Source organism: Parafrankia irregularis (genome assembly GCF_001536285.1).
GTDB classification, from domain to species: Bacteria; Actinomycetota; Actinomycetes; order Frankiales; family Frankiaceae; genus Parafrankia; species Parafrankia irregularis.
Window position 1 is genome coordinate 115343 of the sequence record NZ_FAOZ01000013.1, and the last position, 57671, is coordinate 173013.

The 57671-nt window shown below is 71.1% G+C and carries 47 protein-coding genes and 1 pseudogene (1 of these 48 cut by a window edge); 19 read left to right on the top strand and 29 right to left on the bottom strand.

Annotated features, from left to right (window positions below; genetic code table 11):
• The 5 genes in view from clpB to dnaK are tightly spaced (at most 16 nt apart) and all read right to left on the bottom strand, a layout consistent with a single transcriptional unit that may run on beyond the window.
• Positions 1–126, bottom strand: the 5' portion of a protein-coding gene (gene clpB, locus AWX74_RS20460; protein ID WP_091279288.1) for an ATP-dependent chaperone ClpB. It extends 2517 nt beyond the left edge of the window; the window shows 126 of its 2643 coding nt (coding positions 1–126); the start codon lies at positions 124–126; the stop codon falls past the left edge of the window.
• Positions 117–524, bottom strand: coding sequence for a chaperone modulator CbpM (locus AWX74_RS20465; protein ID WP_091279291.1), 408 nt, complete (start codon positions 522–524; stop codon positions 117–119). Before AWX74_RS20465 ends, clpB begins: the two co-directional genes overlap by 10 nt.
• A gap of 16 nt (positions 525–540) precedes the next feature.
• The gene (locus tag AWX74_RS20470; protein WP_091279502.1) at positions 541–1575 is read right to left on the bottom strand and encodes a DnaJ C-terminal domain-containing protein; all 1035 of its coding nucleotides are present in this window, start codon (positions 1573–1575) and stop codon (positions 541–543) included.
• Entirely contained in the window at positions 1572–2255 is a 684-nt protein-coding gene (locus AWX74_RS20475; protein WP_091279498.1) for a nucleotide exchange factor GrpE, read from the bottom strand. Before AWX74_RS20475 ends, AWX74_RS20470 begins: the two co-directional genes overlap by 4 nt.
• Positions 2248–4218, bottom strand: coding sequence for a molecular chaperone DnaK (gene dnaK, locus AWX74_RS20480; protein WP_091279294.1), 1971 nt, complete (start codon positions 4216–4218; stop codon positions 2248–2250). The genes AWX74_RS20475 and dnaK overlap by 8 nt, the downstream gene beginning before the upstream one ends.
• 403 nt (positions 4219–4621) lie before the next feature.
• Between dnaK and AWX74_RS20485 the strand changes: the two genes are divergently transcribed.
• Together AWX74_RS20485 and AWX74_RS20490 are read left to right on the top strand one after the other, a co-directional pair.
• Positions 4622–5113, top strand: coding sequence for an Hsp20/alpha crystallin family protein (locus AWX74_RS20485; protein WP_091279297.1), 492 nt, complete (start codon positions 4622–4624; stop codon positions 5111–5113).
• Between the two features lie 216 nt (positions 5114–5329).
• Positions 5330–6679 (top strand): aminotransferase class I/II-fold pyridoxal phosphate-dependent enzyme, encoded by a 1350-nt coding sequence (locus AWX74_RS20490; protein WP_091279300.1) that lies wholly within the window; start codon positions 5330–5332, stop codon positions 6677–6679.
• Here AWX74_RS20490 and AWX74_RS20495 read toward each other — a convergent pair.
• The gene (locus AWX74_RS20495; protein WP_091279303.1) at positions 6569–7504 is read right to left on the bottom strand and encodes a hypothetical protein; all 936 of its coding nucleotides are present in this window, start codon (positions 7502–7504) and stop codon (positions 6569–6571) included. The two genes, AWX74_RS20490 and AWX74_RS20495, sit on opposite strands and share 111 nt — an antisense overlap.
• Positions 7505–7514: 10 nt before the next feature.
• Positions 7515–8351: an AraC family transcriptional regulator gene (locus tag AWX74_RS20500; RefSeq protein ID WP_226931339.1), complete on the bottom strand. Its 837-nt coding sequence runs from the start codon at positions 8349–8351 to the stop codon at positions 7515–7517.
• A gap of 138 nt (positions 8352–8489) precedes the next feature.
• On the opposite strand from AWX74_RS20500, the gene AWX74_RS20505 reads away from it, so the two are divergent.
• Entirely contained in the window at positions 8490–9674 is a 1185-nt protein-coding gene (locus AWX74_RS20505; protein WP_091279307.1) for an alpha/beta hydrolase, read from the top strand.
• 144 nt (positions 9675–9818) lie between these two features.
• A complete protein-coding gene (locus AWX74_RS20510; RefSeq protein ID WP_091279310.1) occupies positions 9819–11180 on the top strand; it encodes a phosphoribosyltransferase family protein in 1362 nt (453 codons plus the stop codon).
• A gap of 53 nt (positions 11181–11233) precedes the next feature.
• Here AWX74_RS20510 and AWX74_RS20515 read toward each other — a convergent pair whose 3' ends face one another.
• Together AWX74_RS20515 and AWX74_RS20520 are read right to left on the bottom strand one after the other, a co-directional pair.
• Positions 11234–12577: an HNH endonuclease signature motif containing protein gene (locus AWX74_RS20515; protein ID WP_091279314.1), complete on the bottom strand. Its 1344-nt coding sequence runs from the start codon at positions 12575–12577 to the stop codon at positions 11234–11236.
• 725 nt (positions 12578–13302) lie between these two features.
• The gene (locus AWX74_RS20520; RefSeq protein WP_207550384.1) at positions 13303–14397 is read right to left on the bottom strand and encodes a LysR family transcriptional regulator; all 1095 of its coding nucleotides are present in this window, start codon (positions 14395–14397) and stop codon (positions 13303–13305) included.
• A gap of 112 nt (positions 14398–14509) precedes the next feature.
• Between AWX74_RS20520 and AWX74_RS20525 the strand changes: the two genes are divergently transcribed.
• Complete coding sequence (locus AWX74_RS20525) at positions 14510–15400, top strand: NAD(P)H-binding protein (RefSeq protein WP_091279318.1); 891 nt, start codon at positions 14510–14512, stop codon at positions 15398–15400.
• Positions 15401–15427: 27 nt separating this feature from the next.
• On the opposite strand, the gene AWX74_RS40805 is transcribed toward AWX74_RS20525, so the two are convergent.
• Both AWX74_RS40805 and AWX74_RS20535 read right to left on the bottom strand, forming a co-directional pair.
• Positions 15428–15994 (bottom strand): hypothetical protein, encoded by a 567-nt coding sequence (locus AWX74_RS40805; RefSeq protein WP_193209860.1) that lies wholly within the window; start codon positions 15992–15994, stop codon positions 15428–15430.
• A 240-nt stretch (positions 15995–16234) separates the two neighbouring features.
• Positions 16235–20632 (bottom strand): bifunctional nitrate reductase/sulfite reductase flavoprotein subunit alpha, encoded by a 4398-nt coding sequence (locus AWX74_RS20535; protein ID WP_242666339.1) that lies wholly within the window; start codon positions 20630–20632, stop codon positions 16235–16237.
• Between the two features lie 425 nt (positions 20633–21057).
• Between AWX74_RS20535 and AWX74_RS20540 the strand changes: the two genes are divergently transcribed.
• On the top strand, positions 21058–22506 hold the full coding sequence (locus AWX74_RS20540) for an MFS transporter (RefSeq protein ID WP_091279325.1): 1449 nt from the start codon (positions 21058–21060) through the stop codon (positions 22504–22506).
• Between the two features lie 160 nt (positions 22507–22666).
• Here AWX74_RS20540 and AWX74_RS20545 read toward each other — a convergent pair whose 3' ends face one another.
• Positions 22667–23434, bottom strand: a complete 768-nt coding sequence (locus AWX74_RS20545; RefSeq protein ID WP_091279327.1) for a hypothetical protein — start codon at positions 23432–23434, stop codon at positions 22667–22669.
• A gap of 204 nt (positions 23435–23638) precedes the next feature.
• On the opposite strand from AWX74_RS20545, the gene AWX74_RS20550 reads away from it, so the two are divergent.
• Complete coding sequence (locus AWX74_RS20550) at positions 23639–24061, top strand: DUF3052 domain-containing protein (protein ID WP_091279330.1); 423 nt, start codon at positions 23639–23641, stop codon at positions 24059–24061.
• Between the two features lie 150 nt (positions 24062–24211).
• On the opposite strand, the gene AWX74_RS20555 is transcribed toward AWX74_RS20550, so the two are convergent.
• Complete coding sequence (locus AWX74_RS20555) at positions 24212–25060, bottom strand: enoyl-CoA hydratase/isomerase family protein (protein ID WP_091279333.1); 849 nt, start codon at positions 25058–25060, stop codon at positions 24212–24214.
• Between the two features lie 432 nt (positions 25061–25492).
• On the opposite strand from AWX74_RS20555, the gene AWX74_RS20565 reads away from it, so the two are divergent.
• Both AWX74_RS20565 and AWX74_RS20570 read left to right on the top strand, forming a co-directional pair.
• Positions 25493–26077 carry a lytic polysaccharide monooxygenase auxiliary activity family 9 protein gene (locus AWX74_RS20565; RefSeq protein ID WP_091279340.1) on the top strand — a complete coding sequence of 195 codons (585 nt, stop codon included), beginning with the start codon at positions 25493–25495 and terminating at the stop codon, positions 26075–26077.
• A 164-nt stretch (positions 26078–26241) separates the two neighbouring features.
• The gene (locus AWX74_RS20570) at positions 26242–27855 is read left to right on the top strand and encodes a flavin monoamine oxidase family protein (RefSeq protein ID WP_091279343.1); all 1614 of its coding nucleotides are present in this window, start codon (positions 26242–26244) and stop codon (positions 27853–27855) included.
• Between the two features lie 56 nt (positions 27856–27911).
• Here the strand turns inward: AWX74_RS20570 and AWX74_RS20575 are convergent, their stop codons facing one another.
• The 5 genes from AWX74_RS20575 to AWX74_RS20595 form a co-directional block, all read right to left on the bottom strand.
• Positions 27912–29072 (bottom strand): uroporphyrinogen-III synthase, encoded by a 1161-nt coding sequence (locus tag AWX74_RS20575; protein WP_091279346.1) that lies wholly within the window; start codon positions 29070–29072, stop codon positions 27912–27914.
• The gene (nirD, locus tag AWX74_RS20580; RefSeq protein ID WP_091279348.1) at positions 29069–29392 is read right to left on the bottom strand and encodes a nitrite reductase small subunit NirD; all 324 of its coding nucleotides are present in this window, start codon (positions 29390–29392) and stop codon (positions 29069–29071) included. The genes AWX74_RS20575 and nirD overlap by 4 nt, the downstream gene beginning before the upstream one ends.
• 17 nt (positions 29393–29409) lie before the next feature.
• A complete protein-coding gene (gene nirB, locus AWX74_RS20585) occupies positions 29410–32028 on the bottom strand; it encodes a nitrite reductase large subunit NirB (protein ID WP_091279351.1) in 2619 nt (872 codons plus the stop codon).
• Positions 32029–32239: 211 nt separating this feature from the next.
• The gene (locus AWX74_RS20590; RefSeq protein ID WP_091279354.1) at positions 32240–33001 is read right to left on the bottom strand and encodes a TetR/AcrR family transcriptional regulator; all 762 of its coding nucleotides are present in this window, start codon (positions 32999–33001) and stop codon (positions 32240–32242) included.
• Between the two features lie 100 nt (positions 33002–33101).
• Positions 33102–34082: an LLM class flavin-dependent oxidoreductase gene (locus tag AWX74_RS20595; RefSeq protein WP_091279357.1), complete on the bottom strand. Its 981-nt coding sequence runs from the start codon at positions 34080–34082 to the stop codon at positions 33102–33104.
• Between the two features lie 198 nt (positions 34083–34280).
• On the opposite strand from AWX74_RS20595, the gene AWX74_RS20600 reads away from it, so the two are divergent.
• The 5 genes from AWX74_RS20600 (at position 34281) to AWX74_RS20620 (ending at position 38032) form a co-directional block, all read left to right on the top strand.
• Positions 34281–34601 (top strand): DUF1330 domain-containing protein, encoded by a 321-nt coding sequence (locus AWX74_RS20600; protein ID WP_193209859.1) that lies wholly within the window; start codon positions 34281–34283, stop codon positions 34599–34601.
• Positions 34602–34698: 97 nt separating this feature from the next.
• Positions 34699–35313 (top strand): carboxymuconolactone decarboxylase family protein, encoded by a 615-nt coding sequence (locus AWX74_RS20605; RefSeq protein WP_091279363.1) that lies wholly within the window; start codon positions 34699–34701, stop codon positions 35311–35313.
• A gap of 6 nt (positions 35314–35319) precedes the next feature.
• The gene (locus tag AWX74_RS20610) at positions 35320–35973 is read left to right on the top strand and encodes a TetR/AcrR family transcriptional regulator (RefSeq protein ID WP_091279367.1); all 654 of its coding nucleotides are present in this window, start codon (positions 35320–35322) and stop codon (positions 35971–35973) included.
• A gap of 116 nt (positions 35974–36089) precedes the next feature.
• Positions 36090–37130 carry an ATP-binding cassette domain-containing protein gene (locus tag AWX74_RS20615; protein ID WP_091279370.1) on the top strand — a complete coding sequence of 347 codons (1041 nt, stop codon included), beginning with the start codon at positions 36090–36092 and terminating at the stop codon, positions 37128–37130.
• Positions 37127–38032: an ABC transporter permease gene (locus AWX74_RS20620; protein ID WP_091279372.1), complete on the top strand. Its 906-nt coding sequence runs from the start codon at positions 37127–37129 to the stop codon at positions 38030–38032. The genes AWX74_RS20615 and AWX74_RS20620 overlap by 4 nt, the downstream gene beginning before the upstream one ends.
• Before the next feature lie 2361 nt (positions 38033–40393).
• On the opposite strand, the pseudogene AWX74_RS41400 reads toward AWX74_RS20620, so the two are convergent.
• The 4 genes and pseudogenes from AWX74_RS41400 to AWX74_RS20640 form a co-directional block, all read right to left on the bottom strand.
• Positions 40394–41629, bottom strand: a pseudogene (locus AWX74_RS41400) (AfsR/SARP family transcriptional regulator); the annotation flags it as partial.
• An 18-nt stretch (positions 41630–41647) separates the two neighbouring features.
• A complete protein-coding gene (locus AWX74_RS20630; RefSeq protein WP_091279375.1) occupies positions 41648–43261 on the bottom strand; it encodes an FMN-binding glutamate synthase family protein in 1614 nt (537 codons plus the stop codon).
• Positions 43262–43557: 296 nt separating this feature from the next.
• Positions 43558–43827 (bottom strand): hypothetical protein, encoded by a 270-nt coding sequence (locus tag AWX74_RS20635; protein ID WP_131799504.1) that lies wholly within the window; start codon positions 43825–43827, stop codon positions 43558–43560.
• A gap of 117 nt (positions 43828–43944) precedes the next feature.
• Entirely contained in the window at positions 43945–44250 is a 306-nt protein-coding gene (locus AWX74_RS20640; RefSeq protein WP_091279381.1) for a hypothetical protein, read from the bottom strand.
• Positions 44251–45088: 838 nt separating this feature from the next.
• On the opposite strand from AWX74_RS20640, the gene AWX74_RS20645 reads away from it, so the two are divergent.
• Positions 45089–45844: an MBL fold metallo-hydrolase gene (locus tag AWX74_RS20645; protein WP_242666336.1), complete on the top strand. Its 756-nt coding sequence runs from the start codon at positions 45089–45091 to the stop codon at positions 45842–45844.
• Between the two features lie 26 nt (positions 45845–45870).
• Entirely contained in the window at positions 45871–46464 is a 594-nt protein-coding gene (locus AWX74_RS20650) for a PaaI family thioesterase (RefSeq protein ID WP_091279384.1), read from the top strand.
• A 55-nt stretch (positions 46465–46519) separates the two neighbouring features.
• Here AWX74_RS20650 and AWX74_RS20655 read toward each other — a convergent pair whose 3' ends face one another.
• On the bottom strand, positions 46520–47557 hold the full coding sequence (locus tag AWX74_RS20655; protein ID WP_193209857.1) for an alcohol dehydrogenase catalytic domain-containing protein: 1038 nt from the start codon (positions 47555–47557) through the stop codon (positions 46520–46522).
• A gap of 177 nt (positions 47558–47734) precedes the next feature.
• Here AWX74_RS20655 and AWX74_RS20660 point away from each other — a divergent pair, with 177 nt between their 5' ends.
• Both AWX74_RS20660 and AWX74_RS20665 read left to right on the top strand, forming a co-directional pair.
• Positions 47735–48451, top strand: a complete 717-nt coding sequence (locus tag AWX74_RS20660; RefSeq protein ID WP_165615702.1) for a TetR/AcrR family transcriptional regulator — start codon at positions 47735–47737, stop codon at positions 48449–48451.
• 63 nt (positions 48452–48514) lie between these two features.
• Positions 48515–48904 carry a PPOX class F420-dependent oxidoreductase gene (locus AWX74_RS20665; protein ID WP_091279390.1) on the top strand — a complete coding sequence of 130 codons (390 nt, stop codon included), beginning with the start codon at positions 48515–48517 and terminating at the stop codon, positions 48902–48904.
• Between the two features lie 103 nt (positions 48905–49007).
• Here the strand turns inward: AWX74_RS20665 and AWX74_RS20670 are convergent, their stop codons facing one another.
• From AWX74_RS20670 to AWX74_RS20685, 4 genes are all read right to left on the bottom strand, one after another.
• The gene (locus AWX74_RS20670) at positions 49008–50198 is read right to left on the bottom strand and encodes a cytochrome P450 (protein ID WP_091279393.1); all 1191 of its coding nucleotides are present in this window, start codon (positions 50196–50198) and stop codon (positions 49008–49010) included.
• Between the two features lie 70 nt (positions 50199–50268).
• Complete coding sequence (locus AWX74_RS20675; RefSeq protein ID WP_091279395.1) at positions 50269–51735, bottom strand: aldehyde dehydrogenase family protein; 1467 nt, start codon at positions 51733–51735, stop codon at positions 50269–50271.
• Positions 51736–51780: 45 nt separating this feature from the next.
• Complete coding sequence (locus tag AWX74_RS20680) at positions 51781–52785, bottom strand: sucrase ferredoxin (protein WP_091279398.1); 1005 nt, start codon at positions 52783–52785, stop codon at positions 51781–51783.
• 4 nt (positions 52786–52789) lie between these two features.
• Positions 52790–53770, bottom strand: coding sequence for an enoyl-CoA hydratase (locus tag AWX74_RS20685; protein ID WP_091279401.1), 981 nt, complete (start codon positions 53768–53770; stop codon positions 52790–52792).
• Positions 53771–54022: 252 nt separating this feature from the next.
• Between AWX74_RS20685 and AWX74_RS20690 the strand changes: the two genes are divergently transcribed.
• A complete protein-coding gene (locus AWX74_RS20690) occupies positions 54023–54850 on the top strand; it encodes an SDR family oxidoreductase (protein ID WP_091279404.1) in 828 nt (275 codons plus the stop codon).
• A gap of 60 nt (positions 54851–54910) precedes the next feature.
• Here the strand turns inward: AWX74_RS20690 and AWX74_RS20695 are convergent, their stop codons facing one another.
• Both AWX74_RS20695 and AWX74_RS20700 read right to left on the bottom strand, forming a co-directional pair.
• Positions 54911–55978, bottom strand: a complete 1068-nt coding sequence (locus AWX74_RS20695; RefSeq protein WP_091279406.1) for an NAD(P)H-dependent amine dehydrogenase family protein — start codon at positions 55976–55978, stop codon at positions 54911–54913.
• Positions 55979–56037: 59 nt separating this feature from the next.
• Entirely contained in the window at positions 56038–57258 is a 1221-nt protein-coding gene (locus AWX74_RS20700; RefSeq protein ID WP_091279408.1) for a CaiB/BaiF CoA transferase family protein, read from the bottom strand.
• Positions 57259–57671: the final 413 nt, after the last annotated feature.

The following is a 57671-nucleotide window of genomic DNA, read 5'->3' on the forward strand; positions in this document are numbered from 1 at the left end:
GGACGGTTCGAGCAGCGCGGCGAGCAGATGCTCGCCGTCGACCTCGGCGTTGCCGTGGCGAACAGCGCGGGCCTGGGCCTCGTCCAGCGCCTCACGGGACTTCTCGGTCAGCCGGTTCATGTCCATCTGTGCAGCACCTCGCCTCGGGCGGGTCGGGCGGCTCGCAACAGCCGTTCCAGATCGTCGATGCGGTCGAGCAGGTCGAGCACGACCCCGGACGCCGTGTAGGTGATCCCGAGATCGCGCCGCAGCCGTTCGATGCGCCCGGCGCGGGCCACCGCCCGCGCTTCCAGGACGTACCGGCCGCCCGGGTCGGTCTCGGCGTCGAGCAGGCCCAGCGCGACCAGCCTGCGTACCAGGTCGGGATGCAGGTGGGTCACGGCGCAGAACGCGTCGAGCTCGAGGCGTTCGGGGTCGCCCGTGTCACCGGGGCGTTCGGGGCGTCCGGGGCCATCAGGGCCTGCGGTGCCGCGGCCCGCGGGACGGTCGCCCCGCGGCTGGACCCGGACGAGCAGCGCGTTCATGCCGCCTCCCTCACCGTCATGCCGCCTCCCTGGGGTTGAAGGAGGAATCCCGGGCGAGCTCGCGGAACAACTCCGTCTCACGTTCCGTCGGGCTGGCCGGGACCATGATCCAAACCTGCGCGTACAGGTCACCGCCGCTCGGTTGTTTCCGTCCGGGCAGGCCCCGGCCTCGCAGGCGCAGCCGGCGGCCGCTGGAGGTGCCCGCCGGCACGGCGAGGCTCACCCGCTCGCCGTCCGGCGTGTCCAGGCTGACCGTGGTCCCCAGCGCGGCCTCCCACGGCGTCAGCGGCAGTTCGGTGTGGACGTCTCGCCCCTCGACCCGGAACCGCGGGTCGGGCAGCAGCCGCACCACCAGGTACAGGTCGCCGGCGCTCCCGCCGCCCCGCCCGCGCCCGCCCTGGCCGGCGAGCCGCAGCCGCTGGCCGTCGCGGATGCCCGCGGGGACCGTCACCTCGATCTCCCGCGGGCCGTCGGCGCCAGGCAGCGTCACCCGGCGCCGCCCGCCGTGGTACGCCTCGCTCAGGGTGGCCTGGATCTCCGCCTCCTGGTCGGCACCGGGCACCGGGCCGGCACCGCCCCGTCGGCGGGAGAAGGCGTGCGCGCCCATGCCGAACAGGTCGCCGATGTCGAACCCCTCGAACCCCTCGAAGCCGCCGCCGAATCCCCCGTCGAAGCCGCGAAAGCCCTCGGCGTCCTCGAAACCGAACCGCTGGCCGGCTCCCCCACCGGCTCCACCGGCCCCGGCCCGACCGCCTCGGCGGGCGCCGGCCCGCGCCCCTGCCGCCCAGCGCTCCGCCCCCTCGGGGACGCGGCGGAAGTCGGCGCCGAACCGGTCGTAGCGGGCCCGGGCACCCGGGTCGGAGAGCACGTCGTATGCCTCGGACAAATCCTTGAACCGTTCCTCGGCCGACGGATCGGAGTTGATGTCCGGGTGGTACTTCCGGGCGAGCTTGCGGTACGCCCGCTGGATCGCGTCCGCGTCGGCGTCCCTGGGAACGCCGAGGACCTCGTAGAAGTCCTGGCCGGTCGCCCCGGTCGCGCCGCCGCTCACGGCGACGTCCCCGGCGGCGTCCAGGCCGGCCGCCCCGCCGACCTCGGCCCCGCCGACCTCGGCCCCTCCGGCCGCGGCGTTTCCGGCCGCGGGGCTTCCGGTCGCAGTGCTTCCGGCCGACGGCCCACCGTCCATGGCGTCTGCGGCGCCCGTGGCGCCTGCGCTGTCTGTGGCGTCTGTGGCGTCCCCGTGTGCGGGCCGGCGCTCACCGCGACCGACGCGGGCCGCAGCACCCGGCCGTCCGCGGCGAACCCGGCACGCAGGACGTCCATCACGGTGCCGGCGGGCGGCGGGTCCGGTGTGGCCGAGACGTCGACCACCGCGCCCACCTCGTGCCGGTTCGGGTCGAACGGGCCGTGCTCGTCGTCCAGCCGGACGACACCGCAGCGGCGCAGCGCCTCCAGCGCGAGCTGGCGCACCCCGCGCACCCCGTCGAGCAGCGAGCCGGGGTCAGCGGACGCGTGCGACAGTGCCAGCTCCAGATGATCGAGCACGGGCAGCCAGGCGAGCACGACCCGGTCCCGCTCAGCGGTCCGAGCCGCCGCCAGCTCCCGGCCGGTGCGGCGGCGGAAGTTGTCGAAGTCGGCCAGCGTCCGCAGCTGTCGGTCCCGGCATTCCTCCAGCTCGACCGCCAGGTCCGGCGCCGCCGGCGCCTTCTCGGGACGCCCGTTCTCAGTCATCGCCACGGGTGGTGAACTCGGCGTCGATCACATCGTCACCTGCCGCGCCGCCCCGTCCAGCGCCAGCCCCGCCAGCCCCACCGGGCCCGCCGGCCGCACCGGCTCCGGCTCCCGTTCCCGTTCCTGTTCCCGCGGAGCGACCGCCGCTCGGCGCCGACGCCGTCTCCCGCGCCGTCGCCGACGGCAGGCCGTAGAGCACCTGCTGAAGATCGTTCACCAGCGGGCGGACCCGGTCAAGATCGGCCCGCTCCTCCAGCGCCCGACGCGCATCGGTGATCAGCTGATCGGCACGGGCCCGCTCGTGCACCGGTACCTCGTCGCCGAGCTCCGTCAGCCGACGTTCCACCTGGTAGACGATCGTGTCGAGCTGGTTGCGGGCGTCGGCGTTCTCGCGCAGCGCCGCGTCCTCCGCACGGTTGCGCTCGGCGTCGGCGACCATCCGGTCGATGTCCTCCGACGGCAGGTTCGTGTTCTCGGAAATGGTGATCTGCTGTTCCGCGCCGGTGTCGGCGTCTTTCGCGGTGACCTTCAGAATGCCGTTGGCATCGATGTCATAGGTGACGTCCACACGGGCCTCGCCGCGAGCCGCCGGACGTATTCCCTCCAGCCGGAAACGGCCCAGCGTCCGATTGTCCGCGGCCATCTCACGCTCGCCCTGCAACACCACGATGTCGACGGCCGACTGGTTGTCCTCGGCTGTCGAGAACGTCTCCGTGCGCCGCGCGGGAATCGTGGTGTTGCGCTCGATCACCCTGGTGCTCACACCACCGAGCGTCTCCACTCCGAGCGAGAGCGGGGTGACGTCGAGCAGCAGCACGTCGGACACCTCGCCCTTGAGCACCGCGGCCTGCACGGCGGCACCGACGGCGACGACCTCGTCCGGATTGACGGTCATGTTCGGGTCCTTGCCGGCCGTGAACCGGCGCACCGCGCCCTGCACCGCCGGCATTCTGGTCGCACCGCCGACCAGAATGACCTCGTCGATGTCCTGCTCCGCGGTCTTCGCGTCCTTCATCGCCTGGCGCAGCGCGGGTGTGCACCGCTCCAGCAGGTCGGACGTGCTCGCTTCGAACTGCGCCCGGGTAAGCGTCGTGCTCAGATGCTGGGGACCGTTCGCGTCGGCCGTGATGAAAGGCAGACTGACCTGCGTCTGGGTGACCGACGAAAGCTCGATCTTGGCTTTCTCCGCCGCCTCGAACAGCCGCTGCAGCGCCTGCGGGTCCTTACGCAGATCGATACCGGACGTCTTCGCGAAGTCGTCCGCGAGGACGTCCACCAGGCGGCGGTCCCAGTCGTTGCCGCCCAGGTGGGTGTCACCCGCCGTCGCCCGCACCTCGACAATGCCGTCACCCACGTCGAGAACCGAGACGTCGAACGTGCCACCACCGAGGTCGAACACCAGGACGGTCTCATGTGACCGTTTCTCCAGCCCGTAGGCGAGCGCCGCGGCAGTCGGCTCGTTGATGATCCGCAGGACCTCCAGGCCGGCGATCCGGCCGGCGTCCTTGGTGGCCTGTCGCTGCGCGTCGTTGAAATAGGCCGGTACGGTGATCACCGCTTCGGTGACCCGCTCCCCCAGGAACCGGCCGGCGTCGTCCACCAGCTTGCGCAGCACCATCGCCGAGATCTCCTCGGGCGCGTACCGGCGCCCGCGCACCGCGATCCGGACGGCGTCGTCCTTTCCCGCCTCCAGATCGAAGGTGACGGTCCTGAGCTCACTGGTCACCTCGCTGTAGCGGCGGCCGATGAACCGCTTCACCGAGGTGATCGTGCCCTTCGGGTTGAGGATCGCCTGCCGGCGCGCCAGCTCACCCACCAGCCGCTCGCCGCTCTCCGTGAAGGCGACCACCGACGGTGTCGTGCGCGAGCCCTCGGAGTTGGGAACGACGGTCGGCTGACCGCCCTCGACGACCGCGATAACCGAGTTGGTCGTCCCCAGGTCTATTCCAACAGCCTTTCCCACAATGTCCTCCCGCTGTCCTCCCGCTGGGGGATCGTCCTGCGCAGCGTTGCCACCGAAACGGGCGGTTGCCACCGAAAGCCGCCACGGGCGCGCACCGGGCCTCGCGGGTTTTCCAGCACCCGCGGGAAAACCACGGTCACCGGCCACCCGCGGGAGAACCACGATCACCGGCCGCCGCCGTCCGTATCACCAGTCCCGCCGATGCCGTCTCACCGGACCGATGGCACCTGACTGTGCGATACCACTGGTTGCCGCCCCAAAACTCGGCGAGCGTCAGGTGGGCCGTGGCGGCTCCTGCCATACCCGATCAGGCCGCCTGCGCCAGCCCGAGTTGCCGGTCGGACGGCACGGACAGACCATCGCCAGGTAGCCGACCGAGGGCATCGAGGGAGGTATCACGATCATGTCTCATCCTGTGCGCGCCGGGGGCGACCGACCGCTCCCGACCGTCCGCTGGGACCCGTTCCGCGAGATCGAGGACGCCTGGACCCGCATGGGCAGCCTGCTCGGTGACGTGGTCGGAGGTGAACGCCGGCCCTACGGCGTCCTGGCCGGCCGGACGCCCGGCCTGGACATCGAGGAGACCGACGACGCCTTCATCGTGGAGCTGGAGCTGCCCGGTGTCCGGTCCGAGGATCTGTCGATCGACCTGCGGGACAACGAGCTGACGGTGAGTGGCGAGGTCAGGGAACGGGAAGCCCGCGGAACCCTTCGCCGCCAGGGCCGGCGGACGGGCCGGTTCGAGCACGCGATCACCGTCCCCGGCGAGGTCAACCCGGATACGACAACAGCCAGCCTCGACTGCGGCGTCCTGACGCTGCGCCTGCCGAAGGCCCACCGCAGCCAGCCCCGCCACATCAACGTCTCCGAGCCGACATCCACGGAAACGACGTGACGTCCACGGGAGCGAGGCGAGGCGGGGCCATCGCTTTCAGCAGCGCCCCGTAGGAAGGACCCGCGGCGGACCGCGCACCATGCTCCTCGGGCAGATCATCCCAGCCGCAGCTCACCGAATGGAAGCCACCCACCCATCGGCATCCTGCGCAGATCACCGAGAACGCCGATGGGGGCCCGCTGAACCGCTTCTGGCGCGGCTGATAAGCACCTGTTCGTGGCATTATTCGTCCGTCACCGCATCGACGCGACCATGGCTGACGTCCTGGCCGCCCTGCTCGCCGTGGCCATCGGGGCCATCGAGGCAACCGAGGCAACCGAGGCTTGGTCCCGCACCCGCCGCCGGTCGGCGGGCGTCTCCGGATCCCGGCTCCCGACCGGTGCCAGCACTGGAGCCGCCGGGTGGGGACAGCTCGAGGACGGCCTGATGTGCCTGTCGGTGCGGTCCGCCTTCCACCTGCTGCTGAGCGCCGCCGAGGTTCCCCCCGGAAGCGAGGTCGCGATCTCCGCGGTGACCCACCCGGACATGGTGCGGCTCATCGAGCTGCACGGACTGCGGGCCGTCCCGGTGGACATCGACCCCAACACCCTCGCCGTTGACGAGCGGGCGCTGGACGCGGCCATCACCGAGCGGACCCGGATCCTGGTCGTCACGCACCTCTTCGGCGCACGGTCATCGATGGACGCCGCCGCGCGGGCAGCGCGCGACCACGGGCTTCTCCTCGTCGAGGACTGTGCGCAGTCCCTCCAGGGGCCGGACGACCGGGGTGATCCGCGGGCCGACGTGTCCCTGTTCAGCTTCGGGCTGCTCAAGACCGCGACCGCAATGGGCGGGGCGGTCGCCTGGGTGCGCCGGCCGGGGCTCGCCGCCGCCATGCGGGCCCGGCAGGAGAGCTGGCCCGAACAGTCCCGGCGCTCCTACGCGGCGAAGGTGCTCACCTGCATGGTGGCGCTCGTCGCCTCCCATCCGGTGCTGTACGCGCTCCTTTTCGGTGGGGGGCGGCGACTGGACCCGACCGCTCTGGTGCGTTCCCGGGTCCCGCGGGACGAACCCGGATTCACCCGGTGGCTGCAGCGCAGGCCCTGCGACGCGCTGGCCCGGACCGTCGCCCGGCGGCTGGCCCGGTTCCCCTCGCACCGGCTGCGCCGCCGCACCGAGGCCGGCGAGGCGTTCGCCGCCGTGCTCGGGCAGAGGGTGTTCCGCCCGGGCGCCACCGCGCCGCGGCACACCCACTGGGTCTTCCCCGTCACCGTTGACGACCCGGACCGCGTGGTCCGTGAGCTGCGCACCGCCGGCGTCGACGCAACCCCGACCACCAGTCAGATCGCCGCGGTCGAACCCGCGCCGCCGGGCGCCGCCCGGGTGCTCGCCGGCCTGGTCTTCCTCCCGGCCTACCCCGGGCTGCCCGCGGCGCAGCGGGACCTGATGGCGGCCGCTGTCGCCGCCGGCGTGGCGTCAGGGGTGCGTGGTGGAGAGGGCCGGGCACAGGATGCGGTCGTGGGCGGAGAGGGTGGCGAGCGCGCGCACCGTCACGATGCCGCGCCATTCCACCGTCTGCGCCGGTGACCATCCCAGCCAGCTGAACATCCACCCGCCGTCCGTGCGCTGCCCGTCCTCGAGCTGGTCGAGCCCTGCGCCGATCTGCTCGTCGCTGAACAGGGCCCGGCTGCGCAGCCCCGGCCGCGGGGACAGGTCCAGCGCGGTCAGCCGCTCGCCTTCGATCCCGCCGGGTACGGGAATCGAGCCGTCGGCTCCGATGTGGGGCCGCAGTGCCTCGATCGACCGCCCGGCGCGCTCCGCGTCGGGTGCCCGGTCGAGAAAGTCCAGCGCGAACTTCAGCACGTAGCCGCCGAGCGACTCCGGATCCGCCAGCACCGCCCAGCACCATTCGGTCGCACGTTCCAACCACTCGGTCGCACGCGCCAGCCGCGCCCGCGTGGCATCGGCGCCTGCGTGCGCCTCGGCACCGGAGAGCAGCTGCCCCAGAGCACCCGCGAACGCGAACGTCAGCTGGGATCCACCTTCGCCGGGCACCATCCACGGCGCGTGCGGATGGGCCGCCGCACCGGGCAACACGAAGGGCACACCGCCATCCGGAAGGGCGGTCGCCGCCACCCAGGCCGCGGCGCCGGCCACCATCGGATCAGCCTGCGCACCCACGGCTGCGAGCACCTCGATCGCCTGCAGGGTCGCGGTCGGCTCGCTGCCCGGCGTCCGGACATCGGGTTCGAGGGCGTGCCCGAAGCCGCCGTCCGCGTTGCGGTAGGCGCGCAGCGCGTCCAGCACCGGCGCCGCCGCCGCGCCGTGCAGGAGCCGGGCCAGAATGTGCCGTTCCAGCAGGCGGCCGTTGGCCAGCACGAACTGCTCGGCGGATGCGATGTCGACAGGCATGCGGGTGACGTTAGGCCGCGGTCACGATGGCGTCTTCCAGAAATCGGACGGCCGTGGTCCCAGTCAGGCGGCGGACCTCGTCGTTCATGTGCGACTGGCTCGCATAGCCCGCGGCGACGGCGACGGACGCCAGGGAGAAGGAGGACGAGCCCGGCGACGTACGCCCCGGCGACTGCGCCGCCCACTCAGCCACCGGCCGCCCCGCCGGCACCGAGGGCGGTGCGGGCGGCCGCTGGGTGAGTGTCACCAGCCGTCGCAGCCGCGCGACCCGGGCGAAAATCTTGGGGCCGTATCCGACCGCACCCAGCATTCTGCGGTGAAGCTGACGCTCGCCGACCCCGAGTTCCGCCGCGACGACCGAAACCCGCGCGCCCGGATGCGTAAGGCGGCGCACCGCGGCCCGGACCAGCGGGTCCGGGCGGGCCGTGGCCCGGCGGGTCACCATGTCGACCAGCAGCTCCAACCTGCGCGCCGGGGCGGCCTCGACCAGCCGGCCCCGAAGCTCGGCCGTGCTGTCGCCCCGCTTCCGGGACGCCTGACCACCCCAGAGAAGATCCACATCGATCTGGAGATCACGCACATCGCACGCGGGGACACCGAGCACCACACCTGCCGCGCCAGGACGCAGCCGGACGCCGGAGGACATCGCCCCCGCAGGCAGCGCCACGTCGCGGAAACGGGTGTCAGGCCCCGCCACCACCAGCTCACGGCCGGCGAGCCAGATCAGGTCGACGCATCCGTCCGGCACCACCCTCTGGACGTGGTCACCGGCCGGCTCCTGCTCCCACAGGCAGGCCACCACCGGCGCCACGGCATCGGGTGCCTGGTATTCGCGGTACACCGACATCACCTCACGGCATGCAATCACACGTCACGCCCGAAGCCAGACGCCCGGAATCTCGGTATCAGCAATGCCGACCCACACAGGACCGGTTCAGCCGAGTATGGTCCCTTCATTCTCGGCCCAGCATCGAGGAGACCACGGATGAACGCACGCCGGATTCTCTCCGCCATGACCGGCCTCGCTCTGGTCGGCGGACTGGCCGCCTGCGGCTCCTCGACTGAAAGCCAACCGGGCTCCGCGCGCACCGCGGGGACGGCGGACTCCCGGGCCGCTGCGCCGACTCCCCGGCCAGCACCACTGGACATCTCGTTCACCGATCCTTCGTTCGACACCGGCACCGCCAGCGGCGTCCGGTTCGCCACAGACATCTCCTGCGGCGCGGACCGCCTCAACGCCTTCGACATCGCGCTTCCCGCCTCCGCGCGGACGCCCGCGACCGCGTCGGCGTCCACGTCGACCCCTGCCCCTGCATCTGCCGCCGCATCTGCCGCTGCCGCTGCGTCCGCTGTGCCGCTCGTCATCCATCTGCACGGCGGCGGGTTCATCAACGGGGACAAGTCCACCTTCTGGACGAACGGGTTCGACGACCCCGCGGCCACCGGTTCGGCCCCGGCGCAGCTCCTGTCCGCCGGGACGGCGGTCGCCAGCATGAACTACCGGCTCCTCGGAGCCGAGGACGACAAGGGTGTCATCAAACCGATGACCGACGTGGCGCGCTGCCTGCAGTACATCCGCTACCACGCGGACTCGTTCGGCATCGACCCGAACCGGATCGCCCTCCTCGGCAACTCGGCGGGTGCTGGCACCGCGCTGTGGCTCGGCTTCCACGACGACCTCGCGGACCAGGACTCCACCGACCCCGTCGCCCGGATGTCGACCCGGCCACAGGCCGTCGCGGTGAACCAGACCCAGGCCACCTACGACATCGTGCGGTGGGGTGACGACGTCTTCGCCGACTACGCCGACCAGCTCAAACCAGGTCTCATGAAGCTCATCGAAGCCGTCCCCGAGGGCCGGCGCATGCTCGCCTTCTACGGGATCAAGCAGTTCGGCGACGTCACCCGGCCGGACATCGTCACCTACCGGCACAACGTCGACATGCTCGGCTTGATGGACGCCTCGGACGTCCCCTTCTGGGCGGCGAACACCAGCACACCGGAGGCGCTGCCGCTGGGTGCCGACGTCATGTTCCACCACCCCTGGCACGCCCGTGCGCTCTCCGAACGCGCCGAGCAGGTCGGCCTCGACGCGACCGCCACCTGGGGAGAGGGCAGGATCCCGCCGATCTCCGCGGTCGACTACGTGCTCCGCGCGCTGAACCGCTGAACCGTGAACCGCTGAGCCAGCCGAGCGACCGAGCCGACTGTCAGCCCATTGCCGCTCCGACGTTCCGACGCCGGGCAGCGGGGCAGGAAGAAATGGGGGTTTGCGCGGCGCAGGGGCGGTCACCTGGCGGAAGGGAGGGGCGAGATGCTCTTCCAGAATCGCGAACATGCGGGGCAGGAGCTCGGCCGACGACTGGCGTATCTCGGCGGCCAGCAGGTGGTGGTCGTCGGTCTCCCCCGAGGGGGTGTGGTCGTCGCCTACGAGGTCGCCCGGGCGCTGGGTGCACCGCTGGACGTCATCGTCGTCCGGAAGCTCGGCGTTCCGGTGCAGCCGGAGCTGGCTATGGGTGCAATCGCCGAGGGCGGTGTGCTGGTGGTCAACGACGAGACCCGGCTGCTGGCCAGCATCACCCCGGGAGATCTCCACGCGGTGGAAGCACGTGAACGGGTGGAACTCGACCGCCGGATCCGGCGCTTCCGCGGATCGCAGCCCCGGGTTCCACTGGCCGGCCGCACCGTGGTCGTGGTTGACGACGGGATCGCGACCGGCGCGACCGCTGCCGCCGCCTGCCAGGCGGTCCGGGCCGCCGGCGCCGCCCGCGTTGTCCTCGCCGCACCCGTCGGCCCGCCGGAACGGATCGCATGGCTGCACCAGTTCGCCGAGGAGGTGGTCTGCCTGGCCACCCCGGACGAGTTCTTCGCCATCGGCGCCTTCTACGTCGACTTCACCCAGACCGCGGATGAGGAGGTCACCGACCTGCTGCATCGGGCCGCCCTCATCGCCGCCCCGGCGGCCGGTCACACCGTGCATGCCAACGGGACCGCAGGCACCGCGAGGACCGGTGGCGCATCGCCGGCGCATGCCGTCGAGGTCCGAATTCCAACAGACACGACAAAGCTGAGTGGAGATCTCACTGTTCCCGACCATCCGCACGGTCTGGTCGTGTTCGCCCACGGGAGCGGCAGCAGCCGCCAAAGCCCACGCAACCGGTACGTCTCCGACGTCCTGGTCGACGCCGGCCTGGCCACTCTGCTGTTTGACCTGCTCACGCCCGAGGAGGAACTCGACCGGGAGAACGTGTTCGACATCGACACCCTCGCCCGCCGCCTGATCCGCGTCACCCGCTGGCTGCGCGAGGAGCCCGATATCGCCTACCTTCCCGTCGGATACTTCGGCGCGAGTACCGGCGCCGCAGCGGCTCTGTGGGCGGCAGCCGAGTTCGGCCCGCCAGTCACCGCTGTCGTCTCCCGCGGCGGGCGACCAGACCTTGCTGCATCCCGGCTGGCTCGGGTGTCCGCCCCCACACTGCTGATCGTGGGTGAGCGCGACGAGCTCGTGCTCGACCTCAACCGGGAAGCGCAGAATCAGCTGCGGTGTGAGAGCCGCCTCGCGGTGGTACCTGCTGCCACCCACCTGTTCACGCAGCCGGGCGCCCTGGAGGCGGTGGCGGTGCTGGCCCGTGACTGGTTCGTCCACCATCTGGCCCTGGTCGGGCATTCCAGCTAGCGGACCTGCCGAAACGAGTAGGCGGACCGGCACCACCCGCACGCGCAGGCCACTCACCACGGTTGATCGTTTTCGGTGGTGGTGCCGTGGTCGATGGTGGTGCTCTCCCCGTCGAGATACGAATGCGGCCGGACCTCGTACCGGCGACCGGTCGGACTCGTCCACCGGAACACCCCCGGCCGGGGCTGGACCACCCGCCACCGACCGTGATGACGCACCCGATGATGCCGCCGGCACAACGGCCCCAAATTCGCCACCAGCGTCTCCCCACCCCCGGCGTACGGCTTTGTGTGGTCCAGATCGCAACGCCACGCCCGGCGGGTGCAATGCGGGAAAACACAGCACGGGTTCCGGACCTGCACATGGCGTCTCTGCGCCGGGCTGGGATACCGCCGCTCTCCCAACTCCACCAGAGAACCCCGCTCGTCGGTGAGCATTCGCCGCCAAGTCGACGTCGGCCGCGACGCGATCTCCCGCGCCACCGTCGCAGGAATCGGCCCGTACCCCACCAGCTCACCGGGCTCGGCGTCCACACCGAGCAACGTCCCGACCGGGACGATCACCTGTACATCCGCACCTGCCGCACCCGCCGGGCCGGGCTGCCCGTACCGGCCCAGGATCAGATCCATCAACGTGTCCGCACGCACCTCATCCCGACTCCGGCTGTCCTCTTCGCTCCTGTCCGCGATCGTCGCGTCGGTGATCTGCTCGATCCGCTTCTGGCAGGCCAACGCCCCGTCCGCGGGCAGCAACGCCCCCAACACCGCCATCCCGTCGTCCTCCGGCTCCACCCACACCCGCCGCTCCCGACACCGCTCGTCGGATCGCCGGGCCGCACCGTCGGGATCGATTTTGATCACCCCGCGGCGGCACGCCGCCGTGAACGCACGCCGATGCACCCGCGGCCCCTTCCCCAGCACCAGGTCCGCGACCCGGCCCGCCAACCCCGCCTCCAACGGCGAGGTCGCACGCTCCAACGACGTCAACCGAGGCAGATCAAGCACGCCGTCGGCCAACGCGTCCAACCCGGCCGGGAGACGACGAACCACCTGATCAGCGAAATGCAGATGCCACTCCGCGGACCCGGTCGAGATCCGCATCACCCCCGCCACCTCACCCGCCACCACCGCATCGAACAGATCCAGCTCGTCATAGCCCTCCGGCGGCCGGGCAGCGGCAAGCTCCGCCTGCACCCGGATCGCCGCCGCCTGCGCCGCCGCGACCCCCGCCACCGCCACCGCCACCCGAAGCCTGTCCAGCCGTTCGCTCAACCATCCCTCGAACACCCGATGCGCGACCGGAACCCCCTCCCCCTCACCACCGTGCGGAACCGCCCCGGCGGACGAGCCGGTCGGGCCAGTCACGTTGATGACGGTCGAGGGCGTGCGGGGAGCCATGGCACCACACCTCCGGTCCGGAAACACACCACACGATCGAACGGACGTTCGATCACACTGGCGATGCTAAACCGGAAAACGACCACGAAGACCGGGCCGAACAACGGAGGACACAACGAGTTCACCCACCACCCAGACCGCCTTGACAGACAGGCACACAGGCAGGCAACCTCACATCAAGCACGGATCCCTCACCCGAACTTCGGCGGGTAAGCCATGGAATCCGAGGCCCTCCAGCGACATCGGAACAGGAACACCACTAAATAGGTTGATCTTTCAGAAATAGATTCCATAGTCGTCTATCTCCAGTGCGCCGATTCGCTCTTCGGACCGACCTTTAGATAGACCTCGACGAAGAGCCGGACACCCCCTACCCTCCCGGAGAGAACTTCCTGCGGGCTGCACATCCGTCCAGCCGGTGAACTCGCATGGAATCTCGCCGTATTCCACCAAAGGAATAAACTTGATAGACCCCAAGATATTTCAGCATCTGAAGGACTAACGTCAGGCGTCGAGAATCCGACCGCCCCAGCAGCCAACTTCCACTGGAGGGAGCCGGAAGAACTCCGGTCCACGCGAGCTGGGCCCCGACTCGTCAAGAACGGACTTTGGAGCGATGACGGTTCCGGCGCGGGTGGTGCACTCGCCTGCGGGCCACGTCGGTACCCGGCGTTTCGCCCGACCTTTCGGCCACGGCGTCGCCGTTCATGCGGCGATGCCGGCACTCACCCGGGAGCGGATGCAGAGGCCGAGGTCACCGAAGCGGAGGCGATTCCGGCGGATGCCGGGGCAAAAGGTGGGCCGGATGTGGACGTGGCAGTGACAGTGGCGGCGACGTCTATCGCGGCACGCACCATGGCTGCGACAGCCGGCGAGCGGGAGTTTCGCGGCCAGGCCACGGCGAGGGTGGAAGGAGCAAGATCGCGGACAGGCCGGTAGGCGATGTCCGGCCTGGGGTGGCGCCGGACCAGCGAGGCAGGGGGAAACCAGACGATCCTTCCCAGCTCGACCAGGCTGAAAATCTGCGCGAGGTCCCGGGGCCGATCGGCAGCCGGAAGCACCGTCGGAGCCACCGCGGAAGCAACGGGCGATGCCGGGGACGGAGGGCCAGCCGGCGCAAGCCGGTACCCGCCGACCCCGCTACCCGTCCTCGGGCCGCCCACAGCAGGGACTCCCGGAGGGACACGGCCGGGATGGTCGGCCAGTCTCGAGTCGGGCTGGTCGGCCGGAGCTCCGTCCGGGAGGAGCCGGCCGGCGAGGTCGGCCAGGTACAGGTCGGGGCGGGCGGCGAGCGGGTCGGTCGCCGCCAGCGCCACCAGGCGGGGTTCGGTCAGCAGCGGCTCGAACTCCAGGTCACGGTCGTCGAAGGGGGCTGGAAGCAGCGCGACGTCGGCCCGGCCCTCCCGCAGCGTCGGGGCCTGCTCATCCCGACCGCCGAGGATCAGATCGACCGGGATGGCCGCGTCCGCACGCTCGTAGGCAGCGATGATCCGCGGTAGCAGGCCGGCGTCGTAGTCGGCTTTGAGTGCCAGACGCAGCCGCGGTTCGGGCAGGCCGGCGTGGCGGGCCCGGGCCGCGGCGGCACCGACCGCGTCGAGGGCGATCCGGGCGTCCCGGAGCAGGCCCTCGCCGGCCGGGGTGAGCACGACGGAGCGGGTGGTGCGTTCGAGCAGCCGCACCCCCAACTGACGTTCCAGGTCGCGGATCGCCCTGGAGAGCGGGGGCTGAGCGATTCCGAGCCGGTCGGCGGCCCGCCGGAAGTGCAGTTCCTCGGCGACGGCAACGAAATATCGAAGCTGACGCACCTCCAGGTCACTCATATCGGGAGGGTATCAATGGAGACCGAGATGATCCTTCCGGTTCCTCTCCCCCCGACATTGACTGAGCCTGCGCGGGGCACCGCGCTTCGCACACGACAACCGGGAGCCTTCGTTGATCGTTGTCACCACCCCCACGGGCAACATCGGCCGGCAGGTGCTCGCGAACCTGCTGCGCGACGGGGAGTCCGTCCGAGTGATCGTCCGTGATCCCACTCGGCTCCCGGGCCAGGTCCGCGACCGCGTGGAGGTCGTCCGCGGCTCACACGGTGACGCCGGCGTCGTGAACGAGGCGTTCGACGGTGCCGCGGCCGTCTTCTGGCTGGTGCCGCCCGACCCCAAAGCGGAAGATCTCAAAGCCACCTATCTGGAGTTCACCCAGCCGGCGTGCGACGCGTTCGTCCGCCATCAGGTGCAGCGGGTCGTCGGCGTCTCGGCCCTCGGTCGCGGAACCGCACCGGCGCTCGCCGGTAACGCGGGCCTGGTGTCGCTCTCGCTGGCGATGGACGATCTGATCGCCGCCACCGGCGTGAGCTATCGGTCGCTGGCACTGCCGTCGTTCATGGAGAACATGCTGCGCCAGGCCGCCGCGATCCGTGCCCAGGGGATGTTCTTCCTCCCCCTGGACGCGGATCGACGCCTTCCCAGCTGCGCCACCCGCGACATCGCCGCCGTGGCAAGCCGGCTGCTCGCGGATGTGTCGTGGAGCGGGCTGGGAAGCGTCCCGGTTCTCGGCCCCGAGGACCTGTCCGGCGACGACATGGCGCGCATCATGTCGGACGTGTTCGACCGTCCGATCCGCTTCCAGCAGGTCACGGAGGAGCAGTTCCGGGCGACGCTCGCCGGGCAGGGCCAGTCCGCGGCCATGATCGAGGCGATGGTCGACATGATGCGGGCGAAGAACAGCGGCCTTGACAACGCCGAGCCGCGCACACCGCTCTCCACCGCACCGACCACCTTCCGGCAATGGTGCGAGGAGGTGCTGCGTCCGGCCGTTCTGGGCTGAGAACCAGTCCTTCGCCAGGCAGCTTCGTCAGGCAGCGCGGCCGGGTAGCGCAGCGAGCTGCCCGGCACGCACCCGCTCCAGCATCGTCGCGACCGTTCGGATGATCTCGGGGAGCGTGTCGCGCATCCCGGCCGCGGCCGACTGGTAGCTGTCCAGGTCCACGACGCCGGCACCGGCGAGCAGGCACACCGGATCCGCGAGCCTGGATTCCAGCCAGATGACGGGATCGTCCGGAAGCCGCCGCCGCGACTCCGGAAGATCCACCCGGAACACCGCATCATCGCCGGCGGCCCGACGTGAGGCAGGAACCGATCCGAACCGCGAGATCCGCGACTGACGTTCGATGAGCCGAAGCTCCACCCGCACACCCCGCTGGGGCTCCAGCTCCAGCTCCGGCGGCGACTCAGGCGGCGACTCCAGCTGAGGCTGAAGTCCCAGCCCCAGCTCCCGTTCCGGCGGCGAATGCGGCGGCAGCCCGGGTTTCGGCCACGGACCAGATCCCGGGCCTTCCTGGTTGCGAGCAGCCTCGGATTCGGTGAAGCAGAGATCTTCGACGATGACGGCAAGCCCGTCGAAGCAGAACATTGTCAGCATGTCCCCCGCCCTTCGATCGGCGTCGAGCCGGCACCTTGCGGCGTCCGACCCGTCGGCCCGATGCTGGCACGCTACGCGCAGGCCCGTCCGCCGCACACGGCACCCTTCACCGACCCGAAACGACCTGGTTGCAAAGACCGGCGGCACGACCTTCGCCCGAGGAGCGGTCCGCCGCTCCCCGCAACACCACGGTCACAACACGCCGCCCCCGGCAGACGGCACCGCGGCGAAACGCCGGAATCAGTACACGTCGCGAACATAGCGCCGATCGGCGGCAAGCTGTCGGACGTAGGCCACCGCATCGTCGGCATCGAGATTGCCGTAGGTAGCGACGACATCGCGCAATGCCTGATCCACGTCCCGGGCCATTCGGGCCGCGTCGCCGCAGACATACACATGGGCACCGTCGTTCAACCAGGTCCACAGCCGCGCGCCCTGTTCACGCATCCGATCCTGCACGTAGATCTTGGCCCGCTGGTCGCGGGAGAACGCCAGTCCCAGCCGGGTCAGGGTGCCGGCGGCGGTGAACGCGGCCAGCTCGTCGGCGTAGTAGTAGTCGGTGGCCCGGCGCTGTTCACCGAAGAACAGCCAGTTCGGGCCGGAAGCCCCGCGGGCCTGGCGATCCTGCAGGAACCCGATGAACGGCGCGATGCCAGTCCCCGGACCAATCATGATCACTGGCGTCGTGTCATCGGCTGGCGGGCGGAAGTGCGGTGCGGGTTTCAGGAAGACACGCACCGGACATCCCGGCTCCGCGGCGGCGAGAAACGTGGAGCACACGCCGCCGCGGGGGCGGTCGTCGCTTCCCGTGAATCGAACAACGGACACGGTCAGGCTCACCGTCCGCGGATCCACCAGCGGCGAGGACGAGATCGAGTACAGCCGCGGCCGCAGCGGGCTCAGCACCGTGAGCCAGTCCGCGGCATCCGCGCGCACCGGGTGCTCGTTGAGGACGTCGACGGCCTGCCGTCCCCATCTCCACTTCTCCAGCTCGAGCTGGTTGCCGGGCCGCAGCAGGGTGCGTAGGTGAGGGTCGTCGGTACGGTCGGCGACAAACCGCAGCAGATCGGGCCGGACCGTGGTGATGTCCAGGCTGTGACGCAATGCCTCCACCAGCGGCAGTCGCCCGTTGTCGCCGGTCTGGACGTCGGTGTGCGGGTCGAGGCCGGTCGCGGCGAGCCACTCGTCCACCAGGGCGGGACTGTTCGTCGGCCAGACACCCAGGGCGTCACCTGCCGCGTATTCCAGCCCACCGCCAGTCAGGTCAAAGGTGACCTTTCGTACCTCCTTGCTCGAACGGTCCGTGGTCAGAAGACAGTTGCCGAGCAGCGTCACCGTCCGGGCGGCGCCAGCCGGCCCTGACCCGGACGTGGCCCCGGTGCCCGCCCGATCGCCAGCGCCAGCGCCAGCGCCGACCCCAGCGCGAACGCCAGCCCCAGCGCGAACGCCAGCCCGAGCGCCAACGCCGGCCGCAGACTCGGTCACGGTCGCGGTCACGGCCCCGAACCCGGTGGCAGTCGTGGTCGCCGACGGATCACAGCTCGCGCCGGCCGGCCCTGGCGACGCCGCCCGCAGCGCCGCCATGACCTCCTCCAGCCAGTCGTCCAGGGTGCCGAGGTAGTCGGGTTCGCAGTCGACCCGGCCGACGAGCCGCGCCCCGCCGAGCTCGGCCAGGCGTCGGTCGAGACGACGCCCGTGACCGCAGAAGTCCGCGTAGCTGGAGTCGCCGAGCGCCAACACGGCGAAACGCCGGCCGTCCAGGCGCGGTGCGTCCGCGGCGCTCACCGCGTCCCAGAAGCGCGCGCCGTTGTCCGGGGCGTCGCCGTCGCCGAAGGTGCTCGTCACCACCAGCAGGTCACCCGGAGCGAGGAGCAGTTCGCCGGCCGGAGCGGCCATGTCGTGGAGGTGCACGTGCCATCCGGCGTCCCGCAGCCGATCCCGCACAGTGGCCGCGGCGTCTTCGGCGTTGCCGGTCTGGGAGGCCCACAGCACCCGAACCGGGCTGTCGCCGCTGTCCCCGCTGTCCCCCCGGACGTCCGGGTCCGCGGTCGCGACGTCCGGGATCTTCCGCCTGACCTGGCTTGGCACCGCCGGCACTCGCGGCGCGGGTGCGGCCAACCCGGCGGCGAGAAAGCCGTTCACCCACTGCAGACGTTCCGCGTCGAAGGGTGCGTCGGTGGGCAGGCGCGGCGGCTGGCCCGTGGCCGGCGGCATGGTCGCCAGCGCGGAGAGGAAGCCGGCGAGGTACTGGCGCTGCAGGTCGGTGAGGTCCGGCGGGACGAGGCCGACACCGAGCGCCGCGCCAAGCGTCTCGATCACAGCCCGCGCCACGGGTGCGGCAGCCGGCACATCTGCCGCACCCGGTCCGGGCCCTGGCGCAGCCGTCGGCAGCGCTGGTACCGACGGTGCCGGCGGCCCCGGTAGCCCCGGTAGCCCCGGTAGCCCCGGTAGCCCCGATACGGTCACCGGTGGAGCCGGCGCGGTCACCGATGGCGCCGGTTCGGTCACTAGTGGAGCCGGTACGGCGACCCTGGCCAGGGAGACCGCGCAGACCTTCAGCTCGGGCTGGAACGAGACCGGGTCGACGGCGTCGCTGGTGACCGCGTTGATGCTGAGCTGGGCGCCGAACAGGTCGTTCCAGTGAAACGGCACGAAGCAGCCGCCTGGCAGCACCCGGTCCGAGACGACCACGGGCAGCACGGCGCGGCCACGGCGCGAGGCGATCTCGATCCGGTCATCGGCGGTGACCCCGAGCGCGGCGGCGTCCACCGGGCTGATCTCGACGAACGGTCCTGGATTGAGCTTGTTGAGTTTGGCGACCTTGCCAGTCTTGGTCAGGGTGTGCCACTGGTGCGCCAGCCGCCCGGTGTTCAGCAGGAACGGGTAGTCGTCGTCGGGCAGCTCGGCCGGCGGCAGGTGCGGCCGGGGATGGAACATGGCCCGGCCGGTCGGCGTCGGGAAGCGCAGCGCGGGGTGGGTGCCGTCGGACCGTTCCAGCAGCGGCTGGCTGACACCGTCGTTGCGGTACCGGATCGGGTTGCGGTCCGCGGAACCGGGGGCGGCCGGCCACTGCACCGGCCCTGCCCGCAGCCGCTCATAGCTGACGCCTCGCAGGTCGTAGCCGGTCACGGGGTTGTGGAAGGTGCGGATCTCGGCGAAGACCTCCTCGGCGCTGGCGTAGTCGAAGGCATCGGCGAAGCCCATCGCCGCCGCGACCCGGGCGATGAGCTGCCAGTCGGGCAGGGCCGCACCGGGCGGGTCGACGACCGCGCCGGTCAGGGTCAGGTTCCGCTCGGAGTTGATCATTATGCCGTCCGTCTCCCCCCACATCGCCGCCGGCAGGAGAACGTCAGCGTGGTTTGCGGTCTCGGTGTCGGCGTAGGCGTCCTGGACGACGACCAGTTCGGCCGCGGCGAGGCCGTCGAGCACCGTAGAGCGGTTGCCGACCGACGCCACCGGGTTGGTACAGATGATCCAGCAGGCCTTGATCTGACCGGCGGCCATCCGCTGGAACATCTCGACGGTGCCCTGACCACCGACGTCCGGCCGCAGGGTGCCGGCAGGCAGGTCCCACTGCCGCTCGACGAACGCCCGGTCGGCCTCGACCTGCACCGAACGCTGCCCGGGCAGGCCTGGCCCCATATAGCCCATCTCCCGGCCGCCCATCGCGTTGGGCTGGCCGGTCAGCGAGAACGGCCCGGCGCCGCGCCGGCAGATCGCCCCCGTCGCCAGATGCAGGTTGATCAGCGCGTTGGTGTTCCAGGTGCCGTGGGTGCTCTGGTTGAGACCCATCGTCCAGCAGCTCACCCAGGTCGCGCCCGCGTCGGCGATCCATCCGGCGGCGCGGCGCAGGTCCGCTTCGGTGAGCCCGGTCAGTTCGGCGACCGTCGACGGCGGGTAGTCGGCCAGGAACCCGGGCATCTGGTCCCACCCGTCGGTGTGCTCGGCGATGAAGGCCGCGTCGAGGTGACCGCCCTCGGCAAGCAGGTGTAGCAGCCCGTTGAGCAGTGCGAGATCGGTGCCGGGACGGATCTGGAGGAACAGGTCCGCCTTCTCCGCGGTGGCGGTACGCCGCGGGTCGACGACGATCAGCCGCGCACCGGCATGAACCCGCTCCATCAGGCGCAGGAACAGGATGGGATGGCAGTCGGCCATGTTCGACCCGATGACCAGGAACACCTCGGCGTGGTCGAGGTCGTCGTAGGAACCGGGCGGGCCGTCGGCGCCGAGCGACAGCTTGTAGCCGCTACCCGCGCTGGCCATGCACAGCCGGGAGTTCGACTCGATCTGGTTGGTGCCCAGGAAGCCCTTGGCCAGCTTGTTGGCGAGGTACTGCGCCTCCAGGGTCAGCTGACCCGACACGTAGAGCGCGACCGCATCGGGGCCGTGCTCGTCGATGATCGACCGCAGCCGGTGGGCGACCGTGCCGACGGCCTCGTCCAGCCCGACGTCGACCGGCTCACCGCCGCGCCGTGGACGAATCCGAGCCGTCCCCAGCCGGCCCGGGGCCGCGAGCATGTCGGCGCTGGTCGCGCCCTTCGTGCACAGTCGGCCCCGGTTCGCGGGGTGCGCCTTGTCCCCCGTCACCCGGCTGACCCGGCGACGGCCGTCCGGCCCCGCGGCGATGTCGAGGACCATGCCGCAGCCGACCCCGCAGTACGAGCACACTGTCCTCGTCGTCCCCGACGCGGTCACCCACTCCCCCTCCGCAAGAAGTCGACACCCGGAATGACACATCGACGGCGCCAGCCGAATCCAGCCGATTCCGGCCCGAATCCGGCCGGGACCGCCGGAACAGCCGGGCCGGTGCGCCCGGATCAGACCATAGGATGAGCGCGTTTCACCGGTGTCACACCGACCCGGTCCGCCGATTACCGCCACCGCACACCGGCCGTCGTGGCATTGTGAACCCACCGGCTCTCACCGCCTGCCCTCGCCCGGTGAGAGCACTGTTTTCCCGCCGTGTAATGACCGGCCAGGCGCCCCGAAACAGCCGGCTCCTAACGTGCTGTCGCGACAGGTTCTGCCCGACGTGTTTCGCGAATCTCGCCCGAGGAGCCCCCATGAGCCCGCCCAGCACCGGCAGGAATCCGGACCGGCGCACCAGCCGGTCCGGACGATGGATCGACGACTGGCATCCGGAAGATCCCGTGTTCTGGAAAGAGACCGGGCGCCGGATCGCCCGGCGCAACCTGGTGCTGTCGGTCATCGCCGAGCACTTCGGGTTCTCCGTATGGGTCATGTGGAGCATCCTGGTCGTCAAGATGGGTGCGAACGCCGACGGCGGCCCGGGCCCCGCCGGCTTCGCGCTGACCATCGACCAGCAGCTCTGGCTCGTCGCGGTGCCGTCCGGGGTCGGAGCCTTCCTCCGCCTGCCCTACACCTTCGCGGTGCCCGTCTTCGGCGGCCGGAACTGGACGGTCTTCTCCGCGCTGCTGCTGGTCGTCCCGTGCGCGCTGATGATGTGGGCGGTGCGCCACCCCGAGCTCTCCTTCGGGACGCTGCTGATGATCGCGGGGGTCGCCGGGGTCGGCGGTGGGAACTTCGCCTCGTCGATGACCAACATCTCCTTCTTCTACCCGGAGAAGGAGAAGGGCTGGGCACTCGGGCTCAACGCGGCCGGCGGCAACCTCGGAGTCGCCGTGATCCAGAAGGTCGGCGCGCTGGTCATCGCGGGCGGAACCGGAACGGCGCTCGCCCAGATCGGGCTGATCTACATTCCGCTGGCGATCGTCGCGGCGGTCGGCGCGCTGCTGTTCATGGACAATCTCTCCGAGGCCAAGGCGGACTTCGGATCCACCGCGTCGGCGGCCCGGCGCGGCCAGACCTGGATCATGTCCTTTCTTTACATCGGCACCTTCGGCTCCTTCATCGGATATTCGTCGGCGTTCCCCGCGCTCCTGAAGAACCCGGCGCTGTTCAACCGGCCGGATGTCGCTCTCAGCTACGGATTTCTCGGCGCGCTGGTCGGTTCGGTCGCCCGTCCGCTCGGCGGAAAGCTCGGCGACCGGATCGGCGGCGCGAAGGTGACCGTCGCCGCCTTCGCGGTCATGACACTGGGCGGCCTCGGCGCGGTGGCGTCGATCGGCCGCCGGGGCGGAATCCTCGACAAGCCGAGCTTCGGGCTCTTCTTCGCCTCGTTCATGCTGCTGTTCCTCGCCAGCGGCATCGGGAACGGCTCGACCTACCGGATGATCCCGGCGATCTTCGCCGCCCGCGGGGCCCGCAACGGCGGAACCGCCGAGGCCATGCTGCGGGCCCGGCGGGAGGCCGCCGGCGCCATCGGCATCTGCTCCGCGGTCGGCGCCTTCGGCGGCTTCCTCGTGCCGATCATCTACGCCGAGTCGAACAAGGCCTACGGGACGATCGCCCCGGCCCTGTGGGTCTATGTCGGCCTGTTCGTCGTGATGGCCGCCGTCACCTGGCTGTGTTACCTGCGCCGCGGTGACATCAGCGCCCAGCCGAGCCCCGCGGCGACACCGTCGCAGGTGCTGGCGGCGAGCACGCGCTGACCCATCGGGAACACCCTGGGCCGGAACGAGGCGGAACGGAGGGGTGGGCAGCTGCGCCGCGCGGCGGGCTGTCCACCCTCCTTTCAGTGGCCGTGACGCCAGTGGCCGTGACGTCCGTGGCCGTGACGTCCGTGGCCGTGGCGCCAGTGGCCGTGGCGCCTCAGTCGGAGATGCGGTAGACGGTGACCCGTTCGAAGGAGACCGTGGCACCCGGACCGGGCAGCATCACCCGGTACTCGTACTGGTCGTCCACGCTGTCGCAGGTGAAGCCGATCTCGAAGAAGGCGAACGTGGACGTGAGCTCACCCGCCCGCAGGTCGCGGGTGGCCAGTTTCTCGCGCCGCAGGTGCACATACACCTCGATGCGGGCGATCGGCGCGTCGGCGGGCAGATCGACATCCGGGTCGAGCTCGGCGGCGAGCCGGAACGTCGCCCGGTATGAGCCGCGCACCGGCAGCGTCTCGCGTGGCCCGTAGACGAGGGCCTTGCGGCTCTCCGAGATGTACCCGCCGCGGATCACCCGCCCGACGCCGATGTCGGGCAGGTCGACGAGCTGGCCGACCGCAGTCTCCATCGGCGGCATCTGGCTGCCGAAATACCGCATGACCACCCTGCCGACCAGGGGCGGGGTGTCGGACCGCTCGGGCAGCAGGCTGTCGCAGATCTGCATGATGCTTCGGGCGTAGCCCTCGGTGGTGGTGTCGCGGTTGCTGTCGTAGATCGACCTGGCCAGGTCGCGGATGCTCGTGGTCAGCCGGTTCGTCAGCCGCCGGGAGTTCTCCGCCTGCCGGTTCACCCAGATCGCGTAGCCGAAGGACAGCACGCCGATCACACCGAAAGCGAAGTTGAGCGCGTCCACCGTCAGCGCCCCCAGGCCCTCGACCGCGGGTGCACCGCGGCTGCCGGGAAACAGGCCCGGCACCGACACGAAAAAGGTCCGAACCCCACATACCTGATCGTAGTATCCCGATCGCCGGCGCAGGTCGCGGAGCGGTCGCGGCTGCCGCCCCTGCCTCGCTTTCACGAGCGCGGCCGTTCCGCGGGTTGGCGCGGGTTGGCATGATGGCCTTCTCGTCTCCGAGACTGGCCATAGGGGCTTGTCCCGTGCTGCGCGGGCGAAAGGTGCGGTCTGATGCCTGCTGCCGGCTACTCAGGGACTCCGCTGGCGCGCAAGCTCGGGGTCAGGGCGGACAGCCGGCTGGTGCTGGCGGCCGCTCCACCAGGCTGGACCGTTCCCGACCTACCGGGCGGGGTCGAGCACAGCAGCGTCGCGCGCCTGGACGACCTGGTCCCCGGACCGGTCGACGTCTGTGTGGCCTTCTGCCGGGAGGCGAGGGACGTGCGCCAGGCCGCCGATTCCTTCCGCGAGTGCGTCCGGCCGGCCGGTGCGCTGTGGTTCGGTTGGCCGCGCAGGGCCGCCGGGCATCGCAGCGACGTCACGGAGAACCTCATCCGGGAGGTCGTTCTCCCGCTGGGGCTGGTCGACGTCAAGGTCGCGGCGATGGACGCGGACTGGTCGGGTCTGAAGGTCGTCTGGCGCAAAGAACGGCGCTGAGCGGTACCAACCCGGGGTCTGCGCCGAGGAAGCCCTCCGAGGAGCCGCAGAGAAGGCCGGCCCCCCGGGGTGGTGAACAGGCCGTTGGACGAACAGGGCCCTGAACGAACAGGGCCCTGAACAGAGTGGTGACCTCGCCGGTCGCGGCGCCTAGAGGCGGCCGGGGGTCCGGATGTCCTCAGGCACCCAGTCGGGGTTGCGGCGCTGGGAGAAGGCAAGCCAGCCCTCGCGGGCCTCGGAGCCGAAGACACTGCGGTCCATGGTCATGCGGTCGTAGGTGCCGTAGTGCGCCGCGATGACCCGCTTGACGTCGGCACGCGCCCGCGGAGCGCCGCGGCAGCAGGCGCGCAGCGCGTCGAGCGCGACGTCGCGAACCTGCTCGTGCGGGACGACTCGGGCGACGAGGCCCCAGTCCAGCGCTTCCGCGGCGGTGACGACCCGGCCGGTGTAGAGCATGTCCTTGGCCCGGGCGGGCCCGATCTGGGCCGGCAGGTACTGCGCGTAGCCGGTGTCGGCGATACCGCGGTAGACCTCCGGTGCCCGGAACGTGGCCCGGTCGCTGGCGACCGCCACGTCGGACATCATCGCGATGAGCAGGCCACCACCCTGGGCGATGCCGTTCACGGCGCTGACGACCGGCTTGCGGGAGTGCCGGATCGCGTCGAACGGGGTGTTGTCCATGCCGAAGAGCATCGGGCCGCCCCAGTCGTCGGGGGCGTTGTGGCCCAGGTCGCCACCGGGGATGAAGACGTCGCCGGTTCCCGTGATCAGCAGGCCGGCCAGCTCCGGATCGTGGTTGACCCGGTCGACGGCGTAGCGGATGCCGAAGTACATCGCCGCCGTCAGCGCGTTACGGGCCTGCGGCCGGTCGACCGTGCAGACCGCGAGGCTGCCCAGCCGCTCGAAGCGCAGGAACGGCGTCCCCAGCCAGTCCCCCTCCGGAGGGAGCGGCCTGCCCGCCTGTTCCGCCGACCTCGCACCGCTGGCTTCCTCGCCCATCCGATCACTCCTGGAAAGTTGGATAATAAATTCAATGTAGCTTGCCGTCCGGATCCGGCGCGCGCTCACGCCAAGGGCCCGGCGTCGCGGGCGACCTGGGCCGCCGGGCAGCGGCCCACCGGCGGCCGCGCCCAGGTCACCGTCAGGCGAACGTCGGGCGCGGGACGTCGGGCGTCGGGCGTCGGGCGTCGGGCGTGGGACGCAGGACGTCGGACGTGGACGTCGGGGTGGGATGTGGGACGTCGGGCGTGGGACGTCGGGCCGTACGGGCCCCTCCCACCGCCCGGTAAACAGGGGCGGAAGGCCCCTGGCGGACTTCCGGCGCCAAACCTCGAAAACCCCGCCGACGACTTTGAAAAAATCATCACGACGGCCATCGTGTTCCCGTATTATGGGAATGCAAACAAGGAATTCCGACGCTACCGTCAAGCTATGACCCAGAGCAAAGTGGCGCCGCGCCACGGAACGATCTCCGAGCCGGCCTCCCGGGCGAATATCTATCTTCAGGAATGGCAGGCCAACGGCCTCGAATCCGGGAAGTTCTTCCCGGCGACCGAGGGCGGGCTGAACGACCCGTTCGCGCCGGACGACATCCCGAGCGACCCGCCGCCCGTCGACGGGAAGATCGCCAGCGCCGGCCAGGATTTCGCCGCCGAGCTGGACCGGCCGGGATCGGACTGGCAGAAGCACCCGGTCGGCTCCGGCCAGCAGCTCTCCATCACCTGGACCTTCCGCGCGCCGCACAGGACCCGGCGGTGGAACTATTTCCTCACCCGGCAGGACTGGGACCCGAGCATGCCGCTGAGCCGGGCCCAGTTCGAGTCGGATCCGGTCGCCCAGTTCCAGAACACCGGGCAGCCGTACTGGTCGGCCGAGGACCTCGAGCCGGAGAACCCGACCCGGCACACGTTCACGCTCCCGCCGCGGCAGGGCTACCACGTCCTGCTCAGCGTGTGGGAGGTCGCCGACACCCCCAAGGGCTTCTACCAGGTGATTGATCTCGATTTCACCGGGTGACGCCGCTGCCCTGTCCGCCGGCCGGTCGCCCGGTCGGCGGACAGGGCTCTGCCCGGCCCAGAAGGGCAGCAGAACCAGAAAGGCAGCAGTCAAAGCAGAAAGGCAACATTAAAAGCAGAAAAGGAGTGGGTATCAATGCACGACATCGACCACGGACGACCGGTATGACCGCGCGAACCGCCGCCGACGCGCTGCGCGAGGCGATGATCGGCCGGGGCGGGCCGGAGGCGACCGGCTGGGCGGGTCCGCTCGAGCTGCCCCCCGCGCCGCGCGCGGGCGCCACCGTCGCCGTTCTCGGTGCCGGCGTCGGCGGGCTGACCGCGGCCTACGAGCTCGGCCGACTGGGCTACCGGTGCACCGTGCTGGAGGCCTCGGACCGCGTCGGCGGCCGCAACCGCACGGCCCGCAACGGTGACGTGCTCCGCGAGATCGGCCCGACCGGGGAGCTGGTCGTCACGCACGAGTGCGTCTTCGACGACGATCTCTACCTCAACCTGGGCCCCGGTCGCATCCCGTATCACCACCGCCGGATGCTGGACTACTGCCGGGCCTTCGGTGTCGCCCTCGAGCCGTACATCATGGAGACCACGGCGAACGTCATCCACCTCGCGGACGGCCGGATCGTCCGATGGCGCAACCGGCAGGTCGCCAACGACACCCGCGGGCACCTCGCGGCGATGCTCGCGGAGAGCCTCGCGCGGCGGGACGCCGCGACCGGGGAGCTGCTCGACCTGCTGCGGGTGTTCGGCCAGCTGGCGGATGACCACAGCTACCAGGGCTCGACCCGCTCCGGGTACGTCGAGGATCCTGACGTGCACGACTGGCCCCTCCCGGCACAGCCGATCCCCTTCGCGGACCTGTTGGAGTCGGGTTTCTGGAAGCACAGGTTCTACCAGCCGCTGGACTATCTGTGGCAGGCCACGATGTTCCAGCCGGTCGGCGGGATGGACCGCATCGTGACCGCGTTCGAGCGGGAGATCAACGACAGGTTCGGCGACATCATCGAGCGCAACGCCGAGGTCACCGCGATCCGGCTGCTCGGCGAGGGTGGGGTGGACGTCGAATACGTGCGGGAGGGCAGCGCCCGGAAGCTGACCGCGGACTACTGCGTCAGCAGCATCCCGCTGCCGGTGCTGCGGAACATGTCCACCAACTTCTCCGCCGAGTTCGACGCGGCGCTCCATGCCGTCGAGTTCGCCGACACCTGCAAGGTCGGGTGGCAGGCGGAGGAACGTTTCTGGGAGAACGACACCGACCAGATCTACGGCGGGATCAGCTGGACGAACCATCCGATCACCCAGGTCTGGTATCCGAGCAACGACTACTTCTCCCCGGCGGGAACGGGCACCGTCACCGGCGCCTACAACTTCGCCGACGTGGCCAGGAAGTTCGGCGATCTGGAGCCGCTGCAGCGGCTGGACCAGGCCCGCGCCGGCGCGGCGGAGCTGCACCCGACGTTCGCCGACAAGAACATCGTTCCCACCGCGAAAGGCGTCACGATCGCCTGGCAGAAGGTGCCCTACCAGCTCGGGGGCTGGGCCGACTGGGACCCGGCGGACGCCGCGCACATGGTGGCCTACAAGGAGCTCCTCGAGCCCGAGGGTGGCGGGCGCTTCTTCATGCTGGGCGACCAGTGCTCACCGCTGCCCGGTTGGCAGGAGGGGGCGATGATGTCAGCCCACTACGTGATCGGCCAGATCCAGGGCGTCATCCCGCTCACCGTGCCCGAAACGGTTCGGGTGCCCGATTCGGTCGCCCTGACCCAGGGCTCCCGCTGACCCACTGACCCACTGACCCGCCGACCTCCCTGACCCGGTCAGTCCCGACAGCCGGGTCAGTAGTGCCAGTCGTCACCGGCGGCGGTGTCGACGGCCCCTCGTTCAGGCTCGAAGGCCAGCCGGTAGCCGCGTTTGGCCACGGTCTGGATGATGCGGGGGTCGCCGAGCGCGGAACGCAGGCGGCCCACGGCCACCTCGACCGCGTGCTCGTCTCCGCCGCCGGGCGGCAACAGCTCACGCCGGGTGATGACATGCCCGGGCCGGACCACGAGGCGGCGCAGCAGCGCCATACTCGTCCGGCTGAGCGGGACGAGCCGCCCGTCCACGACGACGGCATGGCCGCGCAGGTCGAGCCAGTGGTCGGCGACCGGCAGCACCCGGCCGCGCCGACGCGGGATCTGCTCGACGATCTCACGCACCAGGGCGCCGAGCCGCGCCCGGGGCGGCGCGATCACCGGAATGTCCCGTTCCAGCAGCGGGCCGGCGGTCACCGGACCGACGCAGGCCGCCACCACCGGGCCGAGCAGCGCCTCGTGCACGGCCTCGCCCAGCCCCTGCTCGTCCGCGCTGCGCAGGAAGCTCACCGCGGCCGGCGCGCTGGTGAACGCGACCGCGTCCAGTTCGGTGGTCGCGGTCGCGTCGATCAGCCGCCGCAGCGGGGTGACGTCCTCGGGCCCGATCCACCGGTAGACGGGGACCTCGATGACGTCCGCGCCGGCCAGCCGCAGCGTCTCCACCAGGTCCGGAAGCGGTTCCCCGTGCTGCTGCACCGCGATGCGCCGGCCGTCGAGGTCGTCCCGCTCGATCAGGTACTCCAGCACCTCGCTGGACGACTCCGATTCCGGCGACCAGGCCTCCCGCAGCCCGCTCGCGCGGATCGCGCCGCGGGCCTTGGGGCCGCGGGCCAGCAGGGTCGCCGAGCCGATCGCCTTGGTGAGCGGATCGAGCAGATCCCAGGCGTCGGCGGCCTCCATCCAGCCGCGGAAACCGATCCCGGTGGTGGCGACGACGACGTCCAGCGGCGCGGACAGGCACCGCTCGGTCGCCTGGCGCAGCTCCGTGTCGTCGGCCAGCGGGACGATCCGGATCGCCGGGCCGTACAGGATCCGTGCCCCGCGGCGCTCGAGCGCGGCACCGAACTCCTCCCGGCGGCGCGCCGCGGTGATCCCGATGGTGTAGCCGGCCAGCGGCTCGACGCCGCTGGAACCACCAGTCACGTCGCTTTCACCTCAACCATTCCCTCGCGGCTGCGCACCTCGTAGACGGGTACGGTGACCCCTTCCGCGTCCAGGCACTCTCCGGTGCGCAGATCGAAGACCTGCTTGTGCAGTGGAGACGCTACCGTCCGCCGCCCCGCCCGGCTTCCCACGATGCCCCGGGCGAGCACGCAGGTGCCCGTGAACGGGTCCCGGTTGCCGAGGGCGAACAGCTGACCGTCGTGGCAGCGGAACAGCGCGACCTGGACATCGCCGACGAGCGCGGCGACACCGCGCTCCGGCAGCAGGTCGTCGTACCGGCAGACCGTGGCCCACGTCATGGTTGCGTCCTTTCCCGTCATCGGGTCGGTATCCCCACCGCGACGCCGGTGGCCGGGACGGCTGCGGCCGGGACGGCGGCGGCTGGGGTACCGGCGACCGGGAGGCCCAGGAGCACCGGCCGGGGCTGGCCGCGTTCCGTCACGAAGGTGATGGTCGGGTCGGGGGTGTCCGGGGCGTTCACGAACGAGACGAACCGGCTCAGCCGCGCCGGGTCGGCCAGCACCGCCGCCCATTCGTCCTCGTAGCCGCCGACGTGTCGCTCGATCGCCGCGTCAAGCTCCGCGGCGATGCCCAGGGCGTCGTCGACGAGCACCGAGCGCAGGTAGTCGAGGCCGTCCACCTGCTCACCGCCGGGGCCGGTGGACAGCGACTCGACCCAGCTCGACGTCCGCTGCAACCGGTCGGCGGTGCGGACGTAGAAGACGATGAACCGGTCGATCGTGCGGACCAGGGTCTCGGTGTCGACGTCGGCGAGCAGGAGGTCCGCGTGCCGGGGCCGGAACCCGCCGTTGCCACCGACGTAGAGGTTCCACCCGTTCTCGGTGGCGATCACGCCGATGTCCTTGCCACGGGCCTCGGCACATTCACGCGCGCAGCCGGAGACCGCGGCCTTGATCTTGTGCGGTGATCGGATGCCGCGGTAGCGCAGCTCCAGCGCGATGGCGAGGGCGAGGGAGTCCTGCACGCCGTACCGGCACCAGGTCGAGCCGACACAGGACTTCACAGTGCGCAGCGCCTTGCCGTAGGCGTGCCCCGACTCGAACCCGGCGTCGACGAGACGGCGCCAGATCGCCGGCAGCTGCTCCAGCCGGGCCCCGAGCAGGTCGATGCGCTGCCCACCGGTGATCTTCGTGTAGAGGTCGAAGTCCCGGGCGACCGTGCCGATGGCGATCAGCTTCTCCGGCGTGATCTCACCGCCGGGAATCCGCGGCACGACCGAATAGGTGCCGTTGCGCTGGATGTTGGCGAGGAACGCGTCGTTGGTGTCCTGCAGCGCCGCCTGCTCACCGTCGAGAATGTGGCCGTTGCCGAGGCTGGCGAGAATAGACGCCACGACCGGCTTGCACACATCGCAGCCGCGGCCCCGCCCGTACCGGTCTACGAGCTCGCTGAACGTCGCGATCCGCTCGACCCGGACCAGGTCGAACAGCTCCGCCCGCGAATGGTCGAAATGCTCGCACAGCGCCTTGTCGACGGTCACTCCGCTTTCGGTGAGCAGCGTCGAGAGCAGCGGAACGCACGACCCGCAGCCGGTGCCGGCCTTCGTGCACTCCTTGACCTCGGCGACGGTGGTGAGACCGGATCCGGCGATCGCGGTGTCGATCGCCTCCCGCGTCACGGCGTGGCACGAGCAGACCATCGCGTCGGCGGGCAGCGCCCCGACGGGCCCGCCACCGGCACCGTCACCGCGCGGGGCGAGCATCGCGAGCGGGTCCCCGGGCAGCGGGCGGCCGACCAGCGGACGCAGGGCGGCGTACCTCGACGCGTCCCCCACCAGCACTCCACCGAGCAGGGTGGTCGCGTCGTCGGAGACGACGAGCTTCGCGTAGGAACCGGCGACCGGATCGTTGACGGTGACTTCCAGCGCGCCGTCGGTGGTGGCCAGCGCGTCACCGAAACTCGCGACGTCCACACCGAGCAGCTTGAGCTTCGTGGCGGTGTCCGCGGCGCGGAACTCCGCGTTCCCGCCGGCAAGCCGGTCGGCGAGCACCGAACCCATCGCGTAGCCGGGAGCCACCAGCCCGTAGACCGTGCCGTCGATGCAGGCGCACTCCCCGATCGCGTGGACAGCGGCGTCGGCGGTGCGGCAGCCGGCGTCGACCACCACCCCGCCCCGCGCACCGACCGCCAGCCCCGCGTCCCGCGCGAGCTGGTCACGCGGACGCACCCCGGCGGCGAACACGACCAGGTCGACGGGCAGCTCGGTGCCGTCCCCCAGGGTGACGAGCCTCGGTGCGGCCTGGTCCGGCGCGGCCTCGGTCACCGCGGCGGCGAAGGTACCGAGATGGACGGTGACGCCGAGCTCCTCGACCAGCCGGCGCAGCAGCGCGCCGCCGCCCTCGTCGACCTGCAACGGCATGAGCCGTGGGGCCATCTCGACGACGTGCACGGCCAGCCCGAGCAGCCGCAGCGCGCGGGCGGCCTCCAGGCCGAGCAGCCCGCCGCCGACCACCAGCCCCACTCGCGTGCGTGCCCGCCGGGCGGCCGCGTGGATCGCCTCCAGGTCGTCGAGCGTGCGGTAGACGAAACAGCCCGGCAGGTCGGCGCCGGGCACCGGCGGGACGAACGCGGCGGAACCGGTCGCCAGCACGAGCGCGTCGTAGCCGACGGTCCGTCCGTGACTGGTGGTGACGGTCCGTGCCGCGCGGTCGACCGCGATGACGGCCTCGTCGAGATGCAGCCGGTATCCGTGGCCGTCGTAACAGCCCGAGGCGACGAGATCCAGGCTCTGCGGGCTGGCCCCGTCGAAGTAGGACGACAGTGCGACCCGGTCGTAGGCTTGCCGCGGCTCCTCCCCGAAGACGGTGACCTGCCAGTGGCGGTCGACGTCCCGTTCTCGCAGCGCCTCGACGAAATGCTGGCCGACCATGCCGTTGCCGACCACGACGAGACGGCGGCCCGAATTCGTTTCCATGACCAGTCCCCACGCGCCCGGATCCGTCAGGCCCGGCTGCCGCCATGGTCGCCAGGCCCTGTTATGCCGAGCGCGCGCAGGCGTTAACTCGTGGGCAAGGAGATCTCACCGCCGCCGGGTGGGCGCTGTGCGCGCACTGCTGTACACGCATGCTGTGCGCGGCGCTGCTGTGCGCGGCGCTGCTGTACGCGGGCGCTGCTGCACGCGGGTGTCAGTGGCTGGCCGGGAGCCGGCTGGTGACGCCGTCGAGGAAGATCGCCATGCTGTGCGCGAAGACGGCGTCGACCGGCGCGGACAGGTAGACGTCCCCGGTCTCGCGAAGCGCCGCGACATCATCGGGGGGCAGGCGGTCGAGCAGCTCGTCGAAGCCGGCGCCGGCCGGGACGCCGCTCGGGCTGCGCCCGGATCGGCTGCGCTGGATGGTCGCGGCGCCCGCCACGAGCTCGATCATGGCGATGGTCGTGTACACGGCCTCCGCCCTGGTCAGCCCGGCGGAGTCGAAGGCGGTCACCGCCGCGTTGACGAAGCGCAGCATGTTGGGGCCGTAGCCGTGCATGTTCCGCCCCGCCGCGTCGGGAAGCGGCTGGTCGAGGATGACCCTGCGCATCTCGCTCATGAGCACTTCGATGTCGGCTCGCCAGCCGCGGCCGGTGCGCTCGATCCGGATGTCGCCCATGACGTGGTCCCCGATCAGCGCGATCAGTTCGTCCCGGCTGGCGATGTGCCGGTAGAGCGAGGCGTTGCTGGTGCCGAGCCGCTCGGCGACGGCGCGCACCGTGAGGGCGTCCAGCCCGTCCTCGCGCAGGACGTCGAGGGCGGCTCCGATGATCCGCTCGGTGGACAGCCCGCCGAGCCGCGGCCGCCGGCGGCGTTCGAGGTCCGAGCGCTGGATCCACCAGCGGGCCGAACCGGGCTCGTAGCCCACGGATGCGCACGCCACGAGGCCGTCCGAGTCCACCTGGACAGTATGCAAGATCCGCTCCGATACTCACACGGCAGATAGGTGAATGCTGGTCGCATTGGGGCCGGCCGGCCCGGGCTGCCACCCGGATCAGCCACCCCGGCCGGCCGCCCTAGCCGGCCCGGTGCGCGGCGGCGAACGCACGCAGCTCGCGGGCGACGTCGGGGCCGGACGGCTGGTACATGATCTCGCTGAAGCCGGACGCGGCCAGCCTGTCGAGCCCGTCGCGGATGTCCGCGGGGGCCCCGACCATTGTCCGGGTATCGATGTGGTCCAACAGAAGGTGGTCTCGCTCGGCGAGGTGCGTGACGTGACCCTCGAAGCTGAGCAGGTGACGCTCACCCTCGGGTGCGAGCGCCTCCAGGGCCGCCCGCCACCGCTCGCCGCCGGGCAGCCGGTCCACCGCCGACGCTCCCCCGAGGGCGTAGGCGGTGTGCCAGGGGATCACCCGCCAGGGCCCGATGGCGGCGCGCACCCGGGCACACTCGCGGTCCTCGCCGGCGTCCAGCACGGTGCCGGTGACCATCGTCGCGGTCGGCAACGTGGGGTGCACGGGGCCGATCGTCCCGTCCGCCACCTCGGGGGCCCGCCGGTTGCCTCGTGGTCCGAGAACGCTGAGCCACAGCGGGACCTCGACCGGCCGGGGCGTGGCCATGCCGGGCCAGTGCAGCATCCGGGCCGGCGCTCCGTCGAGCACGACGGTCTCGCCGGCGAGCAGCCGCCGCAGCGAGCCGACATAGTCGACCATGGCGTCCAGGGGCATCGCCGGCTGGCCGATCGCCATCCGGGCGGTGTAGCCGGTTCCGAAGCAGGCGCGGAACCGGCCGCCGGACAGCCGCGCGATGGTGGCGATGCCGGACGCCATGGTCATGACGGAGCGCTGGGTGGGTATCAGGACGGCGGTCGCGAGCCCGATCCGCGTCGTGCGGGCCGCGGCGAGCGCCAGATGGGCGAACGGATCCTCCCACAGCGGGGCCGAGTCGAAGATCCACACCCGGGTGTACCCGAGCTCCTCCGCGAGGACGGCGAGCTCCGCGAAGTCGGGGCCCGGCGGCAGCCCGCAGGATAACTCGTACTCGCTCACCGGATTCATGAATCCGTTGTACCGGTCCGGGCATCCGGTCGGAAGCCGAACCGCCGACTTTCCGGACCGCTGGTCCGTTTTCTGTGGCGGCTGCCGGCGTGGCGGGGCATACTCCCAGCACCGGCCAGCCTGGCCTGCCGGTCGCACGGTAGGCCCAATCGGTGACAGCATTCGACCATGAACGTATGTTCAGGTGAGGAGCCGCCGGTGCCCAAGGGGTATGTGATCGTGACCGAGACCATCCACGACCCGGCCGGCATGGCGGCCTACAGCCAGCTCTCCGGCCGGTCGCTCGCCGAGTACGACGGCCGGGTCCTGGTGGTCGACGACGGTGTCGAGATCCGTGAAGGGTCCTGGCCGGGCAGCCGGACGGTCGTCATCGAGTTCGCCTCGGTCGAACAGGCCCGTGCCTGGTACGAGTCGGAGAGCTACCAGGCCGCCGCCCCGCTGCGCCGCGCCGCGGCCGACTGCAGCCTCGTCATCGCGGCGGGCTTCGTCCCACGGCCCGCCCCGACCGCGACCGGCTGACCCGCCCTCCCCCACGCCCCCCACCCCCACACCACACCGACGGGATGAGGATTCTGACAACGATGATGACGAGCCCTTCTGCCACCCGGTGCCAGCGATGACGGCGGAGTCAGCGCGCATCTCGCCGCTGCCGGTCGAACAGTGGAGCGACGACGCGGCGCAGACCCTGCCCCGCTACTTACGCCGGCCGGAGCTGTTCGCGCCGGACCGCCCGAACGCGCTTCCGATGCCGACCTCGCTGCGGCTGTTCGCCCACCACATCCGGCTGACCGAGCCCTGGCTCGCCTTCTCCGAGGTCCTTGTCGGCAAGGATTCGGTGCTGGACCCGGCGCACCGTGAGCTGCTCGTCCTGCGAGTGGCCTGGCGAACCCGCTCGCAGTACGAGTGGACCCACCATGTCCGCATCGGTCGGGCCTGCGGCGTCACCACCGAACAGATCCACGCCATCCCCCAGGGCGCCGAGGCCGAGGTGTGGACGCCACTCGAACGCGCGATGATGGCCGCGGTCGACCAGATGATCGACCGATTCCGCGTGGACGACGAGACCTGGCAGGTGCTCGCGTCCCATCTCGACAAGCCGCGGCTTCTTGAGCTCTCCTTCGTCGTCGGCAGCTATCTCTGCCTGGCGCAGGTTTTCAACAACGTCGGCCTGGAGGCGGACCCACCCTCCGAGCCCCTGGACGCACCGGCACTTCCGGCACTGGGGGACTGACCGCCTATGACGACGAATCAGACCACCGGTCAGCGGACCGCGACGAGGGAGTCGACGACACGCGACCAGTTGCTCGACGCCGCCGAGCAGCTGCTGTTGGAGGAGGGCTACGCCGCCGTCACGTCGCGCCGCGTCGGCGCGCGGGCCGGGCTCGCCCCGCAGCTGGTGCACTACTACTTCCGGACCATGGACGACCTGTTCCTGCAGGTCTTCCGGCGGCGCGCGGACGTCGGACTGGAACTGCTCCGCGAGGTGCTGCGCTCCCGCCCAACCCTGCGGCAGCTCTGGGACCTGCGCGAGGCCGGGATCAACACGACCATGCGGTTCAACCTGGAGTTCATGGCGCTGGCCAACCACCGCAAGGCGATCCGCTCCGCGATCGTCGAGTACTACCGCCAGTACCGGCAGCTCCAGCTGGACGCGTTCACCGCCGCCCTGGCGGATCTCGGCGTCACACCGGAGCGGTGCCCCCCGCTGGTGGCACAGCTGGTGATGGTCGGCGTCACCCAGCTGGTCGCCATCGACGAGGAGTTCGGGCTGGGGGCCGGTTACGACACCGTCCTGGCCTACCTCAATGATCAGATCGGCGATCTCACCCGCGGCCACGCGCAGGCACAGGCGCAGGCGCAGGCGCAGGCACAGCAGCCGCCGGGGCCGTGAAACGAGCGACAGCGGCCCGACAGACGGGTGAAAGCGGCGTGCAGGTGCGGTGAAACCGCGGGCAACTACCGTCCCGGGTGTCAGTTTCACGCCCTTCCCACCCGGAGGAACCCGCTTTGGGCGCCGTACCCGCAGTCCAGGCCCGCGGCCTGGTCAAGACGTTCCGTGAACAACGCGCGGTCGACGGAATCGACCTCGACGTCCGCCAGGGCGAGATCTTCGGAGTTCTCGGCCCGAACGGAGCCGGCAAGACGACGACCCTGAAGATGCTGGCCACCCTGCTGCCGATCGACAGCGGGCAGGCCGAGATCTTCGGGGTCGACGTCGCCGCGCATCCGAACCGGGTGCGGCAGCTCATCGGTGTCACCGGGCAGTACGCCTCGGTCGACGAGGATCTCACCGCCACCGAGAACCTGTGGCTGTTCGGACGTCTGCAGGGGCTGCGCGCCGCCGACGCACGTTCGACGGCGCGGCGCCTGCTGGAGCAGTTCGGCCTGCAGGAGGCCGCCGACCGCAGGATCGCCGAGTTCTCCGGTGGTATGCGCCGCCGCCTCGACCTGGCCGCCTCCCTGATCACCCGTCCGCCCCTGATCTTCCTGGACGAACCGACCACCGGCCTCGACCCGCGCACCCGGGGCCAGATGTGGGACACCATCCGCGGCCTGGTCGCCGACGGCTGCACCGTCCTGCTCACCACCCAGTACCTCGACGAGGCGGACCAGCTCGCCGACCGGGTCTGCGTCATCGACCACGGCCGCAAGGTCGCCGAGGGCACCCCGGACGACCTGAAGTCGCAGGTCGGCGAGTCGACCCTGCAGGTCCAGCTGGATTCGGGGGCCGACCAGGCCGCCGCCGCCGAGGTGGTGCGCCGCGTCCTCGCCGAGGAGCCGGTGCTCACCCCCGAGGCCGGCCGGCTCAACGTCCCGCTCCCGGACGCCGACCGGGCCGCCGACGTGCTGCTCGGCCTGCGCGCCGCCGGGGTCTCCATCCGCTCGGTCAGCGTCGCACGGCCCACGCTCGACGAGGTGTTCCTCGCCCTCACCGGTCATGACGTCCCGGCGGACGGTTCCGGCACCGACAGCACCGACAGCACGGACGACATCGACGACGCTGATCGCGCTGACCACGCCGGCTCCGCTCTGGAGGCTGCACGATGAGCACCACCACCGACGCCGCCACCACGGCCGCCCGCACCAGCTCCGTCACCGGCACTCCCGCGGCCGCGCCGCTCGCCGGCCGGTCACCGGTCAGGCCGCTCGACACCGAGGCCGCGTTCGCCCGGACCAAGGGCCGGGTCGGGGCCGGGGACACCGTCGTCCAGACGTTCGCGATGGCCTGGCGGGCGCTGAAGAAGATGCGCCGCAACCCGGAGCAGTTCTTCGACGTGGCCCTGCAGCCACTGCTGTTCACGGCGATGTTCGCCTACGTCTTCGGTGGCGCGATCTCCGGCGACGTCGACAGCTACCTGCCGTTGCTGATTCCCGGCATCGTCGCGCAGACGGTGCTCACGACCTGCATGGCCACCGGGACACAGCTACGCGAGGACATGGACAAGGGCGTCTTCGACCGGTTCCGGTCGCTGCCGATGTCCCGGGTCGCGCCACTGGCCGGTCCGATGGTCGCCGATCTGGTGCGTTACGTGACCGCCGCCGTGCTCACCTATCTGATGGGCCTTCTGCTCGGGTACCGGCCGGGTGGCGGTGTGCCGGGCGTCGCCGGTGCGGTGGTGCTGGCGGTGTTCACCGGCTGGGCGATCGCGTGGGCGTTCACCTGGATCGGCACGATCGCCCGCAGCGCCCGCAGCGTGCAGGGGATCTCGATGATGATCCTCTTCCCGCTGACGTTCCTGTCCAACGCGTTCGTCCCGGCGGACACCCTGCCGGGCTGGCTGGAGACCTTCACGAAGGTCAACCCGGTGTCACATCTCGTCTCCGCGACCCGGGACCTGGCCAACAACGGAACGGTCACCGCCCAGGTCGCCTGGACGCTGCTCACCGGACTCGCGGTGATCGCCATCTTCCTGCCGCTGTCCGTCGCCAGCTACCGGCGCAACCTGTGAGTGCGGGACGAGGCACGAACTCCCGGCCGGCTCCGGCTTCCCAGCCGGCTCCGTCTTCCCAGCCAGCTCCGTAGTACCAGCCGGCTCCGTAGTACCGGCAAGCCCTGCTCCACCCACCAGACGCAGCACCGTGTCCCGAGCCTCCTCGAACAGCTCCGCACCGCGACGCTCGCCGAGGCCTGCCTCGACCGCCGACAGCAGGCCCGGCGCGCATCGCTCGATCAGATCCGCCACCCACTCCCAGTGCAGCGGGCTGACGATGGACACGTAGTCGAACCGCCGCGCGACCGCGAGCAGCCGAACGGCGTCGTCGATACCGTGCTCTGGCGCGCCCGCCCTGCCGACAGCACCCCCGGCCGTACCGCCACGCCCGGCTTCATCGGCCTCACCGGCACCGTCTGCCCAGGTCCGCAGATTCCAGGTCGCGGTCGCGAACAGTGTGGTGCCGAACACCGGGTAGTCGATGTAGCCCGATGCGAGGCCCAACAGCCTGGAGCACCGCGTCAGGCAGGACGCATACAGCTCACGACCAACCGAGACCTGCTCGGCGTCGGCCGCATACCGGCTGAACGCGGCCAGCGCCACCGCCTCGCCGAACAGCAGCCAGGGCTCCAGACCACTCTGCGGCACCCCGGGCAGCGCGATCAGCCGCGTCCGCCGCGCCACCGTCAGATACTCGCGCAGCCCGTCCGGCACCTGGCCGCGAGCGGTCGTGAGCTCCGCCCGGACCAGGCCCACCATCATCCCGCCGAGCAGCAGGTCGCTCTCCGGCGCGGCCGCGCCGTGGGCGGTCCCCCCGGCCACCCCGTCGGCCCCGGCCCCGTCGGCCTCGACCCCGTCGGCCGATCCCAGCAGCCCGGCCAGGAGCTCCTCGGCCTCATCGAGCTTGCCGCGGCCGATGGCGTCGACAGCGAGCAGGGTCCGCAGGTTGGCGGCGTCGTCGAGGGCGCCGAGCCGGCGCAGGACCGGCAGCGCCGTGCGGGCATGGGCCCGCATCGCGGCCGGATCGCCGCGCCGCAGGCTCAGCGTGGCGAGCTGGGTATGCATACCCGCCGCCAGCCACGGACCGTCCTCGGGCCGGGTCAGCTTCAGAACCCGCTGCGCGGCCTCCACAGCGGCCGCCGAGTCACCGGCGTTCTCGTGCAGATGCGTCAGCCAGACCAGGGCGAGCATGGCGCAGTGGCGGTCACCGTCACCCACGAGCCGTTCGAGAGCCGCCCGGTTCTCGACGTACGTCTGCCAGCCGGGCCGCTCGGGGGCTGGATCGACGGCCAGCAGCAGGCGCACACCGGCGGCGACCCGCGGATCACCGGCCGCGTCCGGGCCGAGTCTTGTCAGCAGCTCGCGAATCGGCGCGGCGTCGCCGTCCCCGAGAGCGACCGCGCTGCTCAGCACCGCCAACGCCGCGGCCCTGGTGACCGGCACCGCCCGGGGCGGCGGCTCCCAGCCACCGAACGCGTCGCCGATCGCCCCGGTCAACGTCAGGATCCGCGTGTGCTCACCGCGGATGTCCCAGAACCCGGCCAGCACCGCGACCAGGCCCATCACCGATTCGAGATCACTCTCGGCCAGGGCCGCCCGGAGCTCGTCGGTGAGGTTCGCCTCCTCGGCGGCCACCGCGTCGACCGCGTCGAACTGCCCTGCTCCGTAGAGGCTCTCGCCCTGGCGCAGCGCGTAGCGCACCGCCCAGGAGCGCCGCGACCGGCGGGCCGCGGCGAGACCGCCGGCCTGGGTCAGCCGCAGCAGGCCGAACTCGCGGACGGTCTCCAGCATCTGGTACCGCACACCGCCGGCTGTCTCGCGCACGCTGAGCAGCGACTGGTCGACGAGGCTCTGCACCACGTCGACCACGTCGACATCCAGCTCCGGCGCCCGCTCCGCCCCCGGCCCCGGCCCCGGCCCCGGCCCCGGCCCCGGCCCGAGGATCTCCTCGGCGGTGTCGAGGGTGAAGCCGTCCTGGAAGACCGCGAGCCAGCGCAGCGCCTGCCGCTCGGGCTCGTCGAGGAGGTTCCACGACCAGTCGATCACCGCGAGCAGGGTCCGGTGCCGGTCCGGCGCGCTGCGGTCGCCGCCGCGCAGCAGGGCGAAGCGGTCCGCGAGGCGCCGGTCGATCTCCTCGACCGACATGACCCGCACCCGCGCCGCCGCCAGCTCGACGGCCAGCGGCAGGCCGTCCAGCCGGGCGACGACCGCCGCCACGGCCGTGTCGTCGAGGCGGACACCGGGCCGCGCCGCCACCGCACGTTCACGGAACAGCTCGAGGGCGTCCGCCGACGACAGTGCGCCCAGCGGATACACCCGCTCACCGCCGATCGACAGCGGCGCCCGGCTGGTGGTCAGCACCCGCAGGTCCGCGGTGGTCGCGACGAGAAAGGCGACCAGCTCCGCGACGGCGGCCACCAGATGCTCGCAGTTGTCGAGCACGAGCAGGCTGGGCCCGCTCGACAGCTGCTGGGCGATCCGGGCCCGCAGGTCCGCACGCTGCGGCGGTGTCAGCACCGTACGGCTGCTGACCGAATCGCGGACGCCGAGCGCGGAGCCGACCTCGCCGAGCAGATCCTCCGGCGCGGCGACACCGACCAGCTCCACCATCCGCACCACGGGCAGTGTGCTGTCCCGGGCGAGCACGTTCGCGAGCCTGGTCTTGCCGAGCCCCCCAGGACCGACGATCGACACCACCCGCGCCCCGGCGAGCATCGCCCGCAGGCGCTCGATGTCCCGGTCGCGCCCCAGCAGCGGGGTGGCATCGTGGCGCAGGCCGGTCCGCACGGCGGGCCGGTCCGCCGCGAGCAGCTCCTGGTGCACCCGGGCGAGCCCGGGCCCGGGCCCGGTGCCCAGGCGGTCCCGCAGGTCGCGGCGGTAGAACTCGAAGCGCTCCAGGGCGGCACCGGGGCTGCGGACCACAGCCTCGCTACGCAGCAGATCCGCCAGCAGTACCTCGTCGTCCGGCCGGCCGGCAACCGCCTCCTCGAGCAGCGGCAGGGCCTCGGCGTGTTCCCCCGCGCGGCCGCGGGCCTGGCCGAGCACGGCCCGGGCGGTCGCCAGGTCGGCGATGGCGGCTCGGCGGACGTCCGCGAGCGGACCGTCAGCCAGGGCGCTCTCCTGCGCCACCCGCGGCCGGGCCGCCGCCGGCTGGCCCGCCACTGGATGGCCGGTCACCAGGGCCGCACCCAGCGCGAGCGCCTGGCGGGCCGCGGCGGCGGCGGCGACCGGATCACCCGGCAGCAGCTGGCCGGCCTGGACCGCCAGCGCGGCCAGCAACGAGCTGTCGATCTGGTCGGGTGCCAGGTCGAGGCGGTAGCCGCCGCCGTCGCGCACCACCAGACCGGCGCCGAGGATCGTCCGCGTCCGCGACACGACGACCTGCAGGCTCTTCACCGCGTTGGCCGTCGGCTCCCCGCGCCAGATCAGGGCAGCGAGCTGCTCGGCCGGCACCGGCCGCCCACCGGCGGCCGCCAGCGTCGCGAGCAGCGCCTGCGGGCGGTCGCCAGCGACCGGAGTGCCGTTCCAGCGCACCCCGTCAAGCAGGATGAGGCTCACGCCGCCCACGCGGATCAGTCTAGGCGGGCCCTCCACTGTCGAGCCCAGACCCGCCACCGCCAGCCCGAGCCCGCCTCAGGCCGGGACGACACCGATGGAACCGGGACGGAAGGAGTCGGGGTCGGCGGCGGCCCAGTCCGCGGCCCAGGCACGCGGCGGATCGGCGAGGAGCTCCCCGGGCTCCAGCCAGTCGAACAGCTCGGCGTAGCTGCGCGTGTCGGTGTGGCTGACCCGCCGCAGCAGCATCTCGGGTCCGAGCTCGCCGGGGCCGGCACAGCCGAGGGAGGCCATCACCCGCACCGCCTGCTCGACGGTCGCCGCCTGGTAGCGCCGCACCCGCTCGCTCTTGTCCGCGACGTCCAGTGCACGGGCCCGGCGCGGGTCCTGCGTCGCCACCCCGACCGGGCAATGGTTCGTGTGGCAGCGCTGCGCCTGGATGCAGCCCGTCGCCATCATCATCGCCCGCGCCGCGTTGGTGTAGTCGGCGCCCTGCGCGATCCGCTTCACGATGTCGACACCGCTGGCGACCTTGCCGCTCACCCCGATCCGGATCTGACCGCGCAGGCCGACGCCGACCAGCGCGTTGTGCACCGTGATCAGGCCTTCGGTCAGCGGGGTGCCGACATGGTCCTCGTACTCCAGCGGAGCCGCGCCGGTGCCGCCCTCGGAGCCGTCCACCACGATGAAGTCGGGGGTGACCCCCTCGACGACCATCGCCTTGCAGATCGCCAGCAGCTCCCGGCGGGAACCGACGCACAGCTTGAACCCGACCGGCTTGCCCGCCGCCAGCTCCCGCATCCGCGCGATGAACAGGACGAGCTCGCGCGGGGTGGAGAACACCCGGTGATGCGCCGGGCTGATGCAGTCCACGCCGAGGGGCACCCCGCGGGCCGCCGCGATCGCGGGGGTCACCTTCGCCGCCGGCAGCACGCCGCCGAGGCCGGGCTTCGCGCCCTGGCTCAGCTTCAGCTCGACCATCCGCACCGTCGGCAGCGCGGCGACATCCTTGAAGCGGGCCGGGTCGAAGTCGCCGTCCGGGGTGCGGGTGCCGAAGTAGCCGCTGCCGATCTCCCAGACCAGATCTGCGCCGTGCCGCAGGTGGTATTCGGTCAGGCCGCCCTCACCGGTGTCGTGGGCGAAACCGCCGGTGGCCGCGCCCCGGTTCATCGCCAGCACCGCGTTCGCCGACAGCGCCCCGAAGCTCATCGCGGAGATGTTCAGCAGTGCCATGTCGTACGGCTGGGTGCAGTCCGGCCCACCGATCCGGACCCGCGGCGGTGGCGCGCCGGGGTCGACGGGCACCGGGGCGGTCGAGTGCGGCAGGTACTCGTAGCCGACCTCGTTGACGTCCCGCTCGGTGCCGAACGCCTGGTCACCGTGGATGCCCTTGGCCCGCTGGTAGATCACCGTCCGGGTGTCGCGGTCGAACGGGCGCCCGTCGTAGTTGCGTTCGATGAAGTACTGCTGGATCTCCGGGCGGATCTTCTCCAGGGCGAACCGCAGATGCCCGAGCACCGGGTGGAAGCGCAGGATCGCGTGCCGCCGCTGGGTCACGTCGTGCACGGCGAGCAGCAGCAGTGCGGCAGCGACCCCGACGCCGGCCCACCAGCCGGCCGAGACGAACAACGCCAGCACCGACCCCACCGCGACCAACGCGGCCAGCGAGAGAACCGTCGCAACCGGCAACATCGCGAACCGTGACCTTCCTGCCCCGGTTCCCCCGCACGGTGACCCGTCCGGCGCGGGGTGATCCGCCCGGCCTGGCCCTGATCGCCCGGACCAACCGGTTCACCCGCGTCCGCGGCAGGTCCGACCGTATCTCCCGGTTCCGCCGTGCGGTGTGCGCCCAGAGCGGACGGAACCGGCCCGCGGGAGGCGCTCGTGGAAGCCGCCCGTGGCCAGCGGCCCGCAACACCGGGCGACCGTCGCACCAGGCGACCGCGGCACAGCCGCAGGCCAGGTGCGGCGAAGCGGTTCGCAACCGATCATTCGCGGCCGGAATCGCGCTCCGTTCGCCCGGCGGCATTCCCGCTGAAGGTACTCATGTCGACCTGGAACGTGAATTCGTCCGGAGCCGGAGAGTTAACCTCGTGTACCACAACGGTTGCGCTCGCCGTGTTCCCTTCGTCATCGCCCACCAGAACCCTGGCGCCGACGGTCAGCTCGACGCCCGCCTCCACGGCGTCCGCGTATGCCGTAATACGCATGTCAACATCAAGATCATTGAAGTCGACCCAAACATCACGCCCGGCCACGGCCACCCCTCCCGTGTCTGAGCCTCCAGGTGTCCACGCCGCCACGGCGCCCTGATCAGCCCGCCAAGTATAGGCGGCGGAGGTGTCCACGCGAGAGGGTTGGACCCACCGAGCGAGTCAGAGGTCACGTCGATGGATCGGCGGGCCGAAGGCCTCCCGGAGCGCGTCGAAGGTCGCGAGGGTATAGGAATCCCCGAACCAGATCGTCTGATGGAGATCGGCCAGCGTGGCCTCCACCTCGAAACCGCTCGCACGAATTCTGCCGGCCGTGCTCAGCCGGACCCGGTCATGCGGCAGGCGATCGCCCAGCACCTCCAGCAGAAGCTTCGCCGACAGCCCCTCGGCACCGAAGACCGATATCCCGGGCCTCCCGAGTTTTCGATGCGCCTTGTGGGCCGACTTCCAGAGGTCACCATCAAGCATCTCACCCCCCCCGGACCACAATTGTTTCGTCGGGCAGTCGAAGAAATCGACCTTCGGAAAGAATCACTTTGACTCCAAGTGTCGAACGCCCTCCCCGATCGACTTCTCGGAGCAGTGGTCGCTCGCCTCGCTGGCGGCTGGCCTCATCAGACACGCCCGGAGGGTGGACGTGTCGGCGGGCACGTCCTCCGGGACGCGCCCATGCGCACTCTCCATTCACAAGCACACGGCGTCACGACCGGCCGGGCGGTGGAACAACAGATCGCACGCCCGCCGGTAAGCGGTCACTGGACCGCAAGCGATGCTACAGGGTGTATGAGCAGGCTCATCCGGCCTATCTCCCGGGGGCGGACAAACTCGCCCCTCCGTCGCGCGTTGTGATTACCGGGATGGGAGATGGGATGAGACGGGACGGGATGGGACCACCCGGACCCCGACACCTGTCGGCGGTGGGCCCTGCGGCGACAGGGCACACACCGACCGGCTGCTCCCGAGCATGGCGCGGGAATTCATATGCAGATGCATCAGCCCGGCGCATTCAGCGCGCACACGCTTCCTCGCGTCCGCGGGCCCTGGGGGTGCCACATCGTCCTGCCCCGCGTTCCCGGGTTCTGAAAATCGATGTCGGATTCAGCACCGTCACACCGGCGCAAGCCGACAGTCCTTGGCACGCAGAGTTAGGCACGACCATCCGCCGGATGAGCGTCCTGGGCCGAGACGTCAACCTTTCGGCGGAGCGACACCCGTGAGCCGACGCGGCCGAGGCACACCGACCGCCCGCCGGTGCTGGCTCTGCTCGTGGCGAATCTGCTGCAGGCTAATTCATGCGCGGCCCGCCATGCCGGCTACCTACCGTGACGCCATGGACGTCGTCGAGCTGGTCCCGGACCTCTACTTCCTGCGCTTTCCCGTCGGGCACGTCTACCTGTGGCGGGACCCGGACGGGCTCACCGTGATCGACGCGGGTCTGCCCGGCTCCGGGCCGCACATCGCCGGGGCGATCCGCGAGCTCGGCTGGCACCCACGGGACGTCCGGCAGCTCGTCCTCACCCACGGCCATGTCGACCACGCCGGCGCGGCGGCCGAGATCGCGGCCTGGGGCGAGGTGACCGTGCTCGCCCACCAGGCGGACGTCCCGCTGGTCGAGGGGCGCGCCGCGGCCCTGCCGCCGGACCTCGCCGACTGGGAGCAGGCTCTGTACGACCAGGTCCAGGCCGGTCTGCCGGCCACCGATCCCGCTCCGGTGCGGATCGATCGCCCGCTGGCCGACGGGGACGTCGTCGACATCGCCGACGGGGCGCTGACCATCGCCACGCCGGGGCACACCGCCGGCAGCATCGCTCTCTACCTGCCCGGGCCACGGGTGCTGTTCGCCGGCGACATCATGGCCCGCGACCCGCAGTCCGCCGACCCGCGGACGCCGGTCTTCCCAGGCGTGTTCAACGTCGACCGGGCCGAGGCCCTCGCGTCCTTCGCCAGGCTGGCGGCGCTCGACGTCGAGACCGCCTGCTTCGGCCACGGCGAGCCCCTCGCGGGGGATGCCGCAACCTTCCTGCGCGCCGCCGCCGAACGCCTCTCCAGGCCCACACTGTGAGCGCGGGCCTGGAAGGATGAATCACTGTGACAGATGAATCCGCGGCCTTATCCGATGCCGTTCCCGGTGGCCCCGACTTCGGCCGGTTCGTGGAGAACCTGCGCGAGTTGCTCGACGTGGTGGCCGACACCCGACCGCCCGCTGCGGTCGTGACCCAGGTCGCCGACCAGTTCACGCAGCTCAGCGCGCAGCTGCGGCAGTTCGCCGTGCCCGAGGCCGAGCGCGTCACCGGCATGCGGCTGGACCTGGATGGCCGCGGTCAGACGATGGTTCCCCCGGTGATCTGGGACGAGCGGGGTGGCGACCGCACGGTGGCCCGGGTGACGTTCGGGCGGCATTACCTCACCCTCGGCGGGGCGGTGCACGGCGGCGCCATCGGGTTGGTGTTCGACGAGGTGCTGGCCATGCTGGCCAACCACGGGCGGCCGTTCGCGCGGTCGCTGTACCTGAACGTCAGCTACCGTGCGCTCACCCGGGTCGAGGTGGGGCTGCGGGTGGAGGCGACAGTCGACCGTGTCGAGGGCCGCAAGCTGTTCCTCAGCGGCCGGCTGTTCGACGGCGAGACCCTGTGCGCCGACGCGGAGAGCCTGTTCATCCAGCTCAGGCCCACCGGGGCATAGGCGGCGCGGCGCGAGACGGCGCGGCGTCCGCGCGAGACGGCGCCGCGCGGCGGGGTCAGGGGCGGACGAGGACCTTCAGGGCGGCGCGGGTGTCCATGGCGCGGTAGGCGTCGGCGACGTCGTCGAGGGTGACGGTGCGGTCGAACACCCTGCCGGGGTTGATCGCGCCCTTCAGCACCTCGGGCAGCGCCTGCTCGACGTAGGCACGCACGGGTGCCGGCCCGCCGGTGAGGTAGACGTTCTTGCCGAACAGGGAGCCGAAGCCGACCGGCGCCTCCTCGTACTGCGGCACGCCCACCCGGGAGATGATCCCGCCCGGACGGACCACGCCGTAGGCCTGCTCGTAGGCCGGCAGGTAGCCGACGGCCTCGATCACCACCGGGCTGCCCTCCCCACCGGTGAGGTCGAGCACCCTGGCGACGCCCTCCTCGCCACGCTCGGCGACGACGTCGGTGGCACCGAACTCCCGGCCCAGGTCGGTGCGGGAGGTGTGCCGCCCCATCAGGATGATCCGCTCGGCACCCAGCTGCTTCGCGGCGAGAACCGCGGACAGGCCGACCGCGCCGTCACCGATCACGGTGACCGTTGAACCGGGCGTCACCTTGCCCATGTGCGCGGCGTGCCAGCCGGTCAGGTAGACGTCCGACAGGGTGAGCAGGGAGGGCAGCAGTGCCTCGTCGACGTCGCTCGGGATCTTCACGAGGGTGCCGGCGGCCTGGGGCACCCGCGCCAGCTCGGCCTGCACTCCGCCCGCGCCGCCGCCGCCGAACCAGCCGACGTTGACGCACGAGGTGTGCAGGCCGTCGCGGCAGAACGCACAGGAGTTGTCGGAGAAGGAGAACGGGGAGATGACGAGGTCGCCCGGCGCGAGACCGGTGACCTCCGCACCGATCTCCTCCACGACGCCGATGAACTCGTGGCCCATCGGGACACCCTGCTCGGCGGCGGGCATCGAGTGGAACGGGTGCAGGTCGGAGCCGCACACGCAGGCCAGCACCATGCGGACGACGGCGTCGGTCGGTGCCTCGATCCGCGGATCCGGCACGTTCTCGACGCGGACGTCGCCTGCTCCGTACATGAACGTCGCTCGCATGTGCTGTCCGCCTCCTGGTCCGGGGTGCGGGCCGGGCCCGCGAGTCGAACCAATGTAAGAGGCCTCTAACATTGGGGTCAAAGCGGGATGGAACACATCGGACGGATGGATCAGCGCAGGTCAGGGCACGGGCAGCGGCCAAGGCCGAGGCAGAAGCAGAAGCAGAGGACGTCACCGGTGACCCAGCGAGCCACCTATCACCACGGGGACCTGCGCGCCGCGCTCGTCCAGGCCGCACTCGAGCTGGTCAGCGCGAAGGGGGTCACCGGGCTGTCGGTCGCCGCCGCGGCCCGGCGGGCGGGGGTCAGCGGGGCCGCGCCCTACCGGCACTTCGCCAACCGGGCCGAGCTGCTTTCCGCCGCCGCGACCTTCGCGGCCCGCCAGCTCTCCGAGCTGATGCGCGCGGCCACCGAGCAACCGGCGGAGCCCGACGACCGTGACGACGACAGCGACAGCGATGTCGGAGACCGCGCGGGGGTCGGGGTGGCACGCGCCGTCGAGGTGCTCGCCAGGCTCACCCGGGTCTACGTCCACTTCACCCTCACCCACGGCGCCGGGTTCGAGCTCATCTTCGCCGACGAGCTCCAGGACGTACCCGACCCGCAGCGCCGCGAGGCCACCCGTGAGCTGCACGACCGCCTGCTGTTCCCCGCGCTGGCCGTCACCGGCGACCCCGACGCGGCCGGCCACCTGCTGCGGGCGCTGGTCGCGATCGCGCACGGCTACGCCTACCTGCCACGCGGCGGGTTCATGCGCGGCTTCGACACCAGCCCCGCCCGGGTGGCCGACGAGGCCGCCGGGGCCGTCCGCACGCTGGCCTGGTCGGCGACCGCCGACCAGGCGGCAGGTCAGGGCGGGGACCAGTCGGTCTGCGGATACGGTCGTTCACCGTAGGCATCCCTCGCCTGATTCGCACCACGATTTCATGCCATGAGACGCCATGAGAATGGAGAACCGGTGCCGACCATCTCCCCGAGCCACCGCGACCTGCTGGAGTCCGGACACACGGTCACCCTCGCGACGGTCGGAGCCGACGGGCAGCCGCAGGTCACCGCGATCTGGGCGATGCTGGACGGCGATCACGTCCGGACCTCGCTGCACCCCGGCCGGCAGAAGTACCGCAATCTCGTCGCCCGGCCGCAGGCGACGCTCTTCGTGATCGACCCCGGCAACCCGTACCGCACTCTGGAGGTCCGCGGCACCGTCGAGATCACCGAGGACACCGACCTTGCCTTCCTCAGGCGCCTGCTCGCGGTCTACGGCAGCGACCTGGAGCATTTCCCGGCGCCCGTCGACGGGCGGGTGGTGGTCACCCTCCGTCCCACCCGCATCGTCGAGCTCGGCTAGCCGGGCCCGGGCAGTCGACGGTGGGCGGGGTAGGCGGGGTGGGCGGTTCCGCGGAACCGCCCACCCGCCGCCGCCCGCCGCCCGCCGCCCGCCGCCGGTTGGTTCACAGGACGATCGGCAGCCTGTGGTAGCCGCGGATGGTCGCGGTGTGGATCAGCTCAGCGCCGGACAGGTCGACATCCCAGTGCGGGAAGCGGTTCAGCAGCTCCTCCAGTGCGATCCGGCCCTCGATCCGGGCCAGGGCGGCGCCGAAGCAGTAGTGCACACCCTTGCCGAAGGTGAGGTGCGCGTCGATCTTCCGGTGGATGTCGAAGGTGTCCGCGCCGGGGAAGGCCCGCTCGTCCCGGTTCGCCGAGCCGGTCAGCAGGGTGACGATCTTCCCTTCTTCGACGCGCTGCCCGTACAGCTCGACCGGTTTCGCCGCCACCCTGATCTGGATCGGTGACGGCACCTCGAAGCGCAGCGTCTCCTCGACCGCGTTCGGGACGAGCGACCTGTCGGCCACGACCTGGGCCCGCTGGTCGGGGTGCTCGGCGAGGACCTTCCCGAGCCAGCCGATCAGCCGGGCCGTCGTCTCGACCCCGGCCGCGTAGAGCATGCCGACGTAGTTGAGGATCTCGGCGTCACTCAGCCCGCGCTCCTCGCCGGTGAAGACGTCGGTGAAGCGGGCCTGGATGAGGGTGGTGAGGAAGTCGTCCGCCGGGTTGGCTCGACGGAACTCCAGGAACGGCGCGTATGGTGCCCCGATGCTGGGCAGCCGCTGCTCCTCCTGCGGCTTCTCCTCGGTGAGCCGGGCCGACTCCTCCACCCTGTCGCGCAGGCTCACCAGGTACTCGTCGGGAATGCCGACGAGGGCGCCGATGACCCGCATCGGCAGGTGGCCGGCGAAGTCCTGCACCAGGTCGAAGCCACCGCTGCCGACGAGCGGGTCGAGGTACTCCGCGCACAGCTCCCGGATCCGCTCCTCCAGGACCTGCACGCGCCGCGGGGTGACGGCCCGGCTCAGGATGAGCCGGTGCATGTCGTGCTCCGGCGGGTCCTCGGCGATGAAAAGCCCGGGCGGTGTCGGTAAGCCGGCCTTCACCATCTCCATCAGGATGCCCTTGGCGGACGTGTAGCTCTGCCAGTCGACGGAGGCGGCCTCGACGTCGGCGTACCGGGAGAGCGCGTAGAAGTCGTACCGCTCGTTGTAGTAGAGCGGCTGTTCCTCCCGCATGCGCTTCCACACCGGGTAGGGGTCCTGGTCGATGTCGAAGTCGTACGGGTCGTAGTAGATCTCGGTCGCGGTGCTCACGCTGTGCTCCTGGCTTCCGTCGACGTGCGTCTGCGCGTGTGTGCGTGTGTGCGGTACCGGTCCCGGGGGGTCACACGGGCTCGCACAGGGTTTTGATCTGGAGGTACTCCTCGAAGCCCAGCTGGCCCATCTCGCGGCCGATGCCGCTCTGCTTGTACCCGCCGAAGGGGACGTCCGGCCCGTAGTAGATGCCGCCGTCCACGATCATCGTGCCGGCGCGGATCCGGCGGGCGACCGCCTTGGAACGCTCGTGGTCGCCGGAGAAGACCGCGCCGGAGAGGCCGAAGATGCTGTCGTTCGCGATCCGCACGGCGTCGTCCTCGTCGTCGAACGGCAGCGCGACGAGCACCGGCCCGAAGATCTCGTTGCGGACGATCTCCGCGTCCTCGGGCATGTCGGCGAACAGGGTCGGCTCGAAGTAGTAGCCCCGGTCGAACCGCGACGGGCGCCGCCCGCCGAGGACCGGCGTGCCACCGGCCGCCTTCGCCCGCTCGACGATGCCCTCGACGCGGTCGCGGTGGCGCTCACTGTTGAGTGGGCCCATCACGTTCGCGGGGTCGAGTGGATCACCGTAGGGCACCATCGACAGCATCTGGGCGGCAAGCTGGACGCCCTCCTCGAAGCGGGAGCGCGGCAGGAGCAGCCGGGTCAGCGTGGCGCAGCCCTGGCCGGCGTGGACGCAGACCATGAAGGTCGACATCCCGATCGCGGTCGCGAAGTCGGCGTCGGCGAAGACGATGTTCGCCGACTTCCCGCCGAGCTCCAGGAAGCACTTCTTCACCGTCTCCGAGCCCAGCTTCATGATCCGCCGCCCGACCGCGGTGGAACCGGTGAAGCTGATCAGGTCGACGCGCGGGTCGGTGATGAGCTCCTCACCCCGGTCGTTGACCGAGCTGGTGATGACGTTGAGGACGCCGGGCGGAATGTCGGTGTGCTCCGCGACGATCTTTCCCAGCGCGCTCGCGCACCACGGGGTCGTCGGCGCGGCCTTCAGGACGACGGTGTTCCCGGCGGCGAGCGCGGGGGCGACCTTCGCGAGGTTCACCTGGGTCGGCTGGTTCCACGGGGTGATCGCGCCGACCACCCCGTAGGGCTCCCGCTCCGTCCAGCGGCGGGAGCGGAACTGCTCGATCTGGCCGATGCCGTGCGCCTGCGTGAACTCGTACTTCTCCAGCAGGTCGGCGACCCAGCCGATGCCTTCGACCGGCCGGTCGAAGGTGGAGCCGGAGATCCTGCTCGGCAGGCCGACCTCGGCCGTCGACATCGCCTTGAACGGCTCGGCGTGCTTGGACAGCGCGTCCTGCAGCTGGCGCAGGCAGCGGACCCGCAACGCGACGTCGGTGCTCCATGTGGTCTCGTCGAAGGCCCTGCGGGCGGCCGCGATCGCCGCGTCCACGTCGCCGGCGGAGGCGTCCGCGGCGACGCCGATGGCGGCCTCGGTGGCCGGGTTGATGTTGTCGTACGTGGCCCCGCCGTCCGCGTCGACGAGCTGGCCGTCGATGAGCAGTTTCGCGATGTCCAGGCCCGCGTAGGTCATGTCCTTGCTCCTGTCAGGTGAGACGTGTTTCAGGCGAGCGGCGTGTCAGGCGAGCGGCGTGTCGGGCGAGCGCGGCGTGCTTGTGGCGGACGGCGTGTGCTCGTGGCGGACGACGTCGGAGACCGCCCATTCGGTCTGGCGCTTCGCCGCGGCCGACGGCGGGCTCAGGCAGTCGGGCATCGCGACGGTGCGGCCGGGGCGGACGTCCGCCGACCAGGTGACGGCGTTCCCGCCCTCGGCCCAGGTCAGCTCGGCCCGGGTGCCCTGCACCGACCCGCTGCGGGGGCGGTCCAGCACACCCCAGCCCTCCCGCCGCAGGACCTCCAGCTCGAGTGCCTGCACCTGCGGGTCCGCGAGGCCCGAGCAGCCCCGGTAGTGGCCGGCGAGCCGCTCCGGGTCACCGGAGCGGCTCAGCACGGAGTCGACGAGATCGAGATCGGCGAAGGCCCAGCCGGTTCCCTCCGGGAGCACCAGGCACACCGGCGCGAATCGATGCCCGCCGAGATGGCTGGCCCGCCACAGGTTCACCCCCGGCCGCACCCCGGCCGCCTCCAGTTTCACGGCGAGGCCCGCGCCGAGCCGGCCGCAGCAGGCGTCGCGGCGGCCGTGCCCGCACACCAGGACGTCGACAGCGGGGATCTCCAGCGCCGACGGCGCCGGGTCGGCCGCCGCCGCGACCAGCTCGCCGACGGTGTCGTACAACGAGCAACCGACCGCGCTCTCGAACCTGCGGTATCCGGCGAACCTGGCCTCACCGGGCCTGCGGGCATGCAGAATCACCCGCCGTTCCTCCCCTGCAGGGCGCCGCTGGGCGGGGACGACGGCCTGCAGCCGGTAGCCGGGCGGACCGATGAGTGGCTCCAGGGCGGCGCCCTGGGCGCTTTCGCCGACGTCCCGCGGCCATGGCAGCGGGATCTCGACGAGCAGGAAGCCCGGGTAGGTTCCGGCCGTGCCCGCTGGCGACATGGCCGCCACCCGCGCCCAGTCGGAGCATCTGATCTTCGCGTCGGGGTCGACGTCGGGTGGGCGGACCCCTGCCGTCACGTCCATTCCCTCAACCGACCGGATGGGCGTTCGGCGCGGGGACCTGGACGAGGTCCCGGCGCGACGGCGGGACCGGCGGACTGGTCCGCCAGTCGGCGACGCCCTGGTCACCCGGCTGGCCCACCGGCATTCCACCCTCGTGCACCCAGGCCCAGTGGGAGTGGTTCAGCTCGTGGAGGGTGAAGCAGGCGTTCAGCGCGTTGTAGAAGCCCATGTTGTCCACGCTCTGGTTCACCGACTCCTTGATGAGCAGGGCTGCCATGGTGGGAATCGAGGCGATCCGCCGGGCGAACCGCAGCGCCGAGTCATGCAGCTCGACCCCCGGGAAGATCTTGGAGACCATCCCGAGGCGCCAGGCCTCCTCCGCGTCGATCGAGTCGCCGGTGAGGAGTAGCTCCTTGGCCCGGCGCGGGCCGAACTCCCATGGATGCGCGAAGTACTCCATGCCGCACATGCCGAGCCTGGTACCCACCATGTCGGCGAACGTGGTGCCCTCGGCCGCCACGATGAGGTCGCACGCCCACATCAGCATGAGGCCCGCCGCGTAGACCTCGCCGTGCACGGCGGCAATGGTGATCTTCCGAAGGTTCCGCCAGCGGCGGGTGCTTTCGAAGAAGTGGTGCCACTCCTGCAGCATCAGCTTCTCGGCGCCGTGGCGGGTTCCGCCGTTCACCTTTGCCGAGGGATGCTGGTTCGGCCCCGGGAGCATGTCCTCGCGGCCCTGGCGCGAGCCCATGTCGTGGCCCGTCGAGAACATCGAGCCGTGGCCTCCGAGAATGACGACACGGACGGTGTCGTCGGCCTCGGCGCGCAGGAACGCGTCGCCCAGCTCCACCAGCAGGCCACGGTTCTGGGCGTTACGGGTCCCGGGGCGGTTGAGCATGATCCGCACAATCACCCCGTCGTCCAGCTCCTCGTAGGTGAGGTATTGGTAGCGCGAATCGACGAGTGCTCCACGCGCATCAGTAACAGCACAGTCCGAATCGGTCATCGAGTATTGCGGCTCGCTCATGGATGCCCTTCCCTCCGGGCGGCGCGGTCCGCTCGTGCCAGTCTCCCAACACCGGAGGAGACAGGTCCCCCACCTGCCGCCTTACCGTCCATATTTACACTAGGTTCAAGTACATGTACTGTCAACCCGGTCGCGGGCAGGACCGGCATGGCCCCATTTCCCCGCAGGGCCGTCGAGACGCCGATCCGCCCCGGAGCAGACCTGGGCAGGAAGAATCGGAGGGCGCGGAGCATGACCGAGACAGCAGCATTTCGCTACGACGGAAAGCGGGTTCTTGTGGTCGGGGGGGCCACCGGAATGGGCGCGGCGGCCGCCCGGGCGGTCAGCGCGCTCGGCGCGGAGGTCGTGGTCATGGACCGCGCCCCGGTCGACTATCCGGTTGACCAGCAGATCACCGTCGACCTCACCGACCCCGGCGCACTGGATGCCGCGATCGACCAGGTAACCGGGCCGCTGCACGCGGTGTTCTCCGCGGCCGGCATCGCCGGCGGGCCGGCCGTCATGCGAGTCAACTTCATCGCCCACCGCCATCTCGCCGAGCGGCTGGTCCAGGACGGAACACTGGTCCCCGGCTCGGCGATCTGCATGATCTCGTCGGTGGCCGGGCTCGGCTGGCAGAATCACCTGCCGCTGCTGGTCGATTTCCTCGCGACGCCCGACTACGCGTCCGCTGATGCGTGGGTTGACGGTCATGATGGCACCTGCACCTACATGTTCAGCAAGCAGGCGATCAACGCCTATGTCGCCCGCGAGTCCTATCCGCTGCTGACGAAGGGAATTCGGATCAACGCGGTCTGCCCGGGGCCGACGGACACCCCGCTCGCCCGTGCCAACACCTGGCTCGGTTTCGACGAGCAGTACCGAAAGGCGACCGCCACAGCGCCGTTGCGGGCGGACGAGATCGCCGACGTGATGGCGTTTCTGAACAGTTCCGCGGCCGCCGGTGTGAGCGGCGTCAGTCTCCTCGTCGACTCCGGCCACGTGATGTCCTCGATCGGCGGCTCGTGGGAAACGGGCCGCCCGGTCATCGAGTTCCTGATGACCCAGCGGTCGGTGTGACCGGCCCCGTCCAACAAAAGCGGCGGCCCACCGATTTCCGGTGGGCCGCCGCTTTCTTTTCTAAAGCCGCGGGGCGGCCGGATTTCTCGACGGGAACGGAGGCAGATCGAGCAGCGACAGGACCCCTGGCTCGGCCGCGCAGACCCGGGGAACCGCGTTGACGACGCTCATCGCCGACGCCACGGCCACCGGGTCGCCCGAGTATCCGGCCGGCGAGGAGATCTTCAGGTCCAGCGTGATGCCGGGCAGGCCCTCGACGACCGCCCGGTAGCCGTCGCCGGCGAATCCCAGCTCCGCGAAGTCGTTCTCCCGCAGCTTCTCGACATGCTCGACGACGACCTTGGCCACGCCGCCGACCAGACCCTTGACGCGGTATCTGACCCCGCCGATCGTCCCGGCCGGAATGTGGCCCGACGCCACGTCGAAGGCCTCGTCCGCGTAGCTGAGCGTGTGGTCCTCGACGATCTCCTCGATCGTCACGCCGATGGCGTCGGCCAGCAGGTGCAGCGTCGTCGCGTGATACCTGGTCGTCACACCGGGCGCGAGGATGGGCGAGCGTGCCGCGTCCCGCTGGCCGAAGCCGAAGAACTTCGTGATGCCCTCCCCCTCCCAGTAGGCGTTGTTCATGAACTGGTACATGTGCACGCTGCTGACCTCACGGGCGAGCGCCAGCGCGGACAGCGCGAGGCCCGCGGTGCCGTAGCCGGGGTCCATCCCGACCGTGACGATCGACGACCCGCCGTCGAGGCAGGCCTGCTCCAGCTCCTTGTACAGGTCGTCGTCCTGCGCCTTCGGGTACACCAGGGTCGGCCACCACAGGTTCACGACGTTCTTGCCGGACCGCAGGATCCGCAGCAGGTCCCCGAACGTCTCGCTCGGGTCCTCCACCCAGTTCCGTCCCACGGTGAAGCAGACGCAGTCGGCGGGCGTGGCCAGCAGCGCTTCCTTGTCGCGGGTCGCTGTCACGCCCAGCGGGCCTAATCCGCACAGTTCGCCGACGTCCTGGCCGTCCTTGTGCTCGGAGTGGGCCCAGGCGCCCACCAGTTCCAGATCGGCGTGGCCGAGGATGCCCGCCACCGCCTCCCTGGCGACGGTGCCGGTTGTCCATTGGATGACGCGGTACGTCACGGTGTCCTCCGCTGTCCGAGGGGCTGGAGTGGTCCGAGGGGGCGCGCCGGGCTCACCGGTCAGGTGACGGCGCCGTCGATCTTCATCTGGATGATCTGCTCGTCGGTGTGCCCGAGCTCCCGGAGCAGGTCGTCGGTGTGCTCGGCGAACTGGGGGGCGCGCCGGGTGTCCGGCGGCAGGTTGTCGAACTGGACGGGGTTGGCGACCAGCGAACGTTCCTTGCCCTCGCTGTCGGGAAACGTGCTCAGATAGCCGTTGGCGTGCATCTGCGGGTCGTCGAGGATGTCGAGCGGGCCCTGGACCGGGGCCCAGGGGCCCTCCATCGTCTGCAGGTGGTCGATCCAGTGCGCGTACGGCTTCTCGGCGATCGCGTCGGCGATGTACCGGCCGGCCTCGGCGGAGTTGGCCATGAGCTTCTGCGCGGTGTCGAAGCGCTCGTCCGTGACGAGATGATCGAGACCGAGGTGGCGGCAGACATCCGGGAAGTAGCGGAAGGCCTGCGGCATCGTGAAGTTGATCCACCGCCCGTCGGACGTCCGGAAGTGGCCCACCGTCGGGTTCAGCGCCACGTTCATCATGGTCTGGTTGAGCGGTACGGGTTCCTTCGCGGCGCCGGTGAGCGCCGCGTTGCCCAGGTCGAGCCCGAAGGCCCAGGCCCCGACGCTCATGAGGGAGACGTCGACGACCGAGGGCTGGCCCGTGGTCGCGCGGCCGTAGAGCGCGGCGGCGATGCCGCCGGCGATGGTCATCGCGCCCATCGAGTCGCCGTAGGCGCCGGCGGGCATGCTGACGACCCGCGGGCTCTCCGGCGGAGTCACCCCCCAGGCGCTGCCCATCCGGCACCAGAAGGCGGAGCCGTCGTAACCACCCTTCTCCGCCCACGGCCCGCGCTGCCCGTGCGCGGACCCACGGACGAAGATGATGTCCGGGTTCGCCTTTCGGATGTCGTCGACGTCCAGCCGCAGCCGGCGGCGCGCGGCCGGGAGGAAATTGGTGAGGAAGATGTCCGCGTCACGGCACAGTTCGAGCAGGACGTCGTAGCCCGCAGGGGTGGCGAGGTCGAGGCCGATGCTGCGCTTCCCGCGGTTGGGATGATCCATGATCGGCTGGAATGTGCCGTCCTTCGGGTGGTTCACCATTCCCCGCTGAGCGTCACCCGCCACGGCATGCTCGACCTTGATCACATCGGCACCCCACTCGGCAAGAATTCCACCTGCCGCAGGGGTGAACGTGAACTGGGCGACCTCAACCATCCTGATGCCCGCCATCGGCTGATGCACTGGCTCGCACTCCCTTCCCTAACGGCCTGAAAGCCCGCTGGACGCTGGTCGCCCCGGCCACTCCCTCGACACCATAGTTAGACTGAGTCAAAGTATGCAAGGGCCGGCCGCGCCCCGGGGACGGGCGCGACGCCCGCTCGACACCGGACCCCCGAGCTGCACCGGGCCCCCACCGGCAACGGGGAGGCCCACGAGCCGACCCGTGCGACCACGGCACTCGGGCCGAGCCGGGTCGCACCTCGGAGGCAGGGCGGACGCCGCCAGCCCACCCAGCACATCAGACCTGGACAGAGGGTTGTGCGACCCGCGCCCACCTGTTAAAAAGTAGATCTCGCAAAATTTGACTCAGTTCAAAACTGAGATTCCTCCAGAGACGGAAACGGACAAACCGCACCCGATGGGCCGGCACGGCC

What these genes read in the sequence shown, in the direction of transcription:
- AWX74_RS20465 (WP_091279291.1), bottom strand. Translation starts at nt 524, where the DNA reads ATGAACGCGCTGCTCGTCCGGGTCCAGCCGCGGGGCGACCGTCCCGCG.
- AWX74_RS20475 (WP_091279498.1), bottom strand. Translation starts at nt 2,255, where the DNA reads ATGACTGAGAACGGGCGTCCCGAGAAGGCGCCGGCGGCGCCGGACCTG.
- AWX74_RS20485 (WP_091279297.1), top strand. Translation starts at nt 4,622, where the DNA reads ATGTCTCATCCTGTGCGCGCCGGGGGCGACCGACCGCTCCCGACCGTC.
- AWX74_RS20495 (WP_091279303.1), bottom strand. Translation starts at nt 7,504, where the DNA reads ATGCCTGTCGACATCGCATCCGCCGAGCAGTTCGTGCTGGCCAACGGC.
- AWX74_RS20500 (WP_226931339.1), bottom strand. Translation starts at nt 8,351, where the DNA reads ATGTCGGTGTACCGCGAATACCAGGCACCCGATGCCGTGGCGCCGGTG.
- AWX74_RS20505 (WP_091279307.1), top strand. Translation starts at nt 8,490, where the DNA reads ATGAACGCACGCCGGATTCTCTCCGCCATGACCGGCCTCGCTCTGGTC.
- AWX74_RS20510 (WP_091279310.1), top strand. Translation starts at nt 9,819, where the DNA reads ATGCTCTTCCAGAATCGCGAACATGCGGGGCAGGAGCTCGGCCGACGA.
- AWX74_RS20515 (WP_091279314.1), bottom strand. Translation starts at nt 12,577, where the DNA reads ATGGCTCCCCGCACGCCCTCGACCGTCATCAACGTGACTGGCCCGACC.
- AWX74_RS20520 (WP_207550384.1), bottom strand. Translation starts at nt 14,397, where the DNA reads ATGAGTGACCTGGAGGTGCGTCAGCTTCGATATTTCGTTGCCGTCGCC.
- AWX74_RS40805 (WP_193209860.1), bottom strand. Translation starts at nt 15,994, where the DNA reads ATGCTGACAATGTTCTGCTTCGACGGGCTTGCCGTCATCGTCGAAGAT.
- AWX74_RS20535 (WP_242666339.1), bottom strand. Translation starts at nt 20,632, where the DNA reads ATGGTCCTCGACATCGCCGCGGGGCCGGACGGCCGTCGCCGGGTCAGC.
- AWX74_RS20540 (WP_091279325.1), top strand. Translation starts at nt 21,058, where the DNA reads ATGAGCCCGCCCAGCACCGGCAGGAATCCGGACCGGCGCACCAGCCGG.
- AWX74_RS20550 (WP_091279330.1), top strand. Translation starts at nt 23,639, where the DNA reads ATGCCTGCTGCCGGCTACTCAGGGACTCCGCTGGCGCGCAAGCTCGGG.
- AWX74_RS20555 (WP_091279333.1), bottom strand. Translation starts at nt 25,060, where the DNA reads ATGGGCGAGGAAGCCAGCGGTGCGAGGTCGGCGGAACAGGCGGGCAGG.
- AWX74_RS20565 (WP_091279340.1), top strand. Translation starts at nt 25,493, where the DNA reads ATGACCCAGAGCAAAGTGGCGCCGCGCCACGGAACGATCTCCGAGCCG.
- AWX74_RS20570 (WP_091279343.1), top strand. Translation starts at nt 26,242, where the DNA reads ATGACCGCGCGAACCGCCGCCGACGCGCTGCGCGAGGCGATGATCGGC.
- nirD (WP_091279348.1), bottom strand. Translation starts at nt 29,392, where the DNA reads ATGACGTGGGCCACGGTCTGCCGGTACGACGACCTGCTGCCGGAGCGC.
- nirB (WP_091279351.1), bottom strand. Translation starts at nt 32,028, where the DNA reads ATGGAAACGAATTCGGGCCGCCGTCTCGTCGTGGTCGGCAACGGCATG.
- AWX74_RS20595 (WP_091279357.1), bottom strand. Translation starts at nt 34,082, where the DNA reads ATGAATCCGGTGAGCGAGTACGAGTTATCCTGCGGGCTGCCGCCGGGC.
- AWX74_RS20605 (WP_091279363.1), top strand. Translation starts at nt 34,699, where the DNA reads ATGACGGCGGAGTCAGCGCGCATCTCGCCGCTGCCGGTCGAACAGTGG.
- AWX74_RS20610 (WP_091279367.1), top strand. Translation starts at nt 35,320, where the DNA reads ATGACGACGAATCAGACCACCGGTCAGCGGACCGCGACGAGGGAGTCG.
- AWX74_RS20620 (WP_091279372.1), top strand. Translation starts at nt 37,127, where the DNA reads ATGAGCACCACCACCGACGCCGCCACCACGGCCGCCCGCACCAGCTCC.
- AWX74_RS20630 (WP_091279375.1), bottom strand. Translation starts at nt 43,261, where the DNA reads ATGTTGCCGGTTGCGACGGTTCTCTCGCTGGCCGCGTTGGTCGCGGTG.
- AWX74_RS20640 (WP_091279381.1), bottom strand. Translation starts at nt 44,250, where the DNA reads ATGCTTGATGGTGACCTCTGGAAGTCGGCCCACAAGGCGCATCGAAAA.
- AWX74_RS20645 (WP_242666336.1), top strand. Translation starts at nt 45,089, where the DNA reads ATGCCGGCTACCTACCGTGACGCCATGGACGTCGTCGAGCTGGTCCCG.
- AWX74_RS20655 (WP_193209857.1), bottom strand. Translation starts at nt 47,557, where the DNA reads ATGCGAGCGACGTTCATGTACGGAGCAGGCGACGTCCGCGTCGAGAAC.
- AWX74_RS20675 (WP_091279395.1), bottom strand. Translation starts at nt 51,735, where the DNA reads ATGACCTACGCGGGCCTGGACATCGCGAAACTGCTCATCGACGGCCAG.
- AWX74_RS20680 (WP_091279398.1), bottom strand. Translation starts at nt 52,785, where the DNA reads ATGGACGTGACGGCAGGGGTCCGCCCACCCGACGTCGACCCCGACGCG.
- AWX74_RS20685 (WP_091279401.1), bottom strand. Translation starts at nt 53,770, where the DNA reads ATGACCGATTCGGACTGTGCTGTTACTGATGCGCGTGGAGCACTCGTC.
- AWX74_RS20690 (WP_091279404.1), top strand. Translation starts at nt 54,023, where the DNA reads ATGACCGAGACAGCAGCATTTCGCTACGACGGAAAGCGGGTTCTTGTG.